At 61.1% G+C, this 56,203-nt stretch carries 55 protein-coding genes and 2 pseudogenes (1 of these 57 cut by a window edge); 40 read left to right on the top strand and 17 right to left on the bottom strand.

Translation table 11 applies throughout. The features are described from left to right. Both BN1115_RS20315 and BN1115_RS20310 read right to left on the bottom strand, forming a co-directional pair. Nucleotides 1-199 carry the 5' end (the start) of a winged helix-turn-helix domain-containing protein gene (locus BN1115_RS20315; protein ID WP_042658600.1) on the bottom strand. It extends 1,028 nt beyond the left edge of the window, so only the first 199 of its 1,227 coding nucleotides appear in the window; it begins with the start codon at nt 197-199; its stop codon lies beyond the left edge, outside the window. Nucleotides 200-271: 72 nt separating this feature from the next. Then, entirely contained in the window at nt 272-913 is a 642-nt protein-coding gene (locus BN1115_RS20310; RefSeq protein WP_042658599.1) for a class I SAM-dependent methyltransferase, read from the bottom strand. Nucleotides 914-1,057: 144 nt separating this feature from the next. Here BN1115_RS20310 and BN1115_RS20305 point away from each other — a divergent pair, with 144 nt between their 5' ends. From BN1115_RS20305 to BN1115_RS20275, 7 genes are all read left to right on the top strand, one after another. Further along, nucleotides 1,058-1,717: a thermostable hemolysin gene (locus BN1115_RS20305; RefSeq protein ID WP_042658598.1), complete on the top strand. Its 660-nt coding sequence runs from the start codon at nt 1,058-1,060 to the stop codon at nt 1,715-1,717. Further along, nucleotides 1,714-3,210, top strand: a complete 1,497-nt coding sequence (locus tag BN1115_RS20300; RefSeq protein ID WP_042658597.1) for an AMP-dependent synthetase/ligase — start codon at nt 1,714-1,716, stop codon at nt 3,208-3,210. The genes BN1115_RS20305 and BN1115_RS20300 overlap by 4 nt, the downstream gene beginning before the upstream one ends. Continuing rightward, nucleotides 3,207-3,860: an iron-containing redox enzyme family protein gene (locus tag BN1115_RS20295; RefSeq protein WP_042658596.1), complete on the top strand. Its 654-nt coding sequence runs from the start codon at nt 3,207-3,209 to the stop codon at nt 3,858-3,860. Before BN1115_RS20300 ends, BN1115_RS20295 begins: the two co-directional genes overlap by 4 nt. 42 nt (nt 3,861-3,902) lie before the next feature. Beyond that, entirely contained in the window at nt 3,903-4,772 is an 870-nt protein-coding gene (locus BN1115_RS20290) for an SDR family oxidoreductase (protein WP_042658595.1), read from the top strand. A gap of 1 nt (nt 4,773) precedes the next feature. Beyond that, the gene (locus BN1115_RS20285; RefSeq protein WP_042658594.1) at nt 4,774-5,406 is read left to right on the top strand and encodes a tetratricopeptide repeat protein; all 633 of its coding nucleotides are present in this window, start codon (nt 4,774-4,776) and stop codon (nt 5,404-5,406) included. Nucleotides 5,407-5,536: 130 nt separating this feature from the next. Continuing rightward, nucleotides 5,537-6,223 (top strand): response regulator, encoded by a 687-nt coding sequence (locus tag BN1115_RS20280; protein WP_042658593.1) that lies wholly within the window; start codon nt 5,537-5,539, stop codon nt 6,221-6,223. After that, nucleotides 6,220-7,656 (top strand): ATP-binding protein, encoded by a 1,437-nt coding sequence (locus BN1115_RS20275; RefSeq protein WP_042658592.1) that lies wholly within the window; start codon nt 6,220-6,222, stop codon nt 7,654-7,656. The genes BN1115_RS20280 and BN1115_RS20275 overlap by 4 nt, the downstream gene beginning before the upstream one ends. A gap of 34 nt (nt 7,657-7,690) precedes the next feature. On the opposite strand, the gene rloA3 is transcribed toward BN1115_RS20275, so the two are convergent. Continuing rightward, nucleotides 7,691-8,191 carry a retropepsin-like aspartic peptidase RloA3 gene (gene rloA3 / locus BN1115_RS20270; RefSeq protein ID WP_082034910.1) on the bottom strand — a complete coding sequence of 167 codons (501 nt, stop codon included), beginning with the start codon at nt 8,189-8,191 and terminating at the stop codon, nt 7,691-7,693. Nucleotides 8,192-8,572: 381 nt separating this feature from the next. Between rloA3 and BN1115_RS20265 the strand changes: the two genes are divergently transcribed. The 6 genes and pseudogenes from BN1115_RS20265 to BN1115_RS20240 all read left to right on the top strand — a co-directional run bounded on the left by BN1115_RS20265 (nt 8,573) and on the right by BN1115_RS20240 (nt 14,372). Then, nucleotides 8,573-9,616, top strand: a complete 1,044-nt coding sequence (locus BN1115_RS20265) for a GMP reductase (protein WP_042658591.1) — start codon at nt 8,573-8,575, stop codon at nt 9,614-9,616. A gap of 199 nt (nt 9,617-9,815) precedes the next feature. After that, on the top strand, nt 9,816-11,024 hold the full coding sequence (gene earP / locus BN1115_RS20260) for an elongation factor P maturation arginine rhamnosyltransferase EarP (RefSeq protein WP_042658590.1): 1,209 nt from the start codon (nt 9,816-9,818) through the stop codon (nt 11,022-11,024). Nucleotides 11,025-11,069: 45 nt separating this feature from the next. Continuing rightward, nucleotides 11,070-11,636, top strand: a complete 567-nt coding sequence (gene efp, locus BN1115_RS20255) for an elongation factor P (RefSeq protein ID WP_033137526.1) — start codon at nt 11,070-11,072, stop codon at nt 11,634-11,636. 140 nt (nt 11,637-11,776) lie between these two features. After that, a pseudogene (locus tag BN1115_RS20250) lies at nt 11,777-12,397 on the top strand (DUF2238 domain-containing protein). A gap of 108 nt (nt 12,398-12,505) precedes the next feature. Then, nucleotides 12,506-13,270 (top strand): DUF3530 family protein, encoded by a 765-nt coding sequence (locus BN1115_RS20245; protein WP_042658589.1) that lies wholly within the window; start codon nt 12,506-12,508, stop codon nt 13,268-13,270. A 145-nt stretch (nt 13,271-13,415) separates the two neighbouring features. Next, nucleotides 13,416-14,372, top strand: a complete 957-nt coding sequence (locus tag BN1115_RS20240; RefSeq protein WP_042658588.1) for a D-2-hydroxyacid dehydrogenase — start codon at nt 13,416-13,418, stop codon at nt 14,370-14,372. 96 nt (nt 14,373-14,468) lie between these two features. On the opposite strand, the gene BN1115_RS20235 is transcribed toward BN1115_RS20240, so the two are convergent. Next, nucleotides 14,469-14,942 (bottom strand): YMGG-like glycine zipper-containing protein, encoded by a 474-nt coding sequence (locus BN1115_RS20235; protein ID WP_042658587.1) that lies wholly within the window; start codon nt 14,940-14,942, stop codon nt 14,469-14,471. A gap of 487 nt (nt 14,943-15,429) precedes the next feature. Here BN1115_RS20235 and BN1115_RS20230 point away from each other — a divergent pair, with 487 nt between their 5' ends. Further along, nucleotides 15,430-16,032: a nitroreductase family protein gene (locus BN1115_RS20230; RefSeq protein ID WP_042658586.1), complete on the top strand. Its 603-nt coding sequence runs from the start codon at nt 15,430-15,432 to the stop codon at nt 16,030-16,032. 113 nt (nt 16,033-16,145) lie between these two features. On the opposite strand, the gene BN1115_RS20225 is transcribed toward BN1115_RS20230, so the two are convergent. Together BN1115_RS20225 and BN1115_RS20220 are read right to left on the bottom strand one after the other, a co-directional pair. Next, the gene (locus tag BN1115_RS20225; RefSeq protein ID WP_042658585.1) at nt 16,146-16,832 is read right to left on the bottom strand and encodes an HAD-IA family hydrolase; all 687 of its coding nucleotides are present in this window, start codon (nt 16,830-16,832) and stop codon (nt 16,146-16,148) included. Beyond that, on the bottom strand, nt 16,829-17,074 hold the full coding sequence (locus BN1115_RS20220) for a hypothetical protein (protein ID WP_042061091.1): 246 nt from the start codon (nt 17,072-17,074) through the stop codon (nt 16,829-16,831). Before BN1115_RS20220 ends, BN1115_RS20225 begins: the two co-directional genes overlap by 4 nt. A 116-nt stretch (nt 17,075-17,190) precedes the next feature. Between BN1115_RS20220 and BN1115_RS20215 the strand changes: the two genes are divergently transcribed. Further along, a complete protein-coding gene (locus BN1115_RS20215) occupies nt 17,191-18,099 on the top strand; it encodes a LysR family transcriptional regulator (protein WP_042658584.1) in 909 nt (302 codons plus the stop codon). A 92-nt stretch (nt 18,100-18,191) separates the two neighbouring features. Here BN1115_RS20215 and BN1115_RS20210 read toward each other — a convergent pair whose 3' ends face one another. The 4 genes and pseudogenes from BN1115_RS20210 to BN1115_RS20195 all read right to left on the bottom strand — a co-directional run bounded on the left by BN1115_RS20210 (nt 18,192) and on the right by BN1115_RS20195 (nt 21,961). Next, the gene (locus BN1115_RS20210; RefSeq protein WP_042658583.1) at nt 18,192-19,130 is read right to left on the bottom strand and encodes a sensor domain-containing diguanylate cyclase; all 939 of its coding nucleotides are present in this window, start codon (nt 19,128-19,130) and stop codon (nt 18,192-18,194) included. Between the two features lie 197 nt (nt 19,131-19,327). Next, entirely contained in the window at nt 19,328-20,017 is a 690-nt protein-coding gene (locus tag BN1115_RS20205; protein WP_042658582.1) for an excalibur calcium-binding domain-containing protein, read from the bottom strand. Nucleotides 20,018-20,163: 146 nt separating this feature from the next. Beyond that, nucleotides 20,164-20,747, bottom strand: a pseudogene (locus BN1115_RS20200) (cysteine hydrolase family protein). A 50-nt stretch (nt 20,748-20,797) separates the two neighbouring features. Beyond that, on the bottom strand, nt 20,798-21,961 hold the full coding sequence (locus BN1115_RS20195) for an FAD-dependent oxidoreductase (protein WP_042658581.1): 1,164 nt from the start codon (nt 21,959-21,961) through the stop codon (nt 20,798-20,800). Nucleotides 21,962-22,226: 265 nt separating this feature from the next. Between BN1115_RS20195 and miaB the strand changes: the two genes are divergently transcribed. The 5 genes from miaB to lnt all read left to right on the top strand — a co-directional run bounded on the left by miaB (nt 22,227) and on the right by lnt (nt 27,922). Next, complete coding sequence (gene miaB / locus BN1115_RS20190) at nt 22,227-23,660, top strand: tRNA (N6-isopentenyl adenosine(37)-C2)-methylthiotransferase MiaB (RefSeq protein ID WP_042658580.1); 1,434 nt, start codon at nt 22,227-22,229, stop codon at nt 23,658-23,660. Between the two features lie 54 nt (nt 23,661-23,714). Further along, the gene (locus tag BN1115_RS20185) at nt 23,715-24,788 is read left to right on the top strand and encodes a PhoH family protein (protein ID WP_042658579.1); all 1,074 of its coding nucleotides are present in this window, start codon (nt 23,715-23,717) and stop codon (nt 24,786-24,788) included. Next, a complete protein-coding gene (gene ybeY, locus BN1115_RS20180) occupies nt 24,785-25,249 on the top strand; it encodes an rRNA maturation RNase YbeY (protein ID WP_042658578.1) in 465 nt (154 codons plus the stop codon). The genes BN1115_RS20185 and ybeY overlap by 4 nt, the downstream gene beginning before the upstream one ends. Nucleotides 25,250-25,344: 95 nt before the next feature. Further along, on the top strand, nt 25,345-26,229 hold the full coding sequence (gene corC / locus BN1115_RS20175; protein ID WP_042061076.1) for a CNNM family magnesium/cobalt transport protein CorC: 885 nt from the start codon (nt 25,345-25,347) through the stop codon (nt 26,227-26,229). A 148-nt stretch (nt 26,230-26,377) separates the two neighbouring features. After that, on the top strand, nt 26,378-27,922 hold the full coding sequence (lnt, locus tag BN1115_RS20170; protein WP_042658577.1) for an apolipoprotein N-acyltransferase: 1,545 nt from the start codon (nt 26,378-26,380) through the stop codon (nt 27,920-27,922). Nucleotides 27,923-27,988: 66 nt separating this feature from the next. On the opposite strand, the gene BN1115_RS20165 is transcribed toward lnt, so the two are convergent. The 3 genes from BN1115_RS20165 to BN1115_RS20155 all read right to left on the bottom strand — a co-directional run bounded on the left by BN1115_RS20165 (nt 27,989) and on the right by BN1115_RS20155 (nt 31,672). Further along, nucleotides 27,989-29,173, bottom strand: coding sequence for a MerR family transcriptional regulator (locus BN1115_RS20165; RefSeq protein WP_042658576.1), 1,185 nt, complete (start codon nt 29,171-29,173; stop codon nt 27,989-27,991). A gap of 155 nt (nt 29,174-29,328) precedes the next feature. Further along, on the bottom strand, nt 29,329-31,059 hold the full coding sequence (recJ, locus tag BN1115_RS20160; RefSeq protein WP_042658575.1) for a single-stranded-DNA-specific exonuclease RecJ: 1,731 nt from the start codon (nt 31,057-31,059) through the stop codon (nt 29,329-29,331). Beyond that, nucleotides 31,025-31,672 carry a disulfide isomerase DsbC N-terminal domain-containing protein gene (locus BN1115_RS20155; RefSeq protein WP_042658574.1) on the bottom strand — a complete coding sequence of 216 codons (648 nt, stop codon included), beginning with the start codon at nt 31,670-31,672 and terminating at the stop codon, nt 31,025-31,027. Before BN1115_RS20155 ends, recJ begins: the two co-directional genes overlap by 35 nt. A gap of 316 nt (nt 31,673-31,988) precedes the next feature. On the opposite strand from BN1115_RS20155, the gene mscL reads away from it, so the two are divergent. Beyond that, nucleotides 31,989-32,399, top strand: a complete 411-nt coding sequence (gene mscL, locus BN1115_RS20150) for a large-conductance mechanosensitive channel protein MscL (RefSeq protein WP_042658573.1) — start codon at nt 31,989-31,991, stop codon at nt 32,397-32,399. A 72-nt stretch (nt 32,400-32,471) separates the two neighbouring features. Here the strand turns inward: mscL and xerD are convergent, their stop codons facing one another. After that, a complete protein-coding gene (xerD, locus tag BN1115_RS20145) occupies nt 32,472-33,371 on the bottom strand; it encodes a site-specific tyrosine recombinase XerD (protein ID WP_005335149.1) in 900 nt (299 codons plus the stop codon). A gap of 250 nt (nt 33,372-33,621) precedes the next feature. Between xerD and fldB the strand changes: the two genes are divergently transcribed. From fldB to BN1115_RS20130, 3 genes are all read left to right on the top strand, one after another. Then, complete coding sequence (gene fldB, locus BN1115_RS20140; RefSeq protein ID WP_005335151.1) at nt 33,622-34,140, top strand: flavodoxin FldB; 519 nt, start codon at nt 33,622-33,624, stop codon at nt 34,138-34,140. Between the two features lie 202 nt (nt 34,141-34,342). Continuing rightward, nucleotides 34,343-35,743, top strand: coding sequence for a TldD/PmbA family protein (locus BN1115_RS20135; protein WP_042658572.1), 1,401 nt, complete (start codon nt 34,343-34,345; stop codon nt 35,741-35,743). Then, the gene (locus BN1115_RS20130; RefSeq protein ID WP_042658571.1) at nt 35,743-37,083 is read left to right on the top strand and encodes a TldD/PmbA family protein; all 1,341 of its coding nucleotides are present in this window, start codon (nt 35,743-35,745) and stop codon (nt 37,081-37,083) included. The genes BN1115_RS20135 and BN1115_RS20130 overlap by 1 nt, the downstream gene beginning before the upstream one ends. Nucleotides 37,084-37,167: 84 nt before the next feature. Here BN1115_RS20130 and BN1115_RS20125 read toward each other — a convergent pair whose 3' ends face one another. Next, a complete protein-coding gene (locus tag BN1115_RS20125) occupies nt 37,168-37,662 on the bottom strand; it encodes a zinc ribbon-containing protein (RefSeq protein WP_005335155.1) in 495 nt (164 codons plus the stop codon). Between the two features lie 145 nt (nt 37,663-37,807). Here BN1115_RS20125 and leuS point away from each other — a divergent pair, with 145 nt between their 5' ends. The 14 genes from leuS (at nt 37,808) to lipA (ending at nt 52,412) form a co-directional block, all read left to right on the top strand. Beyond that, entirely contained in the window at nt 37,808-40,384 is a 2,577-nt protein-coding gene (leuS, locus tag BN1115_RS20120) for a leucine--tRNA ligase (protein WP_042658570.1), read from the top strand. Nucleotides 40,385-40,589: 205 nt separating this feature from the next. After that, a complete protein-coding gene (locus tag BN1115_RS20115; RefSeq protein ID WP_005335160.1) occupies nt 40,590-41,072 on the top strand; it encodes an LPS-assembly lipoprotein LptE in 483 nt (160 codons plus the stop codon). Next, entirely contained in the window at nt 41,072-42,109 is a 1,038-nt protein-coding gene (gene holA / locus BN1115_RS20110) for a DNA polymerase III subunit delta (protein ID WP_042658569.1), read from the top strand. Before BN1115_RS20115 ends, holA begins: the two co-directional genes overlap by 1 nt. After that, nucleotides 42,103-42,753 (top strand): nicotinate-nucleotide adenylyltransferase, encoded by a 651-nt coding sequence (gene nadD / locus BN1115_RS20105; protein ID WP_042658568.1) that lies wholly within the window; start codon nt 42,103-42,105, stop codon nt 42,751-42,753. The genes holA and nadD overlap by 7 nt, the downstream gene beginning before the upstream one ends. A gap of 103 nt (nt 42,754-42,856) precedes the next feature. Next, complete coding sequence (gene rsfS / locus BN1115_RS20100) at nt 42,857-43,198, top strand: ribosome silencing factor (protein WP_033135359.1); 342 nt, start codon at nt 42,857-42,859, stop codon at nt 43,196-43,198. Nucleotides 43,199-43,217: 19 nt separating this feature from the next. Continuing rightward, a complete protein-coding gene (gene rlmH / locus BN1115_RS20095; RefSeq protein WP_042658567.1) occupies nt 43,218-43,685 on the top strand; it encodes a 23S rRNA (pseudouridine(1915)-N(3))-methyltransferase RlmH in 468 nt (155 codons plus the stop codon). Between the two features lie 49 nt (nt 43,686-43,734). Then, complete coding sequence (mrdA, locus tag BN1115_RS20090; RefSeq protein WP_042658566.1) at nt 43,735-45,657, top strand: penicillin-binding protein 2; 1,923 nt, start codon at nt 43,735-43,737, stop codon at nt 45,655-45,657. Continuing rightward, complete coding sequence (gene rodA / locus BN1115_RS20085; RefSeq protein WP_042061047.1) at nt 45,650-46,753, top strand: rod shape-determining protein RodA; 1,104 nt, start codon at nt 45,650-45,652, stop codon at nt 46,751-46,753. Before mrdA ends, rodA begins: the two co-directional genes overlap by 8 nt. Further along, the gene (mltB, locus tag BN1115_RS20080; protein ID WP_042658565.1) at nt 46,753-47,751 is read left to right on the top strand and encodes a lytic murein transglycosylase B; all 999 of its coding nucleotides are present in this window, start codon (nt 46,753-46,755) and stop codon (nt 47,749-47,751) included. Before rodA ends, mltB begins: the two co-directional genes overlap by 1 nt. After that, a complete protein-coding gene (locus BN1115_RS20075; protein WP_042658564.1) occupies nt 47,693-48,682 on the top strand; it encodes a septal ring lytic transglycosylase RlpA family protein in 990 nt (329 codons plus the stop codon). Before mltB ends, BN1115_RS20075 begins: the two co-directional genes overlap by 59 nt. A gap of 186 nt (nt 48,683-48,868) precedes the next feature. Then, on the top strand, nt 48,869-50,065 hold the full coding sequence (locus tag BN1115_RS20070; RefSeq protein WP_042061040.1) for a D-alanyl-D-alanine carboxypeptidase family protein: 1,197 nt from the start codon (nt 48,869-48,871) through the stop codon (nt 50,063-50,065). 292 nt (nt 50,066-50,357) lie between these two features. Continuing rightward, nucleotides 50,358-50,621 carry a DUF493 family protein YbeD gene (gene ybeD, locus BN1115_RS20065; RefSeq protein WP_042061038.1) on the top strand — a complete coding sequence of 88 codons (264 nt, stop codon included), beginning with the start codon at nt 50,358-50,360 and terminating at the stop codon, nt 50,619-50,621. A 62-nt stretch (nt 50,622-50,683) separates the two neighbouring features. Next, a complete protein-coding gene (lipB, locus tag BN1115_RS20060) occupies nt 50,684-51,361 on the top strand; it encodes a lipoyl(octanoyl) transferase LipB (RefSeq protein ID WP_042658563.1) in 678 nt (225 codons plus the stop codon). Nucleotides 51,362-51,446: 85 nt separating this feature from the next. Then, a complete protein-coding gene (gene lipA, locus BN1115_RS20055) occupies nt 51,447-52,412 on the top strand; it encodes a lipoyl synthase (RefSeq protein ID WP_042658562.1) in 966 nt (321 codons plus the stop codon). Nucleotides 52,413-52,517: 105 nt separating this feature from the next. Here lipA and BN1115_RS20050 read toward each other — a convergent pair whose 3' ends face one another. Next, nucleotides 52,518-53,081: an NUDIX domain-containing protein gene (locus BN1115_RS20050; RefSeq protein ID WP_042658561.1), complete on the bottom strand. Its 564-nt coding sequence runs from the start codon at nt 53,079-53,081 to the stop codon at nt 52,518-52,520. A 7-nt stretch (nt 53,082-53,088) separates the two neighbouring features. Continuing rightward, nucleotides 53,089-53,889, bottom strand: a complete 801-nt coding sequence (locus BN1115_RS20045; protein WP_042061030.1) for a DUF2989 domain-containing protein — start codon at nt 53,887-53,889, stop codon at nt 53,089-53,091. Between the two features lie 210 nt (nt 53,890-54,099). Here BN1115_RS20045 and BN1115_RS20040 point away from each other — a divergent pair, with 210 nt between their 5' ends. Then, nucleotides 54,100-55,533: a glyceraldehyde-3-phosphate dehydrogenase gene (locus BN1115_RS20040; RefSeq protein WP_042658560.1), complete on the top strand. Its 1,434-nt coding sequence runs from the start codon at nt 54,100-54,102 to the stop codon at nt 55,531-55,533. Nucleotides 55,534-55,573: 40 nt separating this feature from the next. Next, a complete protein-coding gene (locus BN1115_RS20035; protein WP_042658559.1) occupies nt 55,574-55,882 on the top strand; it encodes a YeaC family protein in 309 nt (102 codons plus the stop codon). The last annotated feature ends 321 nt before the right edge of the window (nt 55,883-56,203 follow it).

The raw sequence follows: 56,203 nt of genomic DNA, 5'->3' as shown, positions 1-56,203 counted from the left end.
ACTGGCCAAGCCGACTGAACAGCACCAGATAGGGGCTACGCGCCACCACCGAGATGGTATCAATCTGCAGCAAAGCCATGCGGCGAATGGTGGCCAGCAGATCGGCCGGGGTCGCCTTGCTGCGACGGGGAGCGAGCAGCCCCTGCGCCGCCAGTTGCAGATGACGGGCATCCTGCAGTGAGAGGTGGGGTATGGACATGAAAACAGGGCATCCGTTCCAGAAGTCAGGCGATCAGCATGCCCAATCCATGATCAAATGAATACACCCTGTTCAAGGTTTGGTGATAACCGCCACATCGGCGTGGGGGAAGCTGAGCTCGGCCTGCCAGCTGGCGGCCAGCACCTGAAACGATGCCTCGGCAAAGAAGACGATGTGAGTCGGGTCGTGGCGATAGCGCCAGTTTTTAAACCGCTCGTCACCGAGCACCCGCTGGGTCTGCAACACCAGCAGGCCACCGGGTTTGAGGCAGGCCCACAACTGCTCCAGCACGGCACGCGGCTCGGCGATATGCTCGATCACTTCGGTGCTGGTGATGAAGTCATACTGACGCGCCAACAATTCGGGAAAATCGGCATAGAACTTGTCGTAACCCGCCATCTGGTAACCCGCCTCGCGCCCCATCGCCACCAGCGCAGGGCCCGGGCCACAGCCAAAATCGAGACCACTGGCAGGGGTTGGCACCCGACTCAACACCTCGCCAAAGGCCCGCATCAGAAAAGTGCGATAACGGGGATCATCCACCCGGTTGTCGTGACCGTCATAAACCGCCTTTTCGGCCACCTCATCCAGATGATCCGCCTCGTCCAGCCAGACCAGCTCGCACGCGAGGCAGCGATGATAGCGCTTGCCTGCCACCGGCAGGGGATAACTGCGATGGCTGGCGCACAGGGGGCAGCAGACACTGGATGACATGGCGGTTCCTCTTGGGTGCTTCCTGTTGGATAACAGCGGCGCAGATTGCCTGCCCGTCGCGTCGCTGACAACTTTTTTTGCTGCTTAAGGGTTTCTTAAGTTTGGGCTTTTACTCTCAAACCATCGCAAGAGAAGGAGTCACCCATGACCATCGAGATCCAAGCCCCCTACAGGTTGATCCTGGCCGAGTCCCCGCAGCAGGTCATGGCGCTGCAAAGCTATATCCAGGCCGCCTATACCCTCGAGTTCAACGCCCGTATCCCCCATTTTCTCCCCTGCCTGCTGGGGCTCTATCGGGCGGACGGGACGCTGGTCGGTGCCTGTGGTCTCAATCATGCCAGTGAGGGGCCTCTCTATCTGGAACAGTATCTGGAGCAACCCATCGAGGCCGCCATCAACACCCGCCTCGGGGTCTATCCGGCACGCAACCGCATTATCGAAGTGGGCAATCTGGCCTGCAGCGAACCGGGCAATGCCCGCCTGATGTTTGCCTCCCTCTGCCGCATGCTGTGTGAAAACGCCCTCGACTACGTGGTCTTTACCGGCACCGCCAAGCTGCGCAACAGCTTTGCCCGTCTGCAACTCAATCCGGTGGAGCTGGCCCCCGCACAGGCCCATCAGGTGGGTGCCGACGCCGATGCCTGGGGTGAGTACTACCGTTGCCAACCCAAGGTGATGGTGGGTGACATCAATCAGGGGCGCGAGGTGCTGGCCCAGAGCAGCCTGCTGCTCAATCTGCTGGCCCCCATGCCAGTGCTTTTTACCGATGCAACCCTGACCAGTGAGAAAAGGTGCGCCCAATGAGCCTGTTCGACGCCATCGCCAAACATGCCCGCGATAATCCGCAATCGCCTGCGCTGCTGAGCAGCCAGCAGCGCCTCGATTACCAGACCCTGTGGCAACAGATCCAGCGTCTGGCCAACCAGTTGCAACAGCTCGACATCAGCCGTCTGGCGCTGCAACTGGACAACGGCCTGCCCTGGGCGCTGCTGGATCTGGCCTGTACCAAAGCAGGGATCGTAGTCATCCCGGTGCCCCACTTCTTCAGTCAGGCCCAGCAGGTCTGGTTGCTGGAGAGCAGCGGTGCCGATGCGCTGGTCGGCCCACATCATCAGGGGTGGCATGCCGCCGAACCGCTCTCGCTGATCACCGGCGAGCTGCCGCTGTGGCGCCATACCCCGACCAATCGAGCGGCGCTGCCCAAGGGCACCGCCAAGATCACCTACACCTCCGGCACCACGGGCCAGCCCAAGGGGGTCTGCCTGTCACTGAGCCAGATGATGGCGGTGAGCCATGCGCTGGCCGAGCGGGTCGCGCCAGCCAAGGTGGAAAAACACCTGACCCTGCTGCCGCTGGCGACCCTGCTTGAGAACATCACCGGCCTCTATGTGCCGCTGCTGACCGGCGCCTGCAGCCGTATTCCATCCCTCGGTGAGCTCGGCTTCACCGGCTCCAGCTCGCTCAATGGGGCCATGCTGGGGGAGGCGCTGCTGCGCTGGCCGACCCACAGTCTGGTGCTGGTGCCCGAGCTGCTGCGCCTGCTGCTGGCACTCTGCACCAGCACACCGACGCTGGCCCAACAGCTCAAGAACCTGCGCTTTATTGCCGTCGGTGGCGGCAAGGTGGCCCCCGACCTGATCAAACATGCCCGCCAGCTCGGCCTGCCAGTGTATGAGGGGTATGGCCTCTCGGAGTGTGGCTCCGTGGTGGCGCTCAACAGTCCGGATGCTGACAAGCCTGGCAGCGTGGGCCGCCCCCTGCCCCACTGTCAGGTCACCATCGCCAGCGATGGCGAAATTATGGTGAGCGGCAGCGCCATGCTGGGCTATCTCGGCAACAACGAACCGACTCCCGAGCAGATTGCCGCTGGCGAACCTTCTGCCATGCAGATCGCCACTGGCGATCTGGGTCATCTGGATGATGAGGGCTACCTCCATATCACCGGGCGCAAGAAGAATGTCCAGATCACCGCTTTTGGCCGCAACTTCTCACCGGAGTGGGTGGAAGCCGAGGCCCAGCTCTGCCCCGCCATCGCCCGCATCGTGGTCTTTGGCGACGGTCAGCCCGCCAACGTGGCGCTGATCCAGCCCCTGCCGGGAAAAGAGGCGGATCTGCCACGCCAGATCGCCGGTCTGAACCAACGGCTGCCCGATTATGCCCGGCTGCACCACTGGTTACCGGTGGCGCTGGATCAACATCCCGGGCTGCTGACCGCCAACGGGCGTCCCCGTCGCAACGAGATTTACCAACACTTTTCCCAACAAATTAGCCAATGCCTTACCGGAGAATCGTCATGAGCTTTTATCAGACTCTGCAACAAGCCACTGCCGAGGAGCGTGAGCATCTGTTCAACGCCCCCATCATCGAAGCCTGCCGCCGTGGCGACATCAGCCGTGACACCTATCTCGCCTTTCTGGCGCAGGCTTACTATCACGTGCGCCAGACTATTCCGTTGCTGATGGCAACCGGCGGCAAGCTGGGTCAGGAGTACGAGTGGGTGCGCGGCGCCATTGCCGAGTACATCGACGAGGAGTATGGCCATCAGGAGTGGATCCTCAACGACATCCGCGCCTGTGGCGGCGATGCCGAGGCGGTGCGCCACGGCCAGCCGGGGCTGCCCATCGAGCTGATGGTGGCCTTCCTTTACGACCAGATCCAGCGCGGCAACCCCATGGGCTTCTTCGGCATGGTGCAGGTACTGGAAGGCACCAGCGTGGCCATCGCGCTGACCGTTGCCGACCAGCTGAAAAAGGGTCTCGGCCTGCCACCGCAAGCGATGAGCTACCTGAGCTCCCACGGCACCCTGGATCAGGAACACCTCAAGTTCTTTGAATCCCTGATGGATCGGGTCGAAAGTCCGGCGGATCAAGCCGCCATCATTCACTCGACCAAGGTGGTCTACCGCCTCTATGGCGAGATGCTCTACAACCTCACCGCCACCCCGTAAGTCGGCAGCGGATCAGCAGACAGCAAAAAGGGAACCCACACCATGAATCTTGAAGGGAAACTCGTGCTGCTCACCGGCGCCAGCGGTGGCATAGGTGAAGAGCTGGCGCAGGAGCTGGCGGCCCAGGGTGCCCACCTGCTGCTGCACGGACGTCGCGGTCCGGCACTGGAGCGGCTGTGCAAGTCACTGCCACATCCCGAGCGACATCAGGTGGTGCTCGCCGACCTCGGCTCTGCGCAGGAGCGGGCCAAGCTGTTGCAACACCCGGCGCTGGAGAACGGGCTCGACATCCTGATCAACAACGCCGGCTGCAACCAGTTTGCCTGGTTGGAAGATCAGAGCTTCGAACAGGTGGAGCGCCAGCTGCTGCTCAATATCGAGGCACCGATCCAGCTCACCCGGCTACTGCTGCCCAGATTGCGCAAACCGGGGATCATCATGAACATGGGGTCGAGCCTGGGCAGCATCGGCTACCCCGGTTACAGCGTCTACTGCGCCAGCAAATTTGCCATGCGCGGCTTTAGCGAGGCGCTGGGACGGGAGCTGGAGGGCAGCGGCATCAAGGTGCTGCACTTTGCCCCCCGCGCCACCCGTACCAAGCTCAACTCCGAGGCCGCCTACGAGATGAATGCGGCGCTCGGCACCCAAACCGACAGCCCGCAGGAGGTGGCCGAAGAGGCCGTCATCGCCCTGTGCAACGAAACCCGCCGCAGCTGGCTCGGCTGGCCGGAAAAACTGTTCGTGCGGCTCAATGCCCTGCTGCCGGGCATTGTCGACAAGGCGCTGGCCAGACAGCTGCCAATTATCAAACGTTATGCCCGTCATCTTCAGCCAAGGACGACTGATACCAGCGCCAACAGTGCGCCACAACCAGACTTGTCCCGCCCGATCCCGACCAAGAAGGAGCATTAATATGAATTTTGTCCGTCACTCCGTGACCTCTTGTGCCATCGCCATCCTGCTGGGTTCCACCTCGGTCATGGCCGCGGATGATGCCCTCGCGCCCATCCAGCAGCAGTGGGCGGTCTGCCAGTATCAACAGAGCGGCAAGGCGAAAGAGAGCTGTCTCGAAACCCTGAGCACTCAGGCCGAAGCGGCCAGCGCCAAGGAGCCTTTTCGCGCCGATCTGCTGATCTGGTCTGCCATCGTCAAGAGCACCTGGGCAGGGGCCAAAGGGGGGCTGGGGGCACTGGGTCTGGTGAAAGAGGCCAAAGCCAAGCTGGAGCTGGCGCTCAAGCAGGATCCCAAGGCGCTGGATGGCTCTGCCTACACCAGTTTGGGCTCTCTCTACTATCAGGTGCCCGGCTGGCCGGTCGGCTTTGGCGATGACGAGAAGGCGGAGCAACTGCTCAAGCAGGCGCTGGCCATCAATCCGGATGGCATCGACCCCAACTTCTTCTATGGCGATTTCCTGCTGGATCAGGGTCGCAAGGCCGAGGCCAAAACCTACCTCGACAAGGCGCTGACCGCCCCGGCTCGCCCGGGCCGCGAAGTGGCCGATGAAGGGCGCAGGATGGAGATCCGCGAAAAACTGGCCAAGCTATAAATCCCTGATGGATCAAAGATCTATTTAAACTCTGTCCACCAGCTTGCATACTGGTGGGCAGCGTTGTTTATGCCACGGCACGCCCTGGCGCTAAGCCCCATCGCGACACCCAACAAACAGGGAGAAAAGAATGCGGATCCTGCTGGTAGAAGATGATGTGATGCTGGGGGATGGTATGCAGGATGCACTGCGCCATAGCGGCTACACAGTGGATTGGCTGCAACAGGGATTGCCCGCCCTGACGGCCCTCAAGAGCGACGAGTTCGCCGCCCTGATCCTCGATCTCAACCTGCCCGACATCGATGGCCTCAGCCTGCTGCGCAAGTTACGGCGCGAAGGCCACCAGTTGCCGGTGTTGATCCTCACCGCCCGCGATGCGCTGGACGATCGGGTGGTCGGCCTCGATGCCGGCTCCGACGACTACATGGTCAAGCCCTTCGCCCTGCAGGAGCTCAACGCCCGCCTGCGGGCCCTGGTTCGTCGCAGCAAGGGGCAGGCTCAGGCGGTGCTGGAGTATGGCGATATCCTTATCTATCCCGAATCCCAGCAGGTCACCTATCAGGGGGAGGCGGTCAAACTCACCCCCCATGAATACAAGCTGCTGCAGGAGCTGATCAGCCAGAGCGGCCGGGTGCTGAGCAAGGATCAGCTGCAACAGAGCCTCTACGGCTGGGATGAAGGGGCCGAAAGCAACGCGGTAGAGGTGCATATCCACCATCTGCGCAAGAAGTTCTACAGCGACCTCATCCGCAATATTCGCGGGGTCGGCTACATCATTCCCCAGCTCGAACAGCCAAGCCGGACACCCGCACGATGAAACGTCCCCGCTCCATTCGCCGCTTTCTGCTCACCGGTATCCTGACGCTGGTGAGCCTGAGTCTCACCATCAGCGCCTTTATCGGCTACATGGAGGCGAGCCACGAGATGGAGGAGCTGTTTGATGCCCGCCTCGCCCAGTCGGCCCGCATCACCAACCAGCTGCTGGCCCGCTACCTGGCCCAGCAGGGGAAACTGCCCGCCAACGGCACCGTCTATCAGGAGTGGGAGGCACAAAATCCCGATGAGTGGCAAAAAGATCCCGGCCTCAACCTGACCGGCGAGGATCGGGAGATCACCCCTTACGGCCACGAGTTCGAGCGCAATCTCTACTTCCAGCTGCTCGATGAAAAGGGCGGCTTGCTGCTGCGCGCCCCCAGCGCCCCGGAGCAGCCGCTGGTCACCCTGGCCATCGGTTTTGACACGGTCGAAAAAGATCGCCACCAGTGGCGCACCTTCACCCTCTACAACCAGCAGGAGCAGACCTGGCTGGTGGTGGCGGAGCGGGACGACGAGCGCAGCGAGCTGGCCAGCAAAATGGCCACCCTCACCATGCTGCCACTGCTGATCACCCTGCCCTTCCTGCTGGCCCTGCTCTGGTGGCTCATCACCCGCGGGCTGGCCCCCCTGCGTCAGCTGGCCCAGGCCATCAGCGAACGTCACCCCGCCAACCTGAGCCCGCTCAGCCTCAAGGTAAGCGCGCAGGAGCTGACGCCCCTCACCAACGAGATCAACCGGCTGATGCAGGCGCTGGCGGAGACCATAGAGCGGGAGAAACAGTTCACCAACGAGGCGGCCCACGAGCTGCGCACCCCGCTGGCGGTGCTGCGCATCCACAGTGAAAATGCCCTGGCAGCCGATGATGACACCAGCCGCCAACAGTCCCTGCACAAGATGCTGCAGGCCCTCGACCGCAGCGATCGGCTGATCCGCCAGCTGCTGACCCAGGCCCGCATCGACAACCAGCAGGGGCTGGTATTGACCGAACTGGAGGTGGGCCACCTGCTGCAAGGCACCCTCGCAACACTGGCTCCCATTGCCCTCAAAAAGGATCAGCAGCTATCGCTGGAGTGTGACTTGCCGCTGCTGGTGATGGGTCAGGCCACCCTGCTCGACCTGCTGTTCAGCAACCTGATCGACAATGCGCTGCGCTACACCCAGCCGGAGGGCGAGATCAAGGTGCGGGTTCAGCGGGAGGGCAACCGGGTGAGGGTGGATGTGAGCGACAACGGCCCCGGCATTCCCGCCAGCGCCTTGCCCCGGCTGTGTGAACGCTTCTTTCGGGTCAATCCCCAGCAGGGGGATGGCGTCGGCCTTGGCATGGCCATCGTCTCGCGCATCGCCCAGCTGCACGGCGCCGACCTCGATGTCCACAACCGGCCGGAAGGGGGGCTGGAGGTCAGCGTCTGGCTACCGCTGCCACCAGAAAAATAGATGCCAAGGCGAGTTCGCCCACCATGGGGGCGGCTCACTCTTGGCGGCAGGCGGGCTGTACGGTAAAGGTTCGACTGGAATCCACCGGGCCCAGCTCCGCCAGCAGACGTCGGCCCAGCAGCACCGGATAGATCATCTTGCTGCGATCCCGCAGGGTGAACCACTCCTCATACACCTTGTCCCCCAGACAGATGGACATGGTCACCGTTGGCCGCTGCTCCATGCCGCCCGCCCCGCGCACCGTCACGCTGCGCTCGACCCGCCGTTGGAACTGTTGTTTGACCAGTTTGCCGCTGTCGGCATCGGTCACCACCAGCATGAAGCGCACCCAGGGCTTGCCATCCCGTTTGAATCTGGTGATGGCGCGTGCATCGAGGGAAGAGGTGAGCGCCCCGGTGTCGAGCTTCATCTTCACCGCCACGCCGGTAGGCAAAATAAGCCCCTTCTCGATCCAGCCATAGCTGGTCGGGGTCTCAGCCAGCGCACTGCCACACAGTGCCAGCATCAGGGTCATTCCCACCATCATCTTGCCCATTTTACGGTCCTGCCTTGTCAATCCTGCGCCCAGATCTACCACAGTCGCCTCGGGGGTCAATCCGATTTATTTCAGTTACTTGGATAATGCCGGGCGGATCAGAAGAGAGGCGACAAGGAGTGGCCAGACGGCGGCCCAAGCGGGCGAGAATATCGACGGGGAGCAAGGCACCGGGCGGTGCTGGATGAAACTGGTGGTTAACCTCAGGTTGTGACGCCAAAGGCTACCACAACAGTGAGTGAATTATCAGTCTTGTTCTGGAGGGATTTTTGCCTACACTGTTGTAAACCGGAGGGCCTGAAAACCACCGGTTTTTTTGCGCCTGCCGAAAATTTGCCACTGCAAAAGTGACTTTCAACAAGGCTCAATAAGGAATTTGTAATGCGTATCGAAGAAGACTTGAAGCTCGGTTTCAAGGATGTCCTGTTCCGCCCCAAGCGCTCTACTCTCAAGAGCCGTTCCCAAGTCAGCCTGACCCGTCAGTTCACCTTCAAGCACACCCAGACTCAATGGCAAGGCGTTCCCGTTATCGCCGCCAACATGGATACCGTCGGCAGCTTCGCCATGGCCAGAACCCTGGCCGGCTTCGAGATGATGACCGCAGTCCACAAACACTACAGCCTTGAGCAGTGGCAAACCTTCGTCAACGAAACCGATCCGGCGCTGCTGGGCCATGTGATGGTATCGACCGGCACCTCGCCGGATGACTTCACCAAGACACGCCAGATCCTCGCCATGTCCGAAGCACTGCGCTTCATCTGCGTTGACGTGGCCAACGGCTACTCCGAACACTTCGTCGAGTTCGTGCGCAAAATCCGTGACGCCTGCCCCAACCACGTCATTCTGGCGGGCAACGTGGTGACCGGCGAGATGGTGGAAGAGCTGATCCTCTCCGGCGCCGACATCGTCAAGGTCGGCATCGGCCCGGGCTCGGTCTGCACCACTCGCGTCAAGACCGGTGTGGGCTATCCGCAGCTCTCCGCCATCATCGAGTGTGCCGATGCGGCCCACGGTCTCGGTGGCCAGATCGTCGGTGACGGCGGCTGCACCTGCCCGGGTGACGTCGCCAAAGCGTTCGGCGGCGGCGCCGACTTCGTGATGCTGGGCGGCATGCTGGCAGCCCACGAAGAGTGCGGTGGCGAGATCGTCGATGTGAACGGCGAGCCCTTCATGAAGTTCTACGGCATGAGCTCCTCCAGCGCCATGGACAAACACGCCGGTGGCGTTGCCGAGTATCGCGCTTCCGAAGGCAAGATGGTGCTGCTGCCCTATCGCGGCCCGGTCGAGAATGCGGTGCGCGACATTCTGGGCGGCGTGCGCTCCACCTGTACCTACGTCGGTGCCAGCCAGCTGAAAGAGCTGACCAAGCGCACCACCTTTATCCGGGTACGTGAGCAAGAGAACAACGTCTACGGCAAAGAGTAAATCTGGTTTATCTGCTTTACCGCCAGCTTAAAGAGCTCACCAAAGCACACACCACCTTTATCCGGGTGCGTGAGCAAGAGAACAACGTCTACGGCAAGGAGTAACCTGCCGCAGCGACCGTCACGCGCTGACGGTTAGAAGCCAGCCAACCGGTGTGCTACCCTGCGCACCGGTTTTTTTGCATCTGGGATCCCGAGCCATGACAACTCCCCTGCCCCCGTTTGACTGGGACATCTTCTGCTGCGTCGTCGACAACTTCGGTGACATCGGTGTCACCTGGCGACTCGCCCGCCAGCTAAAACGGGAGGGGAATATTGCGGCACATGGCAATGAGGTTCAGGTGCGGCTCTGGGTGGACGATCTGGCAAGTTTCGCCCGCATCTGTCCGGGGCTCGACCCGGCGCAGGATGGCCAGTGGGTCGATGGCATCTATATCCAGCACTGGCATGAGACCCTTCCGACCGACATGACCCCAGGCAAGGTGGTAATCGAGGCCTTTGCCTGCGAGCTGCCCGCCCCCTTCATTGAACGAATGGCCGAACTGATGGCGAGCCAACCCAGCCCCCCATGCTGGCTCAATCTGGAATACCTCTCGGCAGAGAGCTGGGTAGAGGATTGCCACGCCCTTGCCTCGCCCCAGCGGGTTGGCAATAAAAGCCTCAACAAATACTTCTTCTTCCCAGGCTTTACCGCTAAAACCGGCGGCCTTTTGTGCGAGCACGACCTCATCGCCGAACGGGAGCAGTGGCAGCAAGATGATGCGGGACTTACCGCCTACTGGGCCAGCCTCGGTTTGCCGCCAAAACAAGAGCACGAGCTGCGGGTCAGCCTCTTTACCTACGAGAGCGATGCGCTGCAAAGCCTGATCGAGAGCTGGTGCCAGAGTGCCACGCCCGTCACCCTGCTGCTGCCGCTGGGGCGCTCTCTCAACGATGTGCTCACCGGTGCCGGTCTGACTGATGCCATCCCTGCAGCCAAAGCGGGGGAGCTGCTCCACTCGGGCAACCTCACCATCAAGCTGCTGCCGATGACAGATCAGGCCGGTTACGATCGACTGCTGTGGAGCTGCGATCTCAATCTGGTGCGTGGGGAGGACTCCTTCGTGCGGGCCCAGTGGGCGGCTCGTCCTTTCCTCTGGCACATCTACCAGCAGGAGGAGGAGGCCCATCTGGTCAAGCTGGAGCAGTTCCTTGACCACTACTTATCCGATCTACCCGCCGAGTGCGGCCAATGGCTGCGCCGCTTTAATCTGGCTCTCAATCGTGGCGAAGATTGCCGCGAACTTTGGGGCCAATGGCCACGATATAGCGCCATTTGGCAGCAACATGGGCGAAGCTGGTCACAGAAGTTGCTCCGGGATGGGGATCTCGTCACACGGTTGGTGAAATTTTTAGAAAGCCGTATATAATCTGGCAGTTTTTATCCGTCCGTTTCACGAACAGGAATTTTTTACATGAAAACCGCACAGGAAATCCGCGCTGGTAACGTAGTCATGATCGGCACCGAGCCGATGGTGGTTCAGAAGGCTGAATTCAACAAATCCGGCCGTAACTCCGCCGTGGTCAAAATGAAGCTGAAGGGCCTGCTGAACGGCAGCGCGACCGAGACCGTCTTCAAGGCCGACGACAAGCTGGACGTAGTTCAGCTGGAACGTAAAGAGTGCACCTACTCCTACTTCTCCGATCCCCTGTATGTCTTTATGGACACCGAGTACAACCAGTACGACGTAGAGAAAGACAACCTGGGTGACGTGCTCAACTACCTGGTAGACGGCATGGAAGACATCTGCGAAGTGACTTTCTACAACGAGAAAGCCATCTCCGTAGAACTGCCGACCACCATCGTGCGTGAAGTTGAGTACACCGAGCCGGCTGCCCGTGGCGACACCTCCGGTAAAGTGACCAAGCCTGCCCGTCTGAAAGGCACTACCTACGAGCTGGCTGTTGCCGCCTTCGTAGAGATCGGTGACAAGATCGAAATCGACAGCCGCACCGGCGAATTCAAGCGTCGCGTCAACTAATTGACCGCCATGCGTTGAATGAAGAAAGCGAGCCACCGGCTCGCTTTTTTTATTGTGGGCTCTACCGGCGGCTGTATTCTGTACACCAACATGGCTAAATGGTGCCATGCATGCCAACTCTTGCCCGAGTGATACCCCATATGACATTGACCACCAAAATCCTCTTGCTGCTGGCCACCTTGCTCCTGCTGGCGCTCTCGGGCTGGCAGCCTTATGACAGGGCGACCTAGCTGATGGAAGTCGCGCCGGTGATCATCACCATCCCATTGCTGCTGCTGACCCATCGCACGTTTCCCCTCACCAGCCTGCTCTATCTCTGCATCTTCCTCCATGCCATGGTCTTGATGCTGGGAGGCGCCTATACCTACGCCCGCGTGCCGCTCGGTTTCGAGCTGCAACAGTGGTTGGAACTTGGCCGCAACCCTTATGACAAGATTGGTCACTTCTTTCAGGGGTTTGTGCCCGCCCTGGCCTGTCGGGAGATCCTGCTGCGCGGCGGATATGTACAAGGGGGCCGCATGCTGGCGTTTCTGGTGGTCTGCGTGGTGCTCGCCATCAGCGCCACCTATGAATTTATCGAGTGGGGAGCGGCACTGGCGCTGGGTCAGGGAGCCGACGAGTTTCTCGGCACCCAGGGAGACCCCTGGGATACCCAATCCGATATGTTCTTCGCCCTGATCGGTGCCGTAGCCGCCCTGCTATTGCTCTCGCGCCTGCACGACAGGCAACTGACCGCTCTCTCTTCACTCCGCCACCGATAGGGGAGCACGCAACCTCTCCCGAACGGCACGAGACTCCCCCTGCGGGGGTGCCTCCTCTCAAGAAAATCCCGCTGCCGCCGCTAACCCAGATAACCGGGGGAGCACACTATGGCCAGATTATCCTTATCACTGCTGTTATTGACCTTGCTGGCTGGCCATGGGGCAGAGGCGAGCGAGGTCGCGCCCCCCGTTGCCGAACCACTGCCCCTCGACTACTGGCAAGCCAGCGACTGGAAAGGGCTGCCCGATGCCACCCGGATCGACAAACAGACGGTGCTGTTCGCCAAACACGACAGTGAAAACTATCTGGGACTGGCCATTTTACTGCCGGACTGGCAGCGCAGCGGCCAACTGTGGCAACTGACCCGCGCCCTCGGCCAGCTGGGCTTTGATACCCTGCTGCTGCTCCCCTCTCCCCAGCAGACCGAACTCGATCCTGCCGCCGAGAAAAAAGCGAAAAACAGCTATGAATTTCGCAAGCAGTTTGCCGAGCGGATCAGCAAGCTGGTCGATGCCAAGCTGCAGGAGGGGGGCTTCAAGCTGATCCTGGCGCAAGGTACCGGCGCCGCCTGGACCGCCAACCTCATCGCCAGCGAACAGTTGCCCGCCCCCGATGCGCTGGTGCTGCTCGACGGTTTCTTCCCCAACCAGCAGAGCAACCAGACCCTGGCCAAACAGGTGGCTCAGGCGGCCATCCCCACCCTGGATCTCTATCAGGAGGATGGCGGCCGCTGGCCCCTGCTGGCCGCCGAGGCCCGCAAAAGCGAGAGCCGCCGCAGCCACAAGCTCAACTATCGCCCCTACGCCCTGATGGAACTGGAGGAGACCCCCACCCGCATTCAGGGCTGGCTCAACCATCTGGGCTGGCTCTAAACCGGCCGCCACCGTGGCGCAACAAAGCGCGCGCCAGCTCACATCTGCCGGATAAAGCGCCGCTCTGGCACAGCGGCGAGCTAGCCCTGACAGCATCCTGTTTGGCATCATGGCTCCTCGAACCTGAACAATGGCAGGAAGGTCCATGCAGCAAATCGTATTTCTCGACAGCGATACCCTGGATGCGGGCATCACCCTGCATCACCCCGACTTCCCCCATCACTGGCAGAGCTATCCGCGTACTGCCCCGGAACAGGTGGTGGAGCGGCTCAAAGATGCCCGTATCGCCATCATCAACAAGGTGCGGATCGGCGCCGCCGAGCTGGCCCAACTGCCTGAGCTGAAACTCATCGCGCTGGCCGCCACCGGCAGCGACAACGTGGATCTGGAAGCGTGCCGCGCCGCCAATGTCGGAGTGTGCAACATCCGCAACTACTCGGGCCCCTCGGTGCCGGAGCACGCCATGGCGCTGATGCTGGCCCTGTCGCGCAACCTCTTCTGCTGGCGCCAGTCGCTGCTGGAGGGGCGCTGGCAACAGAGCGGCCAGTTCTGCTTCTTCGACCACAACATCATGGATCTGCACGGCAAGCAGCTCGGCATCATCGGCAAGGGGACGCTCGGTCAGGCGCTCGGCGAGCGGGCCAAAGGGATGGGGATGACGGTGCGCTACGCCCAGAGTCAGGTCGGCGCCAGCCACGACGAGGATAGGTTGCCCCTCGACGAGTTGCTGCAAAGTTCGGACGTCATCAGCCTGCACTGCCCGCTCACCCCCTACACCCGCAACCTGATTGGCGAGCGGGAGCTGGATCTGATGAAACCGGGCGCTTTGCTGATCAACGTCGGCCGGGGTGGTCTGGTGGATGAAGAGGCGCTGCTGCAAGCGCTGGCCAACGGTCGGCTCGGCGGTGCCGGTTTCGATGTGGCGAGCGTCGAGCCGCCGCCCCCCGACCATCCCTTGATGAAGGCGCTGCAATACCCCCACTTCATTCTGACCCCTCATGTGGCGTGGGCCAGTGAGGAGTCGATGCAGCGTCTCGCCGATCAGCTGATAGACAACATCAACGCCTTTGCCGCCGGTCGCCGCCAGCACCGGCTGGTGTGACCGCGCGATCTGGTAACCGCAAAATCGGGTGACCAGACCATGCAAAACGGGGCCAACAGGCCCCGCTTTGCATCTTCCGCATTCACTGCGCACGCATCAATCGTCGTCGTGCCATCTGTGCTTTTTGTGCTTCTTGTGGTGTTTGTGATGGTGATGATCATCGTCGTCATCGTAATAGCGATCCTGACTCTTGTGACCATCGCCGGTTTTGGCGCCGATGGCCGAACCACCCGCCCCGCCGACCCCTGCGCCGATCAGTTGACCGGTATCGCCGCCGACACTCTTGCCGATGGCGGCACCACCCAGCGCCCCCACCGCGCCGCCAAGGGCCGCTTCATTCTTGTTGCCCTTGTTGGCCGTCGCCGCGCCACCTGCAGCGCCGCCCAACACAGCCCCCACCAGCGCGCCGGTATCACCCCCCAGCTCCTTGCCGATCATGGTGCCCGCCACTCCACCCGCCCCGCCACCGAGAATGGTGTTGAGGGTTTCCGAACCGTGGGCCGCCGTACTGCCCAGCAATAACGCCCCCAGCAGAGCCAGAGCGCCGATGCCACGCGTATTCATCTCCATGGGTACTCCTGTCAAACCTGATTAATTTCCTCTGCACTATACAAACCGGCAGGCAGCAAGCCAGTGGGGGGCTAGCGGCAAGTAGACTCTCAGTTGAAGCCCGGCAATGAGCGTGACTGGCAAGCTCGAATTCAATCAATTGAATAACCACAAGAAAATTTTCATTTCACAGCAATGGCGCGTCCCTCGGCAGGGCGGGGAGGCTGTCGCAGCCCCACCCAGACTGCTGGCGATCGGACAACTCCTGTCACCTGCGCGGGACTTGCGAGCGCAATCTCAGCTGGGCTGGCTGTTCAGCTCACCCCAACCCCGTTAACTGACACTCAACGGGAGCAGCCGTGGACGAGGTATTAACCCTCAGTTGAAAGTGTCACCACTGTGTGTAAACGCTCAGAAGATAATCGGGTGGTATAGTCTATAGCTTGAACAACAGGGGATGACTGGCCGCAAGGCTGGCGCCCGGTGACTATCAAGCAAAGGAGATGTTATGAGCAGTCCGTTTATCGAGCAGATCAAAGCACGTCGCACCATCTATGCCCTGGGTGACCAGGTATCCCATACGCCGGAGCAGCTGACGGCCCTGATCCAGGATGCCATCAAGCACAGCCCCTCCTCCTTCAACTCCCAGAGCTCCCGCGCCGTCATTCTGTTTGGCGCCCAACACCACAAGCTGTGGGATATCGTCAAAGCCGAGCTGAAAAAGATCGTGCCGCCGGAGGCCTATGCCCAGAGTGAGGCCAAGGTGGATGGCAGCTTCCGCGCAGGCTTTGGCACAGTGCTGTTCTTCGAGGACACCGACGTCATCAAGGATCTGCAGCAGAAATTTTCGCTGTATGCCGATAACTTCCCCGTCTGGTCAGAACATGCCACCGGCATCGCCCAGTTTGCGGTCTGGACGACGCTGGCTCAGGAGAAGATCGGCGCATCCCTGCAGCACTACAACCCACTCATCGACGAGGCGGTACGCAAGGAGTGGAACCTGCCCGCCAGCTGGCTACTACGCGCCCAGATGCCCTTTGGCAGCATCAAGCAAGCGGCCGGCGACAAGACCTTTATCGACGACGCCACCCGCTTCCGCGTCTTCAAGTAATCGCCAGATAGCAAAACGCCCCCGCAGTTCGGGGGCGTTTTTATTGCGACAGGCGGTGCTGATTGCGCTGGCTCATGCCGCAATATGTGGCCGCTGCACATTCTCTTAGGCGCTCAAGCGGGTAACGTCAGCAGCAGGGATTCGCCTTCCCCCAACATCATCTTCACCTCGCGCCAGTCGCGGATCACCGCCACCACCGCCGGATTGAGCGGCGCATCGCCTCCTACCTGCACCACGGCGCAGCCAGCACGCAGGGCGCTCTCGATACCAGCCGGTGCATCCTCGAACACCAGACAGCGAGCGGGCGGTACGCCCAGCCGCTCGGCCCCCAGCAGATAGGGTTCGGGATCGGGTTTGCCCTTGGTCACCGTTTCGGCGCCCACCAGCACTGCGGGGAGTGGCAAAGCAGCACCATTCAGGCGATGGCGGGCAACCCGATCACTGGCGGAGGTCACGATGGCCCAGCACCGGGGCGGCAAGCGGCGCAATAACTCGCCAGCTCCGGCGATGGCATCGCCTCCGGTATGTTCCATCTCCAGCTCGTCGAGGCGCGCGGCCTCCCGCGCCACATCCAGTTGCGGAGCCAACGCCCGGATCACCTCCCGTGAGCGCATGCCGTGGCACATCGCCAGCACCGGCTCGGGTGCCAGCTGATGATGCTGGCACCAGAGCCGCCACACCTTCTCCACATCACCGGTCGAGCGGACCAGGGTGCCGTCCATATCGAGCAGCAGGGCGGCGACCATCACGGTTTTTGTACCCGCACTGACGTCCATACAGGCGCTCAGTTCGCTACTCATGCAGATACTCCCGTCAGCTCCGGTGCAGCGCCAGAGAGCGCATCGGCAAACGCCTGCTGCTGGGCGGCACGCTCATAACAGGCCAGCGCCTGCTCGGCACTGCCAGCCCACACTTGCAAGGGGCCGACCACAAACCCCTGTTGCAACAGGCTAGCGAGCAATTCCCCCGTCTCCGGGGCCGCCAATGGTTGGGCCAGCACCAGCGTGCCCTTGATCAAAAAGAGATAGCGTTGGGTAGACATGATATGGCTCCTTGTTCCGGTTCTGAGGAGGGCGATTCCCCCCTTGCCAAGCCATTAGAACAAGGCGATTAGATAATTTATAATCAATAAATCGCCACTTTGGATAACCAATTGGAATGAAATTCGACTTGAGGCAACTGCAGGCGTTTGTGACGCTGGCCGACACCGCCAACTACCGGGAAGCGGCCAGCAGCCTCTTTATCACTCAACCGGCCCTCACCAAGCAGATCCAGGGTCTGGAGCAGACGCTGGGCTGCACCCTGTTCAAGCGGGGCCGCCACGGTGCCGAGCTGACGGCGCTCGGCGCCCAGCTGCTCACCCAGGCAAGCGCACTGGTCAAACACGGCAGGGAGTTTGAACGTCACGCGCTGGCAGTAGCGAGCGGCGTGGCCGGTCGGCTCAAGATTGGGTTTGGCCTGTCGAGTTTTGCGTTGGCCCCTGCGCTGGTGGCCCGCTTCAAACAACAGGTCACGGACGTGATGGTCCATCTGCAGGATATGCCCTCCGCCATCCAGCAGGAGCAGCTGATCTCCGGCCAGTTGCAGCTTGGCTTTATGCGCAGGCCACAGATGCCGCAGTTACAGGAGCACCGGCTACTGATCGACCGGCTGGTGCTGGCGGTGCCGACCCGAATGACCGAACCGGACCCGGCCGCATTCGACGTCCAGCAGGCACTGATCAGCCAACCGCTGTTGCAGATGGTGGGCCACCGCTGCCCCGGTCTCAGCCAGCAGATCGCCGGTTTTCTCGGCGCCAACCGGCTGACTGGCATGGTCCAGGAGGCCGAGGATATCCAGACGCTGGTGGCGCTGGTTGCGGCAGGCATCGGCAATGCCATCCTGCCGCGCAGCGTCAGCTTTATCGCAGGCCCCGATGTCACCCTCTATCCCCTCTTTGGTCCCAACTCCGAGTGGGAAATCAGCATGGTATGGAACCCGGACTTTGCCGATCCCATCCGGGATCACTTCGTCAGGCAGGTGATCGCCAGCCATCCCCTGCCGGTGTCAGCCACGCCCGAGCGCTGAGGCCAACGCTTGCTGGTGGCTAGCACCCTGGCCAGTCAAAATAGTGCGCCCCCATCAAGGGGGCGCATCCAGAACAAGAGCGGCCATTCGGCTCAACAGTTGGCGCAGTGACTGCGGTTTTTACCCGCCCCCTTGGCGCAATAGAGCGCCGCATCGGCCGCAGCCAGCAACTCCCCTTCCCCCGCCAGCGGTTGTTCTGCCGTGTAGGTCGCAATGCCAATACTGGCGCTGAGTCGCAACTCTCCTGCCGCCACAATATCGAGCTCGTTGATAGCCTGACGGATCGTCTCCCCGATCCGCAGCGCCGCATCCCGGTCGGTATTGCCGAGGATCAGGGCAAATTCGTCGCCGCCAAAACGGCAGGGCAGATCGGCCGGGCGCTGGCAGAAGGATTGCAGCAGATGGCCCACCAGCTGGAGGGAGCCATCCCCCATCTGATGGCCCAGATGGTCATTGCACGCCTTGAAGTTATCGAGATCCAGCATGATGAGGGAGAGCGGAGTATGTTCACGCATGCTGCGGCGCCACTCGTTATGCAGAAAGCTGTTGAACAGCCGCCGATTGGCCAGTCCGGTCAGGGGATCATGTTGGGAGAGGCTGGCCACCTCCAGCTCCAGCAGCTTGCGCTCAGTGATATTGGTATGAGCGATGGCATAAAACTCGGCGTCAATGCCGACCACCGGGGCCACCCGCATCATAAACCAGCGCTGGGTATCCGGGCTGTGACAGGGGTACTCCAGACAGAACTTCTCCTGAATACGATGCAGCACCCGGCGGATCCCCTCCACGGCACTCTGGGCTAACGGCTCATCGGCGCGGTCACAGACCTTCGTATAGTTGACCCCGATCCAGTCATACCCTTTGGGCATGCCGTTTTGCTCGGCAAACAGATTCCAGGCGAGATTGGTGTAATGGATCACCCCATCCCGATCGATCACCGAGATCTGATCCTCCAGCGAATCCAGCAGCGCGGCCAGATAACGGGATCGCTCGGCAAACCGGCTCCGAGGCTTCTCTCTTTCATCCACCATAGTGGCCATCCTGTGGCAAACGTGGCGCATCGCCATCTATTAACAGTTGCATCAGCAGTTAGAGTAAAGCACCCAATAACCACTTGGCCAACAGAGACCATTCGTCGCGAGGCCCCCATCCGGCAAGGTTTCAGGCCAGCGCCCCCGCTCCGGATAACAAGAACAGGTTATGAATGTATTTGCCTGATAAGTAACATTTAATGCCCACACCACTGATTTTCACAGGGGATGCCATCGCCCTCTCCGTCCATTTTGGTATTCGGGCAGTTTTGCAAAAACCAGGTTGCCTCCTCGCATGAGGTCATCTGGGAACAATGCTGCCGACCATCACACTGGTAGCGTTGAGCCGGTTGCGATGAGACGTCACTGAAACTGCTGCCACCGCTGCTAACAGAGGGGGTCGGCAAGGGCGCTATCGACTCGGCCGAGAAGCGGGAATAGATGGAAAAGAGGCCGGCGAGCACCAGCAGGGGGATCAGTTTGCCGCGCCAGCTGCTCTTGCGGCGCCGATAGGGGTTACTCCGCTCTCTGATCGAGGAGGGTCGTGGCGGCTGGCTTGCCGCCCGCAATGATGGCGCCGATGATGATGCGGCTGCTCTTGCTGCAGATAATGAGGCCGACGGCCCGGCATCCGCCAACGTGAGCGGGCGATCGGGGAAAAAGACCTGTAACGCCCTCGGTTTGCCATCCTGACCACTGCCGATCAGATAGGTGACACGCTCCCCCGGTTCGGGTACGCGGCCATCTGATTGCAGCGCCGTGACATGGACAAACAGCCCTGCACTGCGTGATCCATTGGTTGTCTGCTCGGTGCCCTCTTGCTCCGGAGTGATAAATCCAAAGCCGCGCGCCTCGTTCCAGCTTGCGATCCGTCCCTGATAACGCATCTGTCCATCCTTGTTGCTATCCATGTGAGCACTATTGCGCACTCTATTGCCGCCCGGCAAATCATGTTGCCCAAAAGTGCTGCGGCCCGACAGAGGGCCGCAGAGTAAATCTCAAAACGGTGATCGGGCGCAGCCTGCGTTAAGGATCAGACCAACTGGGACACCTTGATGATCTCGGCGATGCGGCTAAGCATCCGCAGCGAGGTGTGATGCTCGGTGGCATCGGCGGCAGCGCAGGCATCCTCCAGAATGGTGATGGCGTAGTCCCGGTCATGACCATCCCGCGCTGCCGCCTGAATAGCCCAGCTGGTGCTCACCCCGCACAGATAGAGGTGGTCGATGTGGTTGGCCCGCAGCGCAGGCTCCAGCGCCGTGCCATAGAAGGGGCTCACTCTGGGCTTGGCCAGCACCAGATCGTCGGGTTGCACATCCAGATCCGGGTGAAAGTCGGTGCCGCTGTCAGCCAGGGAGAGCGCACCCAGCTGGTGAGCGCACCCAGCTGGTGAGCGCGACCAAACATGGGGGAGCCCTTGGGTTGCAGCTGATAGCCGCTGTCGAAGCCCACCTTGAACAGTACCACCAGCCAGCCGTGAGCGCGGGCATAGGCCAGCGCCTGATTGGCATGCGCAATGGCATCCTGCTCTAGCACATGGGCTGCGGAAGCGGCGATACGCCCGTCGGGATGGGCGATGTCGTTGATAAAATCGATCACCAGCAGTGCCTTGTTCATCTCCTTGACTCCCTTTGCAGACTCAACCCCCGCTATCTTGCTATCGCCTTTCATACCAGCCCCAAGGCATAGCGCAGCGCCATCTCCTTGAGCGGGCCCGCCTTGTCAGCCAGATTGAGGGCCAGATTGCGGGCCAGCTTGAGCGGGCCAATCTCGTTGCTGAACACCCCGTAGAAGAGATCCATCCCCGACTGCATCAACAGGTTGTCGGGGCGACGGCGCCGCTCGTACCGTTCGGCCAACGCCAGTTGATGCCAGTCGGCGCCAGCTCCTTGCAGCAGATCAGTCCAGCAAGCCACATCCTTGAAGCCGAGGTTGACCCCCTGACCCGCCAGCGGGTTGATGGTGTGGGCAGCATCGCCAAGCAACACCACCCGACCGGCGTGGTAGTCGTTGGCGTGGCGGCGCACCAGCGGGAAGCACCCCTTGCCAGTGACGGTAAACCCGCCGAGCCGGCTCGGGAAGTGGCGACGCACCTCGGCGGCGAGCGCCTCATTGCTCATGGCTGCCAGCGCCCGGATACGGGCCGGGCTGTCATACCACACCAGGGAGCCGTGCTGGCCGGGCAGCGGCAGGAAGGCGCGCGGGCCGCTCGGGGTGAACTGCTGCCAGGTGATATCTTCCTGCGCGAAATCGGTGTCGATGTTGATCAGCATGCAGTGCTGGCGGTACTCGAAACGCGATACACCGATACCCGCCAGCTTGCGAGTATGGGATTCGGCTCCGTCGCAGGCCAGCACCCAGCGGGCCGCCAGTTCGGTACCATCATCCAGGGTCAGCACTGCTTCATCCGCACTCTGGCGCAGGCTGGTCACCGCCGCCGGGGTGTGGGTCTGGATGGTGGGAAAATCTTCCATCCGTTTGAGCAGGGCGAGCTGTACCAGCCGGTTCTCTATGATGTAGCCAAGCTGGGGCAGGCCGAGATCGGCGGCGTTGAAGCGGGTAGCAAAGCCATCCAGCTCCCAGGTTTCCAGCCGACGGTAGGGGCACAGCCGCATCTGCTGCAGATGGTGCCAGGCACCGGCCTGCTCCAGCAGCGCCACCGAGGCCTGACTGATGGCGGAGACCCGCAGATCCAGCGGCTGCTCCGGCGCGTAATGCTCCGGCAGTTGCGTCTCGATGACCCGTACCGAGAGGCCCTGAGCCGCCAACAGACAGGCGGTGGCGGCGCCCACCATGCCGGCGCCGACGATGGCGATATCACACTGTTCCATACATTTATTCCTGAAAGGGTGCGTCCGGCGACAGCGCCCGGACGTGAACCGGATGGCTGCATGATAGCGCAAGGGCGGCTGATAAACAGTGAGGCAAATGGGGAATTGCTGCGTCAAATCAAGGAGAAAGCTTATTGAGCTTGCTGGCAACAGGTATCGGGTGAGCACCATTGCCAGCTGGATATTAGCTAGGCAGTATCCAGATTGCGGAGTAAAATGCGCGGTCCTTTGACCATGCCGATTTCAAAACAAGTCAAGAGAAGCAATGAGCAAGAAACTTCACATTAAAACCTGGGGTTGCCAGATGAACGAGTATGACTCGTCCAAAATGGCCGACCTGTTGGATGCCAGCAATGGCTACACCCTTACCGAAGAGCCCGAAGAGGCAGATGTCTTGCTGCTGAATACCTGCTCCATCCGCGAAAAGGCGCAGGAGAAGGTGTTCCACCAGCTGGGACGCTGGAAAAAGCTCAAGGCCAAAAAACCCGGCCTGGTGATCGGCGTGGGTGGCTGCGTTGCCTCTCAGGAGGGCGATGCCATTCGCCAACGCGCTCCCTATGTGGATATCGTGTTCGGCCCGCAGACCCTGCATCGCCTGCCCGCCATGATCAAGGAAGTGCAAGAGGGCCGTGGCGCCCAGGTTGATATCGCCTTCCCCGAGATCGAAAAATTCGACAGCCTGCCCGAACCGCGCGCCGAAGGGGCTACCGCGTTCGTCTCCATCATGGAAGGCTGCTCCAAATACTGTACTTACTGCGTGGTGCCCTACACCCGCGGTGAAGAGGTGAGCCGACCGCTGGACGACGTGCTCTACGAAATAGCCCAGCTCGCCCAGCAGGGCGTGCGCGAAGTGAACCTGCTCGGCCAGAACGTCAACGCCTGGCGTGGCCCGACCTTTGATGGCGGCATCTGCACCTTCGCCGAGCTGCTGCGCCTGGTGGCTGCCATCGACGGTATCGATCGCATTCGCTACACCACCAGCCACCCGATCGAGTTCACCGACGACATCATCGAGGTCTACAAAGACACCCCGGAAGTGGTTAGCTTCCTGCACCTGCCGGTGCAGAGCGGCTCCGACCGTATTCTGACCATGATGAAGCGCCCGCACACCATCCTGGAGTACAAATCCAAGATCCGTCGCCTGCGTGCCGCCCGCCCCGACATCACCATCAGCTCCGACTTCATCGTTGGCTTCCCGAACGAAACGGACGAAGACTTTGAAGCGACCATGAAGCTGATCGAGGATGTGGGTTTCGACATGAGCTTCAGCTTCATCTTCAGCCCGCGCCCGGGCACCCCGGCCGCCGACATGCCCGACGATGTCGACATGGAAGTGAAGAAAGCCCGTCTGGCCCGCCTGCAGCACGTCATCAACAACCAGGCGATGCAGATTGGCCGCGCCATGCTGGGCACCACCCAGCGCATCCTGGTGGAAGGGCCCTCCAAGCTCGATCCGATGCAGCTGTGTGGCCGCACCGAGAACAACCGGGTGGTCAACTTCGAAGGCCAGCACACCCTGATCGGCGGCTTTGCCGACGTGGAGATCACCGAGGTACGTCCCAACTCCCTGCGCGGCAAGTTCATCCGCGGCGAGAGCGAGATGAACCTGCGGATCGCCACCGCCCCGAGCGAAATCCTGGCCCGTCGTCCCGACAATGTGCCGGACGAGCTGGGCGTGGCCGCCTTCACTCCCCATTAATCCCCTCCTCCCCATTCGCCCGGCGGATGGGGAGCGCCTTGAGACGAGGATATTTTGAGCCGACACATCTCGACCCTGAATCTGCATCTGGAGCCCGCCGACAACCAGCGCCTTGCCAGCCTGTGCGGCCCCTTCGATGACAACATCAAGCAGCTGGAGCGCCGCCTCGGCGTCGAGATCAGCTACCGTGACAGCCACTTCCAACTGGTGGGTAAACCGGCCCAGCTGGATGCGGCCGCCGTCATCCTCAAGCACCTCTATGTGGAAACCCAGCCCCTCAAGGGTGGCCAGGTGACCGACATCACTCCCGACATGGTCCATCTGGCCATTTCGGAGTCGCGAGTGCTGGAGCAGGATGACGAACCGGCGCCGAGCATCCCCTATGGCAAGGAGGTGACGGTCAAGACCAAGCGCGGTCTCATCAAGCCACGCAGCCCAAATCAGGCTCAGTACATCGCCAATATCGTGCGCCACGATATCTGCTTCGGCATCGGCCCGGCCGGTACCGGCAAGACCTATCTGGCGGTCGCGGCAGCCGTGGATGCCTTGGAACGTCAGGAGATCCGCCGCATTCTGCTAACTCGTCCGGCGGTGGAAGCGGGGGAGAAGCTGGGCTTCCTGCCCGGCGATCTCTCCCAGAAGGTCGACCCCTACCTGCGCCCGCTCTACGACGCCCTGTTCGAGATGCTGGGCTTTGAGCGGGTCGAGAAGCTGATGGAGCGCAACATCATCGAGGTGGCGCCGCTTGCCTATATGCGCGGAAGAACCCTCAATGACGCCTTTATCATTCTCGATGAGGCCCAGAACACCACCACCGAGCAGATGAAGATGTTCCTGACCCGCATCGGCTTCAACTCCAAGGCGGTCGTGACCGGCGACATCACCCAGGTAGACCTGCCGCGCAACGCCAAATCCGGCCTGCGTCACGCGCTGGAAGTGCTGCAAGGGGTCGATGGCCTGTCGTTCAACTTCTTCGAGTCCAAAGACGTGGTCCGCCACCCGGTGGTGGCCCGCATCGTGCAGGCTTACGAGGCATTCGATGCCAAGCAGGCAGCTGAAAAAGCAGCCCCTTATACCGGTAAGGAAAGTACCGGCAAAGAGAGCACCAGCAAAGAGAGCGAGCAATGAGCGTAACCCTGGATCTGCAGCTGGCCAGCGCCAGCACTGACGGCCTGCCTACCGAAGCCCAGCTGCAAGGCTGGCTCGACGGCACCATTCTCGGCTTCCAGCAGGAGGCTGAAGTGACGGTGCGTATCGTCGACGAGGCGGAGAGCAACGAGCTCAACCTCACCTATCGCGGCAAGGACAAGCCCACCAACGTGCTCTCCTTCCCGTTCGAGGCGCCGCCCGGTCTGGAGCTGCCGCTGCTCGGCGATCTGGTGATCTGTCGTCAGGTGGTGGAACGGGAAGCACAAGAGCAGGGCAAGCCCCTCATGGCCCACTGGGCCCACATGGTTGTGCATGGCAGTCTGCATCTGCTAGGTTATGACCATATCGAGGATGAGGAAGCTGAAGAGATGGAGCAGCTGGAACGCGACATCATGCAGGAAATGGGCTTTGCCGATCCTTATCTGAACGACGAAGAGTAAAACGCCGGACGGTCATCGACTTGAAACAGCAGATGACCATCCTTATATAACCCGAACAAGTTCAAGTGTGTTTAAGCGAGTAACCAAGAGAAAAAATGACCGACGATCACCCTAGTACCGGCTCGCCGAAGAAAACCTGGCTCGACAAACTCAGCCAACTCTTCCAGGGCGAGCCAAAAGACCGCAATGATTTGGTAGACGTGATAGCCGATGCCGAAGAGCGCGACCTCATCGATCAGGACACCAAGGACATGATCGAGGGGGTGCTGGAGATCGCCGATCTTCGCGTGCGCGATATCATGATCCCCCGCTCCCAGATGGTGACCATCGAAAAATCCCAGCCGATCGACGAGATCCTGCCGGTGATCATCGAGTCAGGTCACTCCCGCTTCCCGGTGATCAACGAAGACAAGGATCATGTGGAGGGCATTCTGCTCGCCAAGGATCTGCTCCCCTTCGGGTTTGGCGGCCATCACGCCAGCGAGCCGCTGCAGCTCGAGAAAATCTTGCGCCCCACGGTGATCGTGCCGGAAAGCAAACGGGTTGACCGTCTGCTCAAGGAGTTCCGTGAAGAGCGCTACCACATGGCCATCGTGGTCGACGAATTTGGTGGCGTCTCCGGTCTGGTGACCATCGAAGACATACTGGAACTGATCGTTGGCGAGATTGACGACGAGTTTGACGACATCGAGGATGAGCCGGACGAAATCCGCCGCCTCAGCAAGCGGGTCTTCTCCATCAGCGCCCTGACCGAGATCGAGGATTTCAACGACTTCTTCGGCACCAAATTCAGCGATGAAGAGGTGGATACGGTGGGCGGTCTGGTGATGCACGCCTTCAGCCACCTGCCCAAGAAGGGCGAGGAGATCGAGCTGGACGGCTACCTGTTCAAGGTGATGCATGCCGACCGACGCCGTCTGCAGCAGTTGCAGGTGAAGATCCCCGAGCACCACGCGGCGGCGCAATCCGAACCGCAGTAAGCAGATCCGCTCGATGTTTGAAACAACGCCCCGACCTCGGGGCGTTGTGCTCTCTGCAACCGGCATCGAGGCTCGCCGTTGCCCCGCTTACAGGTTAAGATACCGGCCATTCGACCCCAGTTGCACACCAAGACGAGCACAATCGCCCGTGAAATCATCTCCCGTTACATCAAGAATCCTGTTGAGCCTCAGCGCGCTGGCCTGTGGTGCCATCGCCGTGCTGGCCTTCTCCCCCTTCGGCTACTGGCCGCTGGTGCTACCCTCCCTGCTCGGGCTTTACGCCCTGCTGGACAAAGCCACGCCGAAACAGGCCGCCTGGCGCGGTTTTGGCTACGCCATGGGGCTCTTTTTGCCGGGGCTGTGGTGGATCCACGTCAGCATGACCGAATTTGGCGGTATTCCGCTGCCGGTCGCTTTCGTGCTGCTGGCCGGGCTCTCCGCCTATCTGGCGCTCTACCCGACGCTCGCCTGCTGGGCCTTCGCCCGCTTCTTTGGCGGCCGTCACTGGAGCCGCTGGCTGCTCGCCTTCCCGGCCCTGTGGTTGGTGGCTGACTGGCTGCGCGGCTGGGTGATGACTGGCTTCCCCTGGCTCTGGTTTGGCTACAGCCAGATCGACGGCCCCCTCAAGGGCTTTGCCCCCATTCTCGGGGTGCAGGGCATCACCCTCGCCCTGTTGCTGTCTGCCTCCGCTATCTGGCTGGTGTGGAAATCCCGCTCCCCGCTCTGGCTGGCGGTGCCTGCCCTGCTGGTCGCCGGTGCTCACGGTCTGATGCAGCTCAACTGGGTGACCCGTGGCGAGCCGGTCAAGGTGGCGCTGGTGCAGGGCAATATCGCCCAGTCCCTCAAGTGGGATCCGGAGGCGCTGGCCCCCACGGTGCGCACCTATCAGGACTTGAGCCGCGAGAATCAGGATGCCGACATCATCGTTTGGCCGGAGTCGGCGATCCCGGCTATCGAGAAGGCGATGGGCCCCTATCTGGAGAATCTGGACAAGGCGATGAAGGTGAACGATACCGGCCTGCTGGCGGGGATCATCCACTACGACGAGCAGCAACAGCGCTTCTACAATACCGTGCTCGGCATGGGGGTGCAGGATGCGGATGGTAAGGAGTCCTACTTCTACAACCACCCCAACCGCTACAACAAGTACCACCTGCTGCCCATCGGCGAGTTTGTGCCGTTTGAAGATCTGCTGCGCCCCATCGCCCCCTTCTTCAACCTGCCGATGTCCTCCTTCAGCCGGGGTGACGAAGTGCAGCCAAACCTGATCGCCAAGGGGCTCAAATTCGCCGCCGCCATCTGCTACGAGATCATCTTCCCGGAGGAGGTGCGCCGCAACGTCAATGCCGATACCGACTTCCTGCTGACCGTCTCCAACGACGCCTGGTTCGGCACCAGCATAGGCCCGTGGCAGCATATGGAGATCGCCCGGATGCGCGCGCTGGAGCTGGCTCGCCCACTGCTGCGCGACACCAATACCGGTATCACCATCGTGACGGAGATCGATGGCAGCATCATCGGCCAGATCCCGCAGTTTGAAGCGGGCGTGCTGCGCAGCGAGGTGCGTCCCGCCCACGGCGAGACCCCCTATATGCGCTTTGGCAGCTGGCCCCTCTACGGTCTGACCGTGCTGCTGCTGGGTCTGGCGCTGGCGCTGCGCCCCAAGGCCCACCCCTGGGCCCGCGAGCTGTAACGCCAATCCGCAATCACCGATAAAAAACGAGGCGCCCGCAGGTGCCTCGTTGTTTACTACAACTTATCAAGCATCTTTTTGCAGGCAGCAGATCACATAGCCGTAACTGCCCAGATATTGGCGGTGGATGGCCACTTCCCGACTCAAGTCCTGCCAGGCAGCACTCTCCCCCAGCTCGTCTCGATAGCGCAACAGATTGACCTCGATGGGGTCCAGATAATTGTTCCAGGCACTCATCGGCAATGGGGTGTGTGACAGGCAGCGGTAGCCTGCCGCTTGTACCGTCTCAAGCAGGCCCGCCAGCGTCTGCATGGCGGGATAATCCTGCTGCCAGAATGCCAATGCCTCCTCGGGCGGATTATCGGTCAGCCAGACCGCATCACTCAGCACGATGCAAGCCTGCGGGCTCGCGAGCAGCGGACGCCACGCCTTCAGCGCATTGGCAACCCCCATCACGTAGGCGCTCCCCTCCGCCCAGATGAGGTCAGCCGGAGCCAGATCGTCCGGCAGTGCCGCCATGTTGGCGCAGAGGGTGGATACATGCTCAAAGCCCGCCGCTCGGGCGGAGTGCGCCACGGCGGCCAGTGCCTCCTCTTCCAGATCGATGGCCACAATGGCGGCATCGATCACCTGAGCCAGCGCCATGGTCGATGCCCCGCGCCCGCAGCCCATATCGAGGATCCGGCGCGGCCGGATGGGCAAAGCAGCAAACTGCTGCTGAGTGAAGGCTCGATCCCCCGGCCCCCAGTAACTCATGCCATCCAGCAGCTGGATAAAGTCCTTGATGTAACGCTCATGTTCATTCATGTCTTTGCTCAACCATTGCAAGTGGTAGCGATCTTTCTCGCTAAAACCCTGTTTCATCACCCACGCGAAGTAGGCCTCCGGTGCCTCGCGCTGCAGTTGCAGCTGCCAGGCTTTGAATTCCTCACCAGAGCGCAGGCTCAGCCCCGCCAGATCCGCAAGCAGATCCCGGGCGCGCCGCATCCTCTCCAGCTCCTCATCCAGTTCCCTGACCCGGGCCTGCAATGCCGCCTGATCTATCTCACCAGCCAGACAAGCGAGGCACTGCTTGAGGCTGAGACCACCCGCCTGCAGGGCCTGCACCATCTGCAGTCGCTGCAGATCCCCCTCGTCATAGTGGCGATAGCCGTTGGCGGCCCGGGTACCGGAAATCACCCCCAGCTTCTCGTAATAGAGCAGGGTGGAGCGGGCGAGGCCGCAGCGGCGGGCCAGTTCGGATATTTTCATGGCAATCACTCACGGTGCGGGCCCTCAGGTGACCCGATAGAGACGAGCTTAAACTGTGAAGCTATAGACAGGTCAACGCCCTTTTCCAGAGATCCGCCAACAAAAACGGCCACCCGAGGGTGGCCGTTGTCAGCGCTATCAGCGATGCTACCGGCTCAGAGACCGGCCGCTTCCAGATGCTCCACCAACAGCTGCACGCTGCGGTTGCCGCGCCACTCGTTGACATCGAGCCGATAGACCAGCCGCACCCGTTTCACCGAAGCATCGGGCCAGCGCTTGATATCGACGCCAAAGGCGATGGCATCCACCGCATGGCCGGAATCGGTGGTCAGCATCATCTTGAGGTGCTTCTCCCCCACCAGCCGCTGCTGCACCAGCACGAATTCACCGTCAAACAGCGGCTCGGGGAAGGCCTGACCCCAGGGGCCGGAGGCGCGAATAAGCTCCGCCAGCTCGAGGGTGAGTTCGTCCGGCAACAACTCGCCATCGGTGAGCAGCACCCCGGTCAAGAGCTCCGGCGTCACCAGCTCGCTGATGACCGCCTCAAACGCCCGACCGAACGCCTCGATATTGGCCTTGGGCAGGGTCAGCCCCGCCGCCATGGCGTGGCCGCCAAACTTGCCCATCAGGCCGGGGTGGCGGGTATCGAGCAGTTCCAGTGCATCGCGCAGGTGCACCCCGGGGATGGAGCGGCCAGAGCCTTTGAGCTCGCTCTCGCTGCTTTCGGCAAAGGCGATGACCGGGCGGTAGTACTTCTCCTTCACCTTGGAGGCCACCAGCCCCACCACCCCCTGATGCCACTCGTTACGGTGCAGCACTATGCCCGACGGCACCTCGCCATCGCGAAAACGGATCTGCTCCAGGGTGGCAAGCGCCTCCTGCTGCATCCCCTGCTCGATCTCCTTGCGCTCCTGATTGAGGCTATCCATCTCGGAGGCGAGCTGGCGCGCCAGATTGAGATCGTCGCTCAGCAGGCAGGCGACCCCGAGCGACATGTCATCGAGACGGCCCACCGCGTTGAGGCGCGGCCCCAGCGCAAAACCGAGGTCGGCGGCGGTGAGACGGCGACCATCGCGGCCCGACACATCCACCAGTGCCTGAATACCGGGGCGACAGCGCCCGGCCCGGATCCGCTGCAAGCCCTGATGGACCAGAATGCGGTTGTTGCCATCGAGCGCCACTACGTCGGCCACCGTGCCGAGGGCCACCAGATCGAGATAATCCGCCACATTGGGGGCACGCAGCCCTTGCCGCTCATACCAACCGAGCTGGCGCAGGTGGGTGTTGAGAGCCGCCATCAGATAGAAGGCCACCCCCACCCCGGCCAGCGACTTGGAGGGGAAATCGCAGCCATGCTGGTTCGGGTTGACGATGGCATCGGCGTCAGGCAGCTCCTGACCCGGCAAATGGTGATCGGTAACCAGTACCTGCATGCCCGCCGCCTTGGCCGCCGCCACCCCGGCGATGCTGGAGATACCGTTATCCACCGTGATCAGGAACTCGGCGCCACGGGCCACCGCCAGCTCGACAATTTCGGGGGTGAGGCCGTAGCCGAACTCGAAGCGGTTGGGCACCAGAAAATCGATGTGGCGACCGCCCATGGCGCGCAGCGCCAGCACGCACAGGGCCGAGCTGGTGGCACCGTCGCAATCGAAGTCACCGACGATGAGGATCCGTTTCTGGGCAGTCAGGGCATCCGCCAGCAGCGGCACCGCCTGCTCCATGCCATAGAGGCGCTGGGGCGGCAACAGCTGGCTGGCGCTGCGCTCCAGCAGGGCGGGATCGTCTACGCCACGGCTGGCGAAGATTTGGCGAAGCAGGGGATGCAGGGTGGCAGGCAGATGGGAATCATCAACTCGCGGACGACGACGGATTTGCAGGGACATCAATATGATCCAGTATCTTGAGCAGCTGTTCGGGGCTCTGATACCCGCGCACCAGATCCCCGTCAGAGGAGACCCAGGCCGGCAGTACCTTGACCCCCAACCATTGGCTCAGGCCAATATTTTGGATAAGGGTCTCACTACATGCCGTTTGAGGCAAATAGGCTTTTAACGGATCATTTTGCAGCAGGGGGTCGCTGCACCAGTCTGCCGCCCGTTCGGCATGATCAATGACGGGATAGATCTCGACGCTCACGCCGGAGGCCTGCAACTGTTGCAGTGTGGCGGAGAGCTGACGGCGTGCCGCATCCTGTTCGCCGAGAAACAGCGCCACCCGGTGACGCTCATCCCGGGCCTTGAGCACAATGGGAGTATGGGCCACCTGAGCCAGGCCCAGTCGGCGCTGCTCACGCATGCCAGAGATGGTCAGGTTCTTCATGTCACGGGTCATATCCAGCATGATCCCCTGCACCACATAGTCCCCTTTGGCATCGCTGTAGAGCACCCCCTGGGAGGTGCCCAGCATATACAACCCCGCAATCGGGGTCGGTTCAACCAGATAGACGGGCACCCCCAGCCGGGCCGTGATGGTCTGTTTCAAGGCTTGGGTATCCATCCCCGCTCTGGCAGCAAATGTGCACAAAAGCATCATTCCCAGTAGTAAATACTTCACTTGTTTACTCACGTGGTATGAATGAATCGACCAAGCAAACTACAGCAGCACAGCTCATTATTCAACCTGCTACTTACCAAAAAATTAATATCACTTTGTACCAAAAAAATGATTCCCTCCGATTGCCAAGGACTCATAACGCCCGCAAGCTAGTCAGGACGACAGGAATAACGCGGCTTCGCCTCTGTTTTTCCTGACAAGAGTTCGCCCTTTGGCAAGGGGCATCAACGCGCTATCTTGTTTAATTTCGGAGGAAATAATGAGTCTGATTCAAGAGTTCAAAGCCTTTGCCGCCCGCGGCAACGTCATCGACATGGCGGTCGGTATCATCATCGGTGCCGCCTTCGGCAAGATTGTCTCCTCCTTCGTCGGTGACGTGATCATGCCGCCCATCGGCCTGATCCTCGGCGGCGTGGACTTCAGCGACCTGGCGGTCACCCTGAAGGCCGCAGAGGGCAGCACTCCGGCCGTGGTCATCGCCTATGGCAAATTCATCCAGACCATCATCGACTTTCTGATCATCTCTTTTGCCATCTTCATGGGACTGAAGGCCATCAACACCCTCAAGAAGAAACAGGAAGAGGAAGCCGCCGCCCCGGCAGGCCCGACCAAGGATCAGGAGCTGCTGACCGAGATCCGTGATCTGCTGAAATCCCAACAGGGGAAATAAACGCCACTTCCTGTCGTGTAATGCCAAAAAAACCGCCTGCTGGCGGTTTTTTGTTTTTGAGAGGCACTGCACTCAGGCTCTCGGGTGGTGCTCACCGTGCAGCGCCTTGAGTCGCTCGTTGGCCACATGGGTGTAGATCTGGGTGGTGGATAGATCCGCATGGCCCAGCAGCATCTGCACCACCCGCAAGTCAGCGCCGTGGTTGAGCAGATGGGTGGCAAAGGCGTGGCGCAAGGTATGGGGGGAGAGCTCGCCGTTGATCCCGGCCCGCTGCGCGTAGAGCTTGATGCGGTGCCAGAAGGTCTGGCGGGTCATCATACGGGCCTGCTTGGAGGGGAACACCACGTCAGAGCTGGTGCCCCCCAGCAGCAGGGTGCGGGCCTCCCGGTAGTAACGCTCCAGCCAGTGCATCGCCTCCTCGCCCATCGGCACCAGCCGCTCCTTGTTGCCCTTGCCCACTACCCGCACCAGCCCCTGACGCAGGCTGACATGCTCGGCGGTGAGCCCCACCAGCTCGGAAACCCGCAGCCCGGTGGCGTAGAGCAGCTCCAGCATCGCCTTGTCCCGCAGCTCCAGCGGGTCATCCACCAGCGGCGCACTCAGCAGAGCTTCCACTTCCGTTTCGCTTAAATCTGAGGGGAGTTTTTTCGGCAGCTTGGGCCCCTCCAGCAGCACGGTCGGATCATCGCTGCGCAGCTTCTCGCGGTTGAGATACTGGTAAAAACGGCGCAGGGCCGACAAGAAGCGGGCGGTGCTGCTGGCCGCAAACTGGTGATCGACCCGCCAGGCGAGGTAGTGCTGGATCTCGTCCATCCCCGCCAGCAGCAGCGAGCTCCCCTGCTCGTCGAGCCAGAGGGAGAACTTCTCCAGGTCGCTGCGATAGGAGCTGACCGTGTTGTCAGACAATCCCCGCTCCAGCCAGAGGGCGTCGAGGAAGGGTTCAATCAGGGGATGTGGGTCAGGCTTGCTCATGGTGCGCTGCAATAAGGGGAAAGATGGCCCATTGTAACGCGCCAACTCCTTGGAAAGACAAGGCACTTTCATTGGAAAGATAAGGCACGTTTGCCACGCCCCTTGCCGGGCGGTGAAGGTCGAATGGCAATCTGCTAGACTGGCGCCCTCCCCTTACGTTACCCATCGTGTTGCCAACATGGCGCAGCCCACACGAGCATGTGAGAACGCGCCAACAGCAAGCGAGAAAGCGCCAACAGAGAGTAGAGCGATGAAGATTGGTCTGTTTTACGGTTCCACCACCTGTTACACCGAGATGGCAGCCGAGAAGATCCGCGCCCTCATCGGCCCCGAGCTGGTGGATATTCACAATATCAAGGATGTCTCCCTGCGCCGGATGGAGGATTACGAGATCCTGATCCTCGGCATCTCCACCTGGGATTTCGGCGAACTGCAGGAGGACTGGGAGTCCCGCTGGGAAGATATCGCCGATCTCCATCTGGAGGGACGCATCGTGGCCCTATTTGGCCTCGGCGATCAGCTCGGTTATGGCGAATGGTTCCAGGACGCCCTCGGCATGCTGCACGATCAGCTGGTGCCAAAAGGGGTCAAGCTGGTGGGCTACTGGCCCAACGAAGGGTACGAATTCGATGCCTCCAAGGCACTGATCGACGATGGCCGTCACTTCGTCGGGCTGGCCCTCGATGATGCCAACCAATATGACCAGACCGATCCGCGCATCGAGCAGTGGGTCGAGCAGATCCTGAGCGAAATCCACGCCCTGCTCTGATCTTTCCCACGTTTTGGCAAAACGACCCTGAGCGCCTGGCCCTGGCCGTCGGGCGCAGTTATCGCACCGATTTTCTCAATCGGTATCATCGCATGACGCTATAGCGACTTTTTTGTGCTGGTCTGCAACAATGGACTCGACATCCCATAACAATCAGAGCCGGATGTCGGAAGCAAACGGACAGACCAGAAAAGGATATTCTATGACCCCATTCTCCCTGTTGGCCCCCGCCATTGCCCGTGACGTGCTCGATCACGCGCTGGCGCTGGGTGCCGATTTTGCCGAGCTGTTTGTGGAGCGCAAGCGCCGCAGCCAGCTCAGCCTGCTCTCCAGCCAGATAGAGAACATCAGCGGTGGCCTCGATTTCGGCATCGGTGTGCGCCTCTGTTACGGCCACAAGGTGCTCTACGGCTACACCAACCAAGCCAGCCGCGACGAGCTGCTGCGCATCGTCACCCTGCTGGCGGCCAAAGACCGCCGCGACCCCGTGGTGACCGCCACCGCCTTCGATTTCACCCGCCTGAGCGATCGCAACCCGGTCGCGCTGCCGCTCTCGGCAGACAAGCTGCTGGAGCAGAAGATCGCCTATCTGCACGCCATGGATGCGTCGGCCCGCACCGAGAGCGGCAAGGTGAGCCAGTTCTCCGGCAACGTGCTGGGCTGGGAGCAGGAGGTGGAGATCTTCAACAGCGAAGGCGTGCAAGTGGCCGATCGCCGCCACTACAACCGCATCATGGCCCAGACCATCGCCATGGAAGGGAGCGAGCAGAGCGTTGGTTACGAGGCCCCCGGCGCCCTGATGGGCTGGGAGCATGCCGATCGCATCGATCCGCGCGAGCTGGCCCTCACCGCCACCCGTCAGGCACTGGTGAAACTGGGCGCGGCTCCCTGCCCGAGCGGCACCCTGCCGGTCATCATGGAGAACGGCTTTGGCGGCGTCATTTTCCACGAGGCGTGCGGTCATCTGCTGGAGACCACCTCGGTGGCCAAGAAGGCGTCGGTGTTCCACGACAAGATGGGCCAGCTTATCGCCAATCCGGTGGTCAATGCGGTGGATGAAGGGCTGCAAGGCAATGCCTGGGGCTCCATCAACGTCGATGACGAGGGGATGGCGACCCAGCATACCCAGCTCATCAAGGACGGCGTCCTGACCGGTTTTCTGGTGGACAGAATGGGTGCCCTCAAAACGGGCTACGCCCGCACCGGCTCGGGGCGGCGCGAATCCTACAAGTACGCCCCCACCTCGCGCATGCGCAACACCTATATCGAACCGGGCAATCACAGCCTCGACGATATGCTGGCCACCGTCGAACATGGCATCTACGCCAAGAAGATGGGGGGCGGCTCGGTACAGCCCGGCACCGGTGAATTCAACTTCAATGTGCAGGAAGCCTACCTCATCGAGCACGGCAAAATCACCAAACCGCTCAAGTCGGCCACCCTGATCGGTACCGGCCCGCAGGTGCTGAAAGAGATCTCCATGGTGGGCAGCAATCTGGCGCTAGCCGCCGGTATGTGCGGCTCTGTCTCGGGCTCGGTCCCCACCTCGGTGGGCCAGCCGGCGCTGAAAGTGGACAATATTCTGGTGGGAGGGAACGCCTGATGAGCACCATCGACATGAATCAACTGCTCACCCGCCTGCTCGACAAGGTGGCCGACCTCGGCGCCGAGGCAGACATCATCGCCAATCAGGAGAAGGCCTTCTCCCTCAAGGCAGACAAAGGCGAGCTCGGTGAATACAAGGTCACCAGCAGCCAGCAACTCGGTATTCGCCTGATAAAAGAGGGTCGGGTCGGCATCGCCTACTCGGAATCCCTCGATGAGCTGGCGCTGGATGCCATGCTGCAGGATGCGCTCGATACCAGCCGCTTTGCCAAGGTGGATGCAGATCAGCGCATCTCGGTGGCCAATAGCCGGATCACCACAGATTGCGCCGAGATCAACCAGCCCGATACCACGCCGGTTGAGGAGAAGATCGCCCTGGCCCTGCGCCTCGAATCAGACATGCTGGCCATGCCCGAAGTGAGCGGCGCCCCCTACAACAGCTTCTTCGAAGGTGAGAGCCAGCTCTGGCTCGCCAACAGTCAGGGCACCCTCTGCCAGCACGGCGAGTTCAGCGTCGGCTGCTACACCTCGGCGCTGGTGGAACGGGATGGCCGCCAGTCGATGCACTCGCAGGGGCAGTATGGCCGTCGCTTCGACGAGCTGGATAGCCAGGCCCTGATCGAGCAGATCTACGCCATCGCCGATGGACTACTGCCCGGTGAAGCGGTGCCGAGCGGTCGCTACAGCGTCATCTTCAGCACAAACTGCTTTGCCAGCCTGTTTGGCTGCTTTCAGGGTGTGCTGTCGGGCAAGTGGGCCCAGCAGGGGATCAACCCCTGGCGCAGCAAGGTCGGCCAGAGCGTAGCGTCACGCTGGCTTACTCTGGAGAGCCGGGTCTATATGCCGGGCGGCATGAACATCAAGGCGTTTGATGGCGAGGGGGCGGCCAGCTCGGATCTGCTGCTGATTGGCGAAGGGGAGCTGAAGACCCTGCTCCACAACAGCGCTACTGCCCGCCACTTTGGCGTCGCCAGCAACGGCTCGGCCGCCCGCGGTGCCCGCAGCGCCCTCGATGTGACCGCTCGCCATCTGGTGTTTGGCGCGGGCCCCCACAGCGAAGCGGAGGTGCAGAGCGGCGACTATCTGGAGCTGGTCAAGCTGGATGGCCTGCATTCGGGTGCCGATGCGGTGAGCGGCGACTTCTCCTTTGGCGCGTCAGGGTTCCTCTGTCGCGATGGAGTTCGCCTGCAGCCGGTGCGCGGCATCACAGTAGCAGGCAACTTCTACCGCCTGCTGGGCGAGCTGGAAGCGGTTGGCGATACCCTGCACCACAACGACGGCAAGGGCTTCTACGCCCCGCAGATCCGTTTTGGCGGCCTCTCCGTCGCGGGCAAGTAAACGTCCCGACGAAACCTGCAAGCAAGAAAAAGGCGCCTGATGGCGCCTTTTTGCTCGTTATCTCGTCCGCATTGATGGCATGACTCAGGGCGAGAGCGGCTCGCGGTGATACTCGGCGCAGCCGCATTCGGGGCAAGTATCGAGCTGCTGGGGATGCAGCACGGTATGGCGCCAGCCACACTGGTCGCACACCATGACCCCGAGCCCTACCCAGTCACCCGCCTCATAGACGCCCTTGTGCTCCAGCTCGTCGGCCAGCTCGCGCCACTCCACCTGGGCGCGGTCGGTCACATCCGCCAGCCAGGACCAGGCGGTGTCTTTGAGGGCCAGCATAAAGGCAGACTCTTCCACCTGCGCACTATCGTCATGGCGCCCCTCGTCATAGTTGCCCAGATCCCGCTTCACGTACTCGGCGATCAGCGCCAGTTCGTCCTGAGTCAGGTCGCTGGCCGCCTCCAGATAGGCCTGCACCTTGGCAATCATCCGGTTGAGGCGCTCCCCCTGGAACTCTTCAGTCTCTTGCCACTGTTTTTGCAGCTCGGCAATGAAGGCTTCGTACCCTTTTTGACGTTTGTCCATGGCTCTAACTCCTCTACTAAACCCTGATCTGGCCCGGCTTAAGGCCCAAGGGACGCTGGCGGTTGTTGCCGCCGCAGGATATGGGTATTCTATTGCGATTTCCCAGCTGATTTATCTATTCATTTCACAGATCCGGATGTCACCAATGCAAGAGCAATACGTTCCCCAATCAATCGAACCAGCAGTGCAAAAGCACTGGGATGCCAAGAAAACCTTCAAGGCCGTGGAGAAGGTAGACAAGGAGAAGTTCTACTGCCTGTCCATGTTCCCCTATCCGTCTGGTCGACTACACATGGGGCACGTTCGTAACTACACCATAGGTGATGTGATCTCCCGTTATCAACGCCTCAATGGCAAGAACGTGCTGCAACCCATAGGTTGGGATGCATTCGGTCTGCCGGCCGAGAACGCCGCGATCAAAAACAATACCGCACCGGCGCCCTGGACCTACGAAAACATCGAATACATGAAGAACCAGCTGAAGATGCTGGGTCTGGGTTATGACTGGGATCGTGAAGTCGCCACCTGCAAACCGGATTACTACCGCTGGGAGCAGTGGTTCTTCACCAAGCTCTACGAGAAGGGTCTGGTCTACAAGAAGACCTCCTCCGTCAACTGGTGCCCGAACGACATGACAGTGCTGGCCAACGAGCAGGTTGTCGACAACTGCTGCTGGCGCTGTGACACCCCGGTGGAGCAGAAAGAGATCCCCCAGTGGTTCATCAAGATCACCGACTACGCCGAAGAGCTGCTCAGCGACATCGACAATCTGGAAGGCTGGCCGGAGATGGTCAAGACCATGCAGCGCAACTGGATTGGCCGCTCCGAAGGGGTCAACATCAGCTTCGCTATCGAGGGTCAGGCTGAGCAGCTGGAGGTCTACACCACCCGTCCGGACACCTTCATGGGCGTCACCTATGTTGGTATCGCTGCCGGTCACCCGCTGGCGCTGCAAGCAGCCCAGAACAATCCGGAGCTGGCCGCCTTTATCGAAGAGTGCAAAAACACCAAGGTAGCCGAAGCCGAACTGGCCACCATGGAGAAGAAGGGCATGGCCACCGGCCTCTACGCCATTCACCCGCTGGATGGCCGCAAGGTACCGGTCTGGGTCGCCAACTTCGTACTGATGAACTACGGCACCGGCGCCGTGATGGCAGTTCCGGCTCACGATCAGCGTGACTTCGAATTCGCCACCAAATATGGCCTCGACATCAAGGCGGTGATCAAACCGGTTGATGGCGACGTCGACGTGAGCGAAGCGGCTTACACCGAGAAGGGCGTGCTGTTCAACTCCGGCGAGTTTGACGGTCTCGACTTCCAGGGCGCTTTTGACGCCATCGCCAACAAGCTGGAAGCGCTCGGCCACGGCAAGCGCACCGTCAACTTCCGTCTGCGTGACTGGGGTGTCTCCCGTCAGCGTTACTGGGGGGCCCCTATCCCGATGCTGACCCTGGCTGACGGCACCGTCGTGCCGACGCCGGAAGATCAACTGCCGGTGCTGCTGCCGGAAGATGTGGTGATGGATGGTATCCAGAGCCCGATCAAGGCCGACGCCGAGTGGGCCAAGACCACTTACAACGGTCAGGAAGCGTTCCGCGAGACCGATACCTTCGACACCTTTATGGAGTCCTCCTGGTACTACGCGCGCTACTGCTCCCCGGACTACGACAAGGGCATGCTGGATCCGGCTGCTGCCAACCACTGGCTGCCGGTGGATCAGTACATCGGCGGTATCGAACACGCCTGTATGCACCTGCTCTACGCCCGCTTCTTCCACAAGCTGCTGCGTGACGCGGGTCTGGTCAACAGCGACGAGCCGTTCAAGCGCCTGCTCTGCCAGGGCATGGTGCTGGCTGACGCCTTCTACTACAAAGACGAGAAGGGCGGCAACGTCTGGGTCAGCCCGACCGACGTCAAGGTAGAGCGTGACGAGAAGGGTCGCATCACCAAGGCCATCGACAACGAAGGCCGTGAGGTAATGCACTCCGGTATGACCAAGATGTCCAAGTCCAAGAACAACGGCATCGACCCGCAGCTGATGGTCGAGCGTTACGGCGCCGATACCGTCCGTCTGTTCATGATGTTCGCCTCTCCGGCAGAAATGACGCTGGAGTGGTCCGACTCCGGCGTAGAGGGTGCCCAGCGCTTCCTGCGTCGCCTGTGGCGCGTCACCTTCGAACACGTTTCCGGTGGCGCCGTTGCCGCACTCGATGTAGCTGCTCTCACCAACGAGCAGAAAGCGGTACGCCGTGAACTGCACAAGACCATCGCCAAGGTAAGCGATGACGTGGGTCGCCGTCAGACCTTCAACACCGCCATCGCCGCCATCATGGAGCTGATGAACAATCTCTCCAAGCTGGGCAACGACGAGCAGGACCGCGCCCTGATGCAGGAAGCGCTGGAAGCTGTGGTAGTCATGCTCTACCCCATCACCCCGCATATCGGCTTCGAGCTGTGGAAGATGCTGGGCAAGGGCGATGACATCGATCACGCTGCCTGGCCGGTGGCCGATGAAGTGGCCATGGTCGAAACCGAGAAGCTGGTGGTGGTACAGATCAACGGCAAGATGCGCGGCAAGCTGACCGTGCCAGCCGAGATCAGCCAGGCCGACGTCGAGAAGCTGGCGATGGCCGATGCCTCCGTCCAGAAGTTCACCGACGGGCTGACCGTGCGCAAGGTGATCTATGTACCAGGCAAGCTGCTCAATATTGTCGCTAACTGATCGGTTGCCAACTGATGTCATACCATTTGGCGACCTTGGCTGACTGTGTGGCCACTCATGGGTAACGACGTACCGGCCCATGACAGCTCAACATTGTCGCTAACTAATTGGCTGCCAACTGATCATTGCCAATCTGTGACAGCAAACGGATGATAACGGCGGGCCTTGCGCCCGCCGCTTTCCCTTAATGCAAAGAGGATTTTCTATGGGCACCATCTTCACCCGCTGGATGGCCATCGTGCTGGCTGGTCTGCTGCTGCAAGGCTGCGGCTTTCATATGCGCGGCAACGGCATTCCGAGCGAGCTGATGACCATGAAGGTCGTGGGCGACAACAAGAGCGACTTCTACCGGATGGTTACTACCCGTCTGAAAGCCTCTGGCGTGACCCTGGCCGACAAGGAGGGCATTCCGGTGCTCACTCTGGGCGGTGTAGGCAGCACCAGTCAGGTTGCCTCGGTCAACGCGCTGGGGACGGACACCGAATATGTGCTGGGCTTTGGTACCCAGTTCACCATCTCGGTACCGGGCAAGCCGACTCAGGTCTTCCCCATCAACTTCAACCGCAGCTTCCTCAACAAGCCGGATGCAGCGCTCGCCTCCTCCCGTGAGCAGGAGCAGCTCAACCGCGAAATGCAGGAGCAGGCGGCCAATCAGGTGATTCGGCAGTTGAGTCAGGTCAGCTTCTGATGCGGATCTACCCGGAACAATTTGGTGACCACCTCAAAGCAGGGCTTCGGCCCTGCTATCTCGTTTTTGGCGACGAGCCCCTGTTGCGACTGGAGGCCATCGATGCCATCCGTCAGGTCGCCCGCAAGCAGGGTTTCGATGAACGCCACACCTTCGTGGTGGAACAGGGGCTGGACTGGAATCAGGTCTACGATGCCTGTCAGGCCATGAGCCTCTTCTCCGCCCGCCAGATCATCGAGCTGGAGCTGCCCGCCAAGGTGGACAAGGATCTGGCCGCCCGCATCAGCGAAATTGGCAAGCAGCTTCATCCCGACCTGCTGCTGGTGCTGAGTGGCGGTCGCCTCAACCAGACCCAGATAAAGGCAGCCTGGTTCGACAAGCTCTACCAGATTGGCACCTATGTGCCGGTCAACCATCCGGAGCCCAAGTTCTTCCCGCGCTGGATGAGTGCCCGCTTTGCGCGTTTCGGCCTCAAGGCGCTGCCGGATGCCATCAACTTCATGTGCCACTCCTACGAGGGCAACCTGCTGGCCGCCAGTCAGGAGATCGAGAAGCTGACCCTGCTCTCGCCGCCCCAGCCCATCAGCGTCACCTATCTGCAAGAGACCATTATCCGCCACGCCCACTTCACCCCGTTCCAGCTGGTCGATACCCTGCTGGAGGGCAAGGTGAACCGGGCCCAGCGCATTCTGGCCGCCCTGCGGGCCGAAGGCACCGAGCCAGGGATGCTGGCCTGGACCCTCTGCCGCGAGCTGGAACAGCTAACCGAGCTGTCGCTGGCGATGCGCAACGGCCAGCCGCTGGGTGAGCACTTCAGCCGCCTGCGCATCTGGCAGAGCCGCCAGCAGCTCATTCAGCAAGCACTGACCCGCCTGCCGTTTGCCAAGTTGCAGCAACTGTGGCAACTGATGGCCCAGCTGGACGATGCCCAGCGCCGCTTCGATACCGAACAGGCGTGGCTGATGCTGCAGACCATTGCCCTCGGCTTTCGTGATGGCACCCCGCTGCCGCTGGTGATGGAGAACAGCCCGTGCTGAAGGCGCCCATTGGCCTGCTAGGGGGCACCTTCGACCCCATCCATATCGGGCATCTGCGCCCGGCCATCGAGGCGCGCGATGCCCTCGGGCTGGCCGAGATGCGGCTGATCCCGAACCATATCCCGCCCCACCGCGCCAATCCGTTCTGCTCCAGCGAACAGCGCCTCGCCATGGTCAGACTGGCGGCGGCGGAGAACCACCACTTTGTGGTGGATGAGCGGGAGCTGATGCGGGATAAACCCTCTTACACCATCGATACCCTGATCGAGCTGCGTCATGAACTGCCCGATACGCCGCTCTGTTTTCTGATGGGGATGGATTCCCTGCTGAGCCTGCCAAGCTGGCACCGCTGGCAGGAGCTGCTCGACTATGCCCATCTGGTGGTGAGCGTGCGGCCGGGCTGGCAACCGGAGTATCCGGCCGAAGTAGCGCTGCTGCTGGCGCGCCATCACACCACTGACGCCAGCGCGCTGCACCAGCGTCTGGCCGGCCATATCTGGCTGGCGGACAACCAGCCCATCGAACTGTCAGCCACCCGGCTGCGGGCCCTGCTGGATGCGGGGCAAGACACCCGCTACCTCTTGCCCGAGTCGGTTGCGCACTATATTGATCAACAGGGGCTCTACCGCGCCAATCGCCGCTAGCCCCTGTCGTAATCCCGCCCCACCCGATGGGAAACGGGAGTGACCATGATATAATCCGCCGCCCTGACGCAAACGCTGCGCGCCGGAACAGAGGAGAGACTCATTGCAAGGCCAAGAACTGCATGCCTTTATCATCGACAAGATCGATGACATGAAAGGCCGCGACATCATCACCCTCGATGTACGCGGCAAATCCAGCATTACTGACACCATGATCGTCTGTTCCGGCAACTCCAGTCGTCACGTCAGCGCCATTGCCCACCATCTGGCCAGCGAGGCCCGCCACGCGGGTCTCGATCTGCTGAGCGTGGAAGGGCAACTGAGCGGTGAATGGGTATTGGTAGATATGGGCTCGGTGATCGTGCATGTGATGCAGGATGAACATCGTGACTTCTACCAACTGGAAAAGCTGTGGAGCGGTGCCGCTCAAGTGAATACGCAATAAGAGCACAAGTGTAACGACCATGAAGATCCAGTTGATTGCGGTGGGCACCAAGATGCCCGCCTGGGTAGAGCATGGCTTCGAAGAGTATCGTCGCCGTTTCCCGAAAGACATGCCGTTTGAACTCGTCGAGATTGGCGCCGGCAAACGCGGCAAAAATGCCGACATTCCCCGCATCCTGCAGAAGGAAGGGGAAGCCATGCTGGCGGCCGCAGGCCGCTCGCGTATCGTCACCCTCGATATTCCGGGCAAACCCTGGACTACCGAGCAGCTGGCTACCCAGCTGGAAGCGTGGAAACACGATGGCCGCGATGTCGCCCTGCTGGTCGGCGGGCCGGAAGGCTTGTCCCCCGAGTGCAAGGCTGCCGCCGAACAGAGCTGGTCGCTGTCACCGCTCACCCTGCCCCATCCGCTGGTGCGGGTACTGGTGGCCGAGAGCCTCTATCGGGCCTGGAGCATCACTACAAATCACCCGTATCACAGAGAGTGAACAATGCAGTTCCTGCTGTTATTGCCCCCAAGGGTCTTGAGGTAAAGGCATGCTGAAACAACGCATCGAAATGCGCGATCACAGTGCCGAGGGCAATCTGTTCTTCCGGCGCACCCTGGTAGCCTACATCGGCATCGTCGTGCTGATGCTGGTGCTGCTGGGCAATCTCTATTATCTGCAGGTCGAGTCCTACGACACCTACCAGACTCGATCCAACTCCAACCGCATCCGTGTAGTCCCGGTGGCGCCGCCACGGGGCCTGATCTATGACGCCAACGGCGTACTGCTGGCGGAAAACCGCCCAGTCTACAGTCTGGAAATCGTACCGGAAGAGACCACGGATCTCGAAAAAACCGCCGACCAGCTGATCACCCTGCTGGGGCTGCCGGAAGGCACCAAGGAGAAGTTCCTCGCCGAAGTGAAGCGCCAGCGTCGCTTCAAGCCGGTCGCCCTCTACGAGAAGCTGACCGAGTATCAGGTGGCCCTCTTCTCGGTCAACCAGCACAACTACCCGGGCGCCAGCATCGAGGCTTACCTGAAGCGCTACTACCCGTTTGGTGACACCCTCACCCATGCGCTGGGCTATGTGGCCAAGATCAACACCCGCGATGTGGAACGCCTCGACAAAGAAGAAAAACTCGCCAACTACGCGGCCACCAAGGATATCGGCAAGCAGGGGGTGGAGAAGTATTACGAGGATCAGCTGCACGGCGTGGCGGGCTATCAGGAGGTCGAGGTGAACAACCGCGGCCGGATTGTCCGCACCCTCAAGTTCCAGCCGCCCATTCCCGGCCAGGATATCTACCTCAATATCGACGTCCGGATGCAGCTCAAGGCCCAGCAACTGCTGGCCGGCCAGCGCGGTGCCATCGTGATGATGGACCCGAGAACCGGCGCCATCCTGGCCCTGGAGTCGAGCCCGAGCTACGACCCCAACCTGTTCGTGACCGGCATCTCCAGCGCCAACTACTCGGCGCTGCTCAACGATCCGGCGCGGCCGCTGGTGAACCGCACCACTCAGGGCATCTATGCCCCCGCCTCCACCGTCAAACCCATGATGTCCATCATGGGTCTTAACGAGGGGGCTATCACTCCCGGCTACCGCTATTTTGGTGGCCCGAGCTTCTCCATTCCCGGCACCACCAAGAAGTTCCGCGACTGGCGCAAGTGGGGCCACGGTTGGCTCGATGTCTATCGCGCCATTGAGGTCTCGGCAGATACCTACTTCTACGATCTCGCCTATCGGGTCGGCATCGACAAGATCCACAACTACATGACCAAGTTCGGCTTCGGTCAGTACACCGGCGTCGATCTCTATGAAGAGACCAAGGGGGTCATGCCGTCTCGCGACTGGAAGATGGCCCGCTGGCGCCAACCCTGGTATCAGGGTGACACCATCTCTGTCGGTATCGGTCAGGGCTACTGGAGCGCCACCCCGCTCCAGCTGGCCAAGGCGATCAGTATCCTGACCCAGAACGGCCACGACGTGACCCCGCACCTGCTCAAGAGCACCGCCTCCCAGGCGGGGGTGGTCGATGCCCCCATCAACCCCAATATCGCCCTCAAGCTCAAGAGCGATAGTTACTGGAAAGTGGCGCAGGAGGGGATGTGGCGGGTGAACCAAGGCAAGGAAGGGAGTGGTCGCCACGCCTTTGCCAATGCCCCCTATACCTCCGGTGGCAAATCTGGCACAGCCCAAGTGGTCAACATGAAGGAAAACCAGGTCTATAACATCAAAACCGTCAAGGCGGAGCATCGCGATAACGCCCTGTTCGTCGCTTACGCCCCCTTTGAGGCGCCAAAAGCGGTGGTAGCACTGGTGCTGGAAAACTCCATCGGTGGTGGTGGTGGCCGGGCGGCATCGCCCATTGCACGCCAGATGCTGGATGCCTATCTGCTGCCCCCTGATCCGCAACTGCCACCGGCACCGGAAAAGCCGTCCCAACCGAGTGAGGTCGCCCCCCATGAGTAATTCAGCTCGCCAGCAGAGTATCTGGTACAAGCTGCATATCGACTTGCCCCTGCTGCTCGGTCTGCTGGCCGTGATGACCCTCTCCATGGTGGTGCTCTACTCCGCCTCAGGTCAGGATATCGACTCCATCGTGCGCCAGCTGGTGCGCGGCGGCCTCGCCTTTGCCCTGATGATTGGCATGGCCCAGCTGCCGCCCTCCCTCTACGCCCGCTGGTCGGTGCCGCTGTTCGCCGTGGTGGTGCTGATGCTGATTGCGGTGGACGTGTTCGGCCACATCGGCAAGGGGGCCCAGCGCTGGCTCGATCTCGGCTTTATGAAGTTCCAGCCCTCCGAGGTGATGAAGCTCTCCATGCCGATCATGGTGGCCGCCTGGCTCAGTCGCCACTCGCTGCCCCCCAAGTTCAGCCATGTGGTGATCGCCCTCATCATGGTGCTGCTGCCTACCCTGCTGATCGCCGCCCAGCCCGACCTTGGCACCTCCATTCTGGTGGCGGCCTCCGGCTTCTTCGTCATCTTTCTGGCGGGACTCAGCTGGTGGCTGATCGGCTTGGCGGTCATGTTGATGGTCGCCTTTATGCCGGTGCTCTGGTTCTTCCTGATGCACGACTACCAGCGCCAGCGGGTGCTGATGCTGCTCGACCCGGAGAAAGACCCGCTCGGCCGTGGCTATCACATCATCCAGTCCAAGATTGCCATCGGCTCCGGCGGCGTCTTTGGCAAGGGGTGGCTGCAAGGGACCCAGTCCCAGCTGGAGTTTCTGCCCGAACGCCACACCGACTTCATCTTCGCGGTATTTAGCGAGGAGTTCGGGCTGGTGGGGGTTGCCCTGCTGCTGGTGCTCTACCTCTACGTCATCAGCCGCTGCCTGTTTATCTCGATGCAGGCCCAGAACAGCTTCGAGCGACTGCTGGGTGGCGCCATCACCCTCACCTTCTTCGTCTATGTGTTCGTTAACATGGGCATGGTGAGCGGCATCTTGCCGGTGGTGGGTGTTCCCCTGCCGCTGGTGAGTTATGGCGGTACCTCCATGGTGACCCTGATGGCCGGCTTTGGCATACTGATGTCCATCCAGACTCATAGAAGACTGCTCGCCTGATGAGACGGGTTGGATTGCTGCTCTCTCTCGCCGCCTCGATGGCGACCGCTGCCGTGGCGCCGGATCGCTTGGCCCTGCTCGCCGAGCAGCAACAGGTGCCGCTGGCGGCGTTGCAGGCCGCCGTCGCCCGCGCCCAGCTACGGCAGGAGGTACTCGACACCATCAGCAAGCCGTGGGAAGCCAAACCCTGGCATCGCTACCGGCCGCTGTTCGTTACCCCTGATCGCATCCGTGACGGGCAGCAGTTCTGGCAGCAGCATGCGGCGGTGCTGGCCCGCGCCGAGCAGACCTATCGGGTGCCCGCCTCGCTCATCGTGGCCATCATCGGGGTCGAGACCTTCTATGGTCGCCAGATGGGCCGTCATCCGGTGCTCGATAGCCTCTACACCCTGGGGTTTCACTACCCCGAACGCAGCGACTTCTTTGCCAAGGAGTTCGCCCAGCTGGTGTTGCTGGCAAGGGAAGAGGGCTGGTCGCTGGAGCGCCTCAAGGGCTCCTATGCCGGCGCCATGGGAATGGGGCAGTTCATGCCCTCCAGCTACCGCCACTACGCCGTCGATTTTGACGGCGATGGCAAACGGGATCTGTTTGCCAACCCGGTCGATGCCATCGGCAGCGTGGCCAACTATTTTGCCAGCCACCAGTGGCGCTGGGGCGAATCCGTGGTGGAACCGGCCCAGATCGGGCTGATGGCAGTCGAACCTTTTCTGAGATCTGAGCCCGAGCTTACACAACAGTGGTCAGAACTGGCGGCGGCAGGGATTGAGCTCGCCACGCCGCTGGCCCCACAGACGCCGGTCAAGTTACTGGCGTTTGCCCAAGCCGATGGACCGGAATACTGGGTCGCACGGCATAACTTTTATGTGATCACCCGCTACAATCGCAGCCCACTCTATGCGATGGCGGTGTATCAACTTAGCCAAGCCATTCAGGAAGCGTATGCATCTTCGTCACAAACTCCTCCCGCTCAGCCTGAGCTTGTTGCTGGCCGCCTGTAGCAGCCAGCCGGAACAGTCCGCCCCCGTCGAGCCGCAAGCACCGGTCAGCAAGCCACCCGTTATCGAGATCCCGCAAGCCACCGGCGCCATTCCGCGCCCCGAGCCCCTGAGTGCCAGCGGCAACCGGGACTACTGGATCGGCAAGCAGAAAAACGAGGTGTGGCGCGATATCAAGCACTACAGCGAAGAGGGCACCGCCAGCTGGCTGTCGCCGGATCTGGACGGCCAGAAGACCGCCAACGGCGATGTTCTGGACAGCAAGCTGTTCAGTGCCGCCCACCGCAACCTGCCGATCCCGAGCTATGTGCGGGTCACCAATCTGGACAACGGGCTGGAGACGATCGTGCGGGTCAACGATCGCGGCCCGTTCAACAGCCCTAACCTGATCGATCTCTCCTACGCGGCCGCAAAGCAGCTGGAGATGGTCGATAGCGGTGAAGCGCGAGTACGGCTGGAGCTGATCAACGACACCCCGGATCAGATGGTGATCATGGAGCCGATGAAGCCCATCGAGATGACCCCGACCACCCCGGCCGCAGCAGCCTCCAACACCCTGTCACAAGATGGCTTCCTGGGTGAACCGACCGCGCTGGCGATGGCCACTCCCGCCGCCGACCCCGCGCCTGCGCCCGTCAAGGCGCCAACGGCCAAGCCCGCCCAAGCGGCACCGGTCAAACCAGCGCCAGCCAAGGCTGCAGCGCCCGCCAGCAGTGGTGATGGCAAGATGATCCAGGTATTGGCCAGCGGCTCCCGGGAGCGGGCCGAGGCGATGGGCAAGGTGATGACCCTGCGTTACGGCGTGCCCTACCGGGTCGATGCCCATGGTGCCATTTTCCGGGTGCTGATTGGCCCGGTCGCCGCCGACCAGCAGGCAAGTGTGCTGGAAAAAGTTCGTCAGGGCGGGCTGGAACAGGCCTTTATCGTGCCCTGAACGCCCCCTTTTGCCGCGGATGTGACTAACCGCTTACTCACTGTCATCACGTCGTTTTATGGCGTGATGACAGGGAGTGATGGATAAAAAACCAGTTCTGATCGCCATGTCGGGCTATAACCTGCGGGCGCATCTGGTATAGTTAGGCCCGCATTTTATCCCCATCTGGCTCGCAGGAATTTCAAGATGTCCAAATTTGCCCGTTCAGTTCTTCTGGCCTCACTGATCAGCGTAACCGCCCAGGCCAATACGCCGGTGCCGACACCGACCCCGAATGCCATGCCCATGGTGGTACCCGCCGCGCCGGAGATCTCCGCCAAGGCCCATATTCTGATCGACTACTACTCCGGTCAGGTGCTGGCCGAGCAGAACGCCGAAGAGCGTCTGCCGCCCGCCAGTCTGACCAAGATGATGACTTCCTACATCATCGGCCAGGAGCTGCTGAAGGGGAACATCAAGCGCACCGACATGGTGACCATCAGCCAGAACGCCTGGTCCAAGAACTACTCCGACTCCTCCAAGATGTTTATCGAGGTGGGCAAGCAGGTCTCCGTCGATGACCTGAACAAGGGCATCATCATCCAGTCTGGCAACGACGCCTGCGTCGCAATGGCCGAATTCCTGGCAGGCAGCACCGACTCCTTCGCCAGCCTGATGAACAGCTGGGCCGCCAAGCTCGGCATGAATGACAGCCACTTCATGAACCCGCACGGTCTGGATGCGGAAGGTCACTACAGTACCGCTCACGACATGGCTCGTCTGGGTCAGGCGCTGATCCGCGACCTGCCGGAGGAGTACAAGATCTACTCCCAGAAATCCTTCGTGTTCAACGGCATCACCCAGCACAACCGTAACCGCCTGCTGTGGGATCAATCCCTGCAAGTGGATGGCATCAAGACCGGCCACGTCAGCCAGGTCGGCTATAACCTGGTCTCCTCTGCCACCAACAACGAAGGCATGCGCCTGATCGCCGTGGTGCTGGGCGCCAGCAGCGAAGGTTCCCGCGCCGCCGAGAGCAAAAAACTGCTCACCTACGGCTTCCGCTTCTTCCAGAGCCTGACCCCGTACAAGGCTGGCACCGAGCTGGTCACCCAGAAGATCTGGATGGGCGACAAGTCTGAAGTGAAACTGGGCGTCGACAAAGATGTCTCCGTACTGGTCACCCGCGGTCAGGGCAACAACCTGAAGGCTGACTTCCAGCTCGACAGCGAGCTGAAAGCGCCGCTGGCCAAGGGTCAGCGCGTCGGTACCGTGTTCCTGAAGCAGGGCGACAAAGAGATCAAGCAGGTGCCGCTGGTTGCCCTGGAAGAGGTGCAGGAAGGTGGCTTGATGAGCCGTCTGTGGGACTACCTGGTACTGCTGGTCACCAGCTGGTTCAAGTAATCCGACGCACAATCCTCACCAAACAGCGGCGCCAACAGGCGCCGCTGCTGTCTGTGACCGGCAAAGGCAGTGAATAACCCTGTAAACTGCAGGTTCCGCCTTACCCTGATTTGTGGTAAAAAGCAGCACTTCCATCCTTGTCTGACCGATCCTGGCCTTGATCCCGGTTCGGGCAGCGCCCATATAGTTATGAGCCGTGCCCATATAGACTTGAAATGGCGGCCTTCACGGGCCATCGGCCACTAGCCATCCAAGATGAAGTCATCCCGTTGATGACGCAAAAGGTGAGTAAATGAATACCAAGTTTGATGAACTGCTGGAGTTTCCCTGCAAATTCCCGTTCAAGGTGCTCGGCGTTGCCGACCCGGCACTGCCGGAAAGGGTGGTTGAAGTGCTGCAGCAGCACGCCCCCGGCACCTATAGCCCGACAGTCCAGCCCAGCTCCAAGGGCAACTACCACTCGGTCCGCGTGACCGTGACGGCCCAGAGCAAAGAGCACATCGAAGCGATGTACCACGCCCTTGGCAAGATCGAGCTGGTGAAATACGTACTGTAATTTCTCTCTCGCCCCGTTCTGCGGGGCGACTGTTTTTGGCCGCAGCACGCCGCGAGGACGCCATGTCATCCCAGATCCCCGCCCAGTCCAGCCTGATTGTCAGGCAGCTGGGTCGCCGCCCCTACCAGCCGGTATGGGACGCCATGAAAGCCTTCACCGACAACCGCACCCCCGACACCCCGGACGAGTTCTGGGTGGTCGAGCACGATCCCGTCTACACCCAGGGTCAGGCCGGCAAGGCCGAACACCTGCTCAATCCGGGCAATATCCCGGTGGTGCAGAGCGATCGCGGCGGTCAGGTAACCTATCACGGCCCGGGCCAGCTGGTGCTCTACGTACTGGTGGATGTCCGCCGCTGCAAATTCTCGGTACGCGAGCTGGTGACCGCACTGGAGACAGCCATCATCAACACCCTCGCCAAGAGCGATATCCAGGCCTATGCCAAGGCCGATGCCCCCGGGGTCTATGTGAAAAATGATCTCGGCATGGAGGCCAAACTGGCCTCGCTGGGGCTGCGCATCCGCAAGGGGTGCTCGTTCCACGGGCTGGCCCTCAACATCAACATGGACATGACCCCCTTCCTGCACATCAATCCGTGCGGCTATGCGGGCATGGCCATGACCCAGACCAGCGCCTTGGGCGGCCCGCAAAGCGTGGCCGAGGCGCAATCCATTCTGGTGGCCGAACTGGCCAACCTGATTGGCTATCAAACGATCATCAATACCGAAGAAGCAGCATGAGCAACCCCATGCCGTGCAACCATGAGGGCTCCGAGCAGACCCTGATGGCTACCAACCAGACAATAACAAACACCGAGAGTGAATCATGAGCAAACCCGTTCGTATGGAGCCGGGCGTCAAGCTGCGCGATGGCGACAAGATGGCCCTGATCCCGGTGAAATTCATGCCGGATCCCAACGAAGAACTCCTTCGCAAGCCGGACTGGATGCGGATCAAGCTGCCCCCCTCCAGCCAGAAGATCGAACACATCAAGAGCACCTTGCGCAAGAACAAGCTGCACTCTGTCTGTGAAGAGGCCTCCTGCCCCAACCTGGCGGAGTGCTTCAACCACGGCACCGCCACCTTTATGATCATGGGCGCCATATGCACCCGCCGCTGCCCCTTCTGCGACGTGGCCCACGGCCGCCCGCTGGCGCTCGATCCGGAAGAGCCGAAGAAACTGGCACTCACCATCAAGGAGATGGGGCTCAAATACGTGGTGATCACCTCGGTGGACCGCGATGACCTGCGCGACGGCGGTGCCCAGCACTTCGCCGACTGTATCAAGCAGATCCGCGAGCACAGCCCGCAGACCCGCATCGAGATCCTGACCCCGGACTTCCGTGGCCGGATGGAGCAGGCCCTTGAGGTATTCCGCGACACCCCGCCGGACGTCTTCAACCACAACCTGGAAACCGCGCCGCGCATGTATCGCGTCGCCCGCCCGGGTGCCGACTACAAGTGGTCGCTGGAGCTGCTGCGCCGCATCAAGGAGATGCACCCCCATGTACCGACCAAATCCGGTGTCATGATGGGTCTTGGCGAAACCAACGAAGAGATCGTCGAGGTGCTGAAAGATCTGCGCGCCCACGGCGTCAACATGCTGACCCTGGGTCAGTATCTGCAGCCGAGCCGCCACCACCTGCCGGTGAAGCGCTACGTGCCGCCTGCAGAGTTTGACGAGCTGAAAGATGTCGCCATGGCGCTGGGCTTTACCCACGCAGCCTGCGGTCCTTTCGTTCGCTCCTCCTACCATGCGGATCTGCAAGCCAAAGGCGAAGAGGTCAAATAACCTCGCACGACAGAGAGGTCAAGTAACCGCCTCCATTGCAATTAAAAAAGAGCGCCTTTTGGCGCTCTTTTTGTAGATATCCCTGACCGCTACTGCTTGATGTGCTCAGCAGCCGTTATCGAAGATCCCCTGCTGATGCCAGCGTTGCAGCTGGGCCAGCACCCGGGTCTCCCGCGCCGTCCATTGGGGACAGGGCCCCGCCAACTGGGTCTTGTTGGTCTGCAGCGCCTCGTCGAGGGCAAACCAGCCGGGCATGAAGCCGAGGCGGATCTCGTAGGGCTGCGGCTGCGGGGCCACCAGCTGATCGCCAATCCGGCACAAGTAGTAGAGCGAGCGGATGCAGTAGGCATCAAACCCCGGCTCGCGAGCGGCGCGGTATTCACGGGTCTCGCCAAGCAGAGCCCCTACTTCCACCAGTTCGGCACCGCACTCTTCCAGCAGCTCTCGGGCCAGCGCCACATGGTGGCTCTCCCCCGCTTCAACGCCGCCACCGGGGAACATCAGATCGCCGTTGACCCGGGAGTGCACCAGCAGCAGCTCGTCGCCTCGGGGCACCACGGCACGCACCGTGAGCCGCTCCAGGGTGCGGCCATCGGTGATTACCTCGCCATGAACGAAAGAGAGATCGAACGGATTGGGCCAGCAGCTGGCCGGGGAGAGCGTCGTCATCACTGCATCAGGGCCGGTAGTTGCCATGCTTGAGCTGCTCGACAATCTCGGCAGCCCGCACATCGTAGCCATCCTGCTCGGTCTTGCTCAGGGAGTGATAGATGCCAAAACGCTTGGCAGAGACCTCTGGCGCATCCTGAAACGACTCGCTCACCTTGCCCCACAAATAGGCCAGCCCGTACTGCTTCTGACCCATGTAGAGGGTGCTGAGAGAGGTGAGCATGCGACTGTTGACCTGCTCTCCCTCCCGATAGAGGGAGAGGCCGCGCTGCAGGGTGGCGATGGCCTTCTCGGGGTCACTCTTGGCGTAGATACCGCCGAGCGCCAGTTGCAGCTCCGGCTCGTCGAGCACCTTGGAACCTTCCAGCGCCATAAACTGCTGGCGGGCCAGCTCGTTAGTGTTGTTGGTCCAGTGCCAGAGCAGCAGATAGGGATCTTGCGAGTTGCGGGTGGCCACATCGAGCTGGGCCAGCTGATCCCCGGCCGCCAGCATCCCCTCCACCCGCGGGCTCTTCTGCTCGCGGGCATTCTTGTACTCGATGTTGGTGGAGCGCTCGGCACACTTGAGATAGCGCTCAAGGTTGCGCATCAGCTCGTACTTGCGCCGATCCGTCCCCTCCTCCTTGAGGTAGAAGCGGCTGCGAATGATGTCGGTACGCTCGTAGCGGCACCAGCCATCGTCTACCAGATCCTGACAGAGCTCGGGATGGTTGCTGCAAATATTGTGGATCCGGTCGTCATTGCAGCCCGCCACGACAAGGCCGACGGAAAGCATGATGAAAGTCTGTCGCAGGGGGAAATTGGCCATGGCTCACATCTTGTTGATAACGCAGTTGGTAACAACGGGAGCCTCGAGTGGCCACCTACGGCTAGCAAACCGGTTACATATCCATTACAATGCGCGCGCCATATAAGGCCGCGATTGCAGAATAATATAACGAAATATACACCCCTACACTGATCTGCATTCGACGAATTTTCTATTTACACCAACAACGTGAAATAAAGGATCTGGTCAATGACCCACGAGCACTACTTGCAAGCGTGGCAGGAGAGCCAGGAGCTCGCCGAAGCCATGCAGCCCTTGATTGGTCGCCTCTACCGACAACAAGGGGTCGAGATCACCCTCTACGGCCGCCCGCTGCAAAACGCCTCCACCATCGATATCCTCAAGGCCCACCGGGTCGTCCGCCGCCACCAGGGCGCTCCCCTCCCCATCCAGCAAAGCTTCCCCCTGCTCCAGACCATCGTTGCCCTCAAACCCACCGCCGCCGAGGTTGACCTTGGCAAACTGGCGGTCGGCTACTGGCAGGATCATCAGGATGAGGCGGGGATCGAGGACTATCTGCAAGCCAGACTGGCACCGGCCCTTGGCCGCAACCAGATGCCGCAAGCCACCGACGTGGTGCTCTACGGTTTTGGCCGCATCGGCCGCCTGCTGGCCCGCCTGCTGATCGAGCGTACCGGCGCCGCCAATCCGCTGCGCCTGCGTGCCATCGTGGTCCGTGGCGGTCGTGAAGGGGATCTGGAGAAACGCGCCAGCCTGCTACGCCGCGACTCGGTGCACGGCCCCTTCAACGGCTCCATCGAAGTGGATGTGGAGCGCAGCGCCATCATCGCCAACGGCACCTTCATTCAGGTGATCTACGCAAACAGCCCGGCCGATATCGACTACACCGCCTACGGCATCCACGATGCGCTGATCGTCGACAACACCGGCGTCTGGCGTGACGAGGCAGGCCTCTCCGAGCACCTCAAGGCACGCGGTGCCGGCAAGGTGCTGCTGACCGCCCCCGGCAAGGGGGAGATGAAGAACGTGGTGTTCGGGGTCAACCATGAGGTGATAGGGCCGGATGACAGGATCATCTCCGCCGCCTCCTGCACCACCAATGCCATCACTCCGGTGCTCAAGGTAATGCAGGAGCGGTACGGCATCCGCCACGGCCACGTGGAGACGGTCCACTCCTACACCAACGATCAGAACCTGATCGACAACTATCACAAGGGAGAGCGCCGTGGTCGCAGCGCCGCCCTCAACATGGTGATGACCAGCACCGGCGCCGCCAAAGCGGTGGCCAAGGCGCTGCCAGAGCTCAAGGGCAAGCTGACCGGCAACGCCATCCGGGTGCCGACCCCCAATGTCTCGCTGGCAATTATCAACCTGTCGCTGGAGCAGGCTACCGATCGGGAGAGCCTCAACGCCTATCTGCAACAGATGGCGTTAAGCTCGGCGCTCCATCGCCAGATCGACTTTAGCGCCAGCACCGAGCTGGTCTCCTCCGATATGGTGGGTTCCCGTTATGCAGGCATCGTTGACTCCCAGGCGACCATCGCCGAGGGGGATCACTGCGTGCTCTACGTATGGTATGACAACGAGTTCGGGTACAGTTGTCAGGTAGTGCGGGTGATGGAGCAGATGGCTGGCGTAGTCCGCCAGGATCTGCCGGCCTGATCCCGATTCGTCATGGCTCAATGTGCAAGGAGAAGGCCGGATGTCGTTTCAACAGGGTGAGTTTTTGCAAGCAATCAGGCAGATGCCACAAGAGGTGTACGAGCGGCTCAAGACTGCAGTCGAGCTGGGCAAGTGGCCCGATGGCAAGCCCCTCACCGACGAGCAGAAGGCCACATCGCTGCAAGCCGTGATGGCCTGGCAAGCGATGCACCTCGACAACCCGGAGCACATGAACATCGGCCGCGATGGCGAGATCGTGATGAAGAGCAAGAGCGAGCTAAAGAGGCTGTTTCGTGATGAGAATCAGCCGGTTGAGGAAGAGATAGTGCGGGTCAATCTCAACCACTGAGACCACTCGCCATCCCGTCTCGCGGCGGCCAGTCGAATAGCGATAGTGCGATACATAGTTCGATAAAGAGTGCGATAAATAGCAAAGAGGGGAGCCATCATGGCTCCCCTCTTTTTTCCTCTCTCTGCAGGGTGACTCATCCCCCTCATCCCCAGCCCTTCTCCCGCCGGGGGAGAAGGGAGCTGGCTTGCAGCCAGCGAAGAATAAGCGGGCCACCTGCCGATAATGCCGATCAGTTAAGGATCCATTGACCGATCCTCCTGATGTGTAAAAATCCGAAACCTGTTGATTTGGTTTCGGATTTTTTATGCGTATCTTCCA

The organism is Aeromonas allosaccharophila (assembly GCF_000819685.1).
GTDB lineage: Bacteria > Pseudomonadota > Gammaproteobacteria > Enterobacterales > Aeromonadaceae > Aeromonas > Aeromonas allosaccharophila.
This window is presented reverse-complemented; position numbering and strand designations above follow the sequence as displayed.

Bases quoted from the DNA above. Each gene is read 5' to 3' on its own strand.
- earP (WP_042658590.1), top strand. From the start codon at position 9,816: ATGACAACTCCCCTGCCCCCGTTTGACTGGGACATCTTCTGCTGCGTC.
- BN1115_RS20135 (WP_042658572.1), top strand. From the start codon at position 34,343: ATGACCCCATTCTCCCTGTTGGCCCCCGCCATTGCCCGTGACGTGCTC.
- BN1115_RS20265 (WP_042658591.1), top strand. From the start codon at position 8,573: ATGCGTATCGAAGAAGACTTGAAGCTCGGTTTCAAGGATGTCCTGTTC.
- rloA3 (WP_082034910.1), bottom strand. From the start codon at position 8,191: ATGGGCAAGATGATGGTGGGAATGACCCTGATGCTGGCACTGTGTGGC.
- ybeD (WP_042061038.1), top strand. From the start codon at position 50,358: ATGAATACCAAGTTTGATGAACTGCTGGAGTTTCCCTGCAAATTCCCG.
- BN1115_RS20070 (WP_042061040.1), top strand. From the start codon at position 48,869: ATGTCCAAATTTGCCCGTTCAGTTCTTCTGGCCTCACTGATCAGCGTA.
- holA (WP_042658569.1), top strand. From the start codon at position 41,072: ATGCGGATCTACCCGGAACAATTTGGTGACCACCTCAAAGCAGGGCTT.
- BN1115_RS20130 (WP_042658571.1), top strand. From the start codon at position 35,743: ATGAGCACCATCGACATGAATCAACTGCTCACCCGCCTGCTCGACAAG.
- ybeY (WP_042658578.1), top strand. From the start codon at position 24,785: ATGAGCGTAACCCTGGATCTGCAGCTGGCCAGCGCCAGCACTGACGGC.
- BN1115_RS20040 (WP_042658560.1), top strand. From the start codon at position 54,100: ATGACCCACGAGCACTACTTGCAAGCGTGGCAGGAGAGCCAGGAGCTC.
- BN1115_RS20050 (WP_042658561.1), bottom strand. From the start codon at position 53,081: ATGACGACGCTCTCCCCGGCCAGCTGCTGGCCCAATCCGTTCGATCTC.
- miaB (WP_042658580.1), top strand. From the start codon at position 22,227: ATGAGCAAGAAACTTCACATTAAAACCTGGGGTTGCCAGATGAACGAG.
- BN1115_RS20195 (WP_042658581.1), bottom strand. From the start codon at position 21,961: ATGGAACAGTGTGATATCGCCATCGTCGGCGCCGGCATGGTGGGCGCC.
- xerD (WP_005335149.1), bottom strand. From the start codon at position 33,371: ATGAGCAAGCCTGACCCACATCCCCTGATTGAACCCTTCCTCGACGCC.
- recJ (WP_042658575.1), bottom strand. From the start codon at position 31,059: ATGTCCCTGCAAATCCGTCGTCGTCCGCGAGTTGATGATTCCCATCTG.
- BN1115_RS20165 (WP_042658576.1), bottom strand. From the start codon at position 29,173: ATGAAAATATCCGAACTGGCCCGCCGCTGCGGCCTCGCCCGCTCCACC.
- BN1115_RS20285 (WP_042658594.1), top strand. From the start codon at position 4,774: ATGAATTTTGTCCGTCACTCCGTGACCTCTTGTGCCATCGCCATCCTG.
- BN1115_RS20045 (WP_042061030.1), bottom strand. From the start codon at position 53,889: ATGGCCAATTTCCCCCTGCGACAGACTTTCATCATGCTTTCCGTCGGC.
- BN1115_RS20075 (WP_042658564.1), top strand. From the start codon at position 47,693: ATGCATCTTCGTCACAAACTCCTCCCGCTCAGCCTGAGCTTGTTGCTG.
- lipB (WP_042658563.1), top strand. From the start codon at position 50,684: ATGTCATCCCAGATCCCCGCCCAGTCCAGCCTGATTGTCAGGCAGCTG.
- BN1115_RS20310 (WP_042658599.1), bottom strand. From the start codon at position 913: ATGTCATCCAGTGTCTGCTGCCCCCTGTGCGCCAGCCATCGCAGTTAT.
- BN1115_RS20215 (WP_042658584.1), top strand. From the start codon at position 17,191: ATGAAATTCGACTTGAGGCAACTGCAGGCGTTTGTGACGCTGGCCGAC.
- leuS (WP_042658570.1), top strand. From the start codon at position 37,808: ATGCAAGAGCAATACGTTCCCCAATCAATCGAACCAGCAGTGCAAAAG.
- BN1115_RS20220 (WP_042061091.1), bottom strand. From the start codon at position 17,074: ATGTCTACCCAACGCTATCTCTTTTTGATCAAGGGCACGCTGGTGCTG.
- BN1115_RS20035 (WP_042658559.1), top strand. From the start codon at position 55,574: ATGTCGTTTCAACAGGGTGAGTTTTTGCAAGCAATCAGGCAGATGCCA.
- BN1115_RS20205 (WP_042658582.1), bottom strand. From the start codon at position 20,017: ATGCGTTATCAGGGACGGATCGCAAGCTGGAACGAGGCGCGCGGCTTT.
- corC (WP_042061076.1), top strand. From the start codon at position 25,345: ATGACCGACGATCACCCTAGTACCGGCTCGCCGAAGAAAACCTGGCTC.
- BN1115_RS20300 (WP_042658597.1), top strand. From the start codon at position 1,714: ATGAGCCTGTTCGACGCCATCGCCAAACATGCCCGCGATAATCCGCAA.
- BN1115_RS20210 (WP_042658583.1), bottom strand. From the start codon at position 19,130: ATGGTGGATGAAAGAGAGAAGCCTCGGAGCCGGTTTGCCGAGCGATCC.
- BN1115_RS20245 (WP_042658589.1), top strand. From the start codon at position 12,506: ATGGCCAGATTATCCTTATCACTGCTGTTATTGACCTTGCTGGCTGGC.
- BN1115_RS20240 (WP_042658588.1), top strand. From the start codon at position 13,416: ATGCAGCAAATCGTATTTCTCGACAGCGATACCCTGGATGCGGGCATC.
- mltB (WP_042658565.1), top strand. From the start codon at position 46,753: ATGAGACGGGTTGGATTGCTGCTCTCTCTCGCCGCCTCGATGGCGACC.
- BN1115_RS20275 (WP_042658592.1), top strand. From the start codon at position 6,220: ATGAAACGTCCCCGCTCCATTCGCCGCTTTCTGCTCACCGGTATCCTG.
- rlmH (WP_042658567.1), top strand. From the start codon at position 43,218: ATGAAGATCCAGTTGATTGCGGTGGGCACCAAGATGCCCGCCTGGGTA.
- BN1115_RS20125 (WP_005335155.1), bottom strand. From the start codon at position 37,662: ATGGACAAACGTCAAAAAGGGTACGAAGCCTTCATTGCCGAGCTGCAA.
- BN1115_RS20280 (WP_042658593.1), top strand. From the start codon at position 5,537: ATGCGGATCCTGCTGGTAGAAGATGATGTGATGCTGGGGGATGGTATG.
- BN1115_RS20230 (WP_042658586.1), top strand. From the start codon at position 15,430: ATGAGCAGTCCGTTTATCGAGCAGATCAAAGCACGTCGCACCATCTAT.
- lipA (WP_042658562.1), top strand. From the start codon at position 51,447: ATGAGCAAACCCGTTCGTATGGAGCCGGGCGTCAAGCTGCGCGATGGC.
- mscL (WP_042658573.1), top strand. From the start codon at position 31,989: ATGAGTCTGATTCAAGAGTTCAAAGCCTTTGCCGCCCGCGGCAACGTC.
- BN1115_RS20225 (WP_042658585.1), bottom strand. From the start codon at position 16,832: ATGAGTAGCGAACTGAGCGCCTGTATGGACGTCAGTGCGGGTACAAAA.
- BN1115_RS20235 (WP_042658587.1), bottom strand. From the start codon at position 14,942: ATGGAGATGAATACGCGTGGCATCGGCGCTCTGGCTCTGCTGGGGGCG.
- fldB (WP_005335151.1), top strand. From the start codon at position 33,622: ATGAAGATTGGTCTGTTTTACGGTTCCACCACCTGTTACACCGAGATG.
- BN1115_RS20295 (WP_042658596.1), top strand. From the start codon at position 3,207: ATGAGCTTTTATCAGACTCTGCAACAAGCCACTGCCGAGGAGCGTGAG.
- BN1115_RS20115 (WP_005335160.1), top strand. From the start codon at position 40,590: ATGGGCACCATCTTCACCCGCTGGATGGCCATCGTGCTGGCTGGTCTG.
- BN1115_RS20290 (WP_042658595.1), top strand. From the start codon at position 3,903: ATGAATCTTGAAGGGAAACTCGTGCTGCTCACCGGCGCCAGCGGTGGC.
- rodA (WP_042061047.1), top strand. From the start codon at position 45,650: ATGAGTAATTCAGCTCGCCAGCAGAGTATCTGGTACAAGCTGCATATC.
- efp (WP_033137526.1), top strand. From the start codon at position 11,070: ATGAAAACCGCACAGGAAATCCGCGCTGGTAACGTAGTCATGATCGGC.
- BN1115_RS20305 (WP_042658598.1), top strand. From the start codon at position 1,058: ATGACCATCGAGATCCAAGCCCCCTACAGGTTGATCCTGGCCGAGTCC.
- BN1115_RS20155 (WP_042658574.1), bottom strand. From the start codon at position 31,672: ATGGATACCCAAGCCTTGAAACAGACCATCACGGCCCGGCTGGGGGTG.
- mrdA (WP_042658566.1), top strand. From the start codon at position 43,735: ATGCTGAAACAACGCATCGAAATGCGCGATCACAGTGCCGAGGGCAAT.